Source organism: Humiphilus diazotrophicus, assembly GCF_059726315.1.
Map to the genome: position 1 here is coordinate 3,560,287 of NZ_AP040870.1, position 57,671 is coordinate 3,617,957.

46 protein-coding genes (2 of these 46 only partly in view) are annotated in these 57,671 nt (G+C 51.2%); 24 read left to right on the plus strand and 22 right to left on the minus strand.

Annotated features, from left to right (window positions below; all coding sequences use genetic code 11):
* The 5 genes from AC6I7T_RS15280 to AC6I7T_RS15300 all read left to right on the plus strand — a co-directional run.
* Window positions 1-72, plus strand: the 3' portion of a protein-coding gene (locus AC6I7T_RS15280; protein ID WP_497794354.1) for a gamma carbonic anhydrase family protein. 447 nt of this gene lie to the left of the window's left edge; the window shows 72 of its 519 coding nt (coding positions 448-519); its start codon lies beyond the left edge, outside the window; its stop codon occupies window positions 70-72.
* Window positions 73-93: 21 nt separating this feature from the next.
* The gene (locus AC6I7T_RS15285) at window positions 94-894 is read left to right on the plus strand and encodes an alpha/beta hydrolase (RefSeq protein WP_497794355.1); all 801 of its coding nucleotides are present in this window, start codon (window positions 94-96) and stop codon (window positions 892-894) included.
* A 156-nt stretch (window positions 895-1,050) separates the two neighbouring features.
* Window positions 1,051-2,340 carry a histidine--tRNA ligase gene (gene hisS / locus AC6I7T_RS15290; protein WP_497794356.1) on the plus strand — a complete coding sequence of 430 codons (1,290 nt, stop codon included), beginning with the start codon at window positions 1,051-1,053 and terminating at the stop codon, window positions 2,338-2,340.
* A 54-nt stretch (window positions 2,341-2,394) separates the two neighbouring features.
* The gene (aspS, locus tag AC6I7T_RS15295; RefSeq protein WP_497794612.1) at window positions 2,395-4,194 is read left to right on the plus strand and encodes an aspartate--tRNA ligase; all 1,800 of its coding nucleotides are present in this window, start codon (window positions 2,395-2,397) and stop codon (window positions 4,192-4,194) included.
* A gap of 243 nt (window positions 4,195-4,437) precedes the next feature.
* Entirely contained in the window at window positions 4,438-5,328 is an 891-nt protein-coding gene (locus AC6I7T_RS15300; RefSeq protein WP_497794357.1) for a polysaccharide deacetylase family protein, read from the plus strand.
* A gap of 61 nt (window positions 5,329-5,389) precedes the next feature.
* On the opposite strand, the gene AC6I7T_RS15305 is transcribed toward AC6I7T_RS15300, so the two are convergent.
* Window positions 5,390-6,202, minus strand: a complete 813-nt coding sequence (locus AC6I7T_RS15305; protein WP_497794358.1) for a rhomboid family intramembrane serine protease — start codon at window positions 6,200-6,202, stop codon at window positions 5,390-5,392.
* Between the two features lie 701 nt (window positions 6,203-6,903).
* On the opposite strand from AC6I7T_RS15305, the gene AC6I7T_RS15310 reads away from it, so the two are divergent.
* From AC6I7T_RS15310 to AC6I7T_RS15320, 3 genes are all read left to right on the plus strand, one after another.
* On the plus strand, window positions 6,904-7,101 hold the full coding sequence (locus tag AC6I7T_RS15310; RefSeq protein ID WP_497794359.1) for a hypothetical protein: 198 nt from the start codon (window positions 6,904-6,906) through the stop codon (window positions 7,099-7,101).
* A complete protein-coding gene (locus AC6I7T_RS15315) occupies window positions 7,098-7,454 on the plus strand; it encodes a carboxypeptidase-like regulatory domain-containing protein (protein ID WP_497794360.1) in 357 nt (118 codons plus the stop codon). Before AC6I7T_RS15310 ends, AC6I7T_RS15315 begins: the two co-directional genes overlap by 4 nt.
* Window positions 7,455-7,607: 153 nt before the next feature.
* On the plus strand, window positions 7,608-7,799 hold the full coding sequence (locus AC6I7T_RS15320; RefSeq protein WP_497794361.1) for a hypothetical protein: 192 nt from the start codon (window positions 7,608-7,610) through the stop codon (window positions 7,797-7,799).
* A gap of 386 nt (window positions 7,800-8,185) precedes the next feature.
* Here the strand turns inward: AC6I7T_RS15320 and AC6I7T_RS15325 are convergent, their stop codons facing one another.
* The 4 genes from AC6I7T_RS15325 to AC6I7T_RS15340 form a co-directional block, all read right to left on the minus strand.
* Window positions 8,186-10,069: a 30S ribosomal protein S1 gene (locus AC6I7T_RS15325; RefSeq protein WP_497794363.1), complete on the minus strand. Its 1,884-nt coding sequence runs from the start codon at window positions 10,067-10,069 to the stop codon at window positions 8,186-8,188.
* Between the two features lie 561 nt (window positions 10,070-10,630).
* Window positions 10,631-14,305 carry a TonB-dependent receptor gene (locus AC6I7T_RS15330; protein ID WP_497794364.1) on the minus strand — a complete coding sequence of 1,225 codons (3,675 nt, stop codon included), beginning with the start codon at window positions 14,303-14,305 and terminating at the stop codon, window positions 10,631-10,633.
* A 1,314-nt stretch (window positions 14,306-15,619) separates the two neighbouring features.
* Window positions 15,620-18,880, minus strand: a complete 3,261-nt coding sequence (locus AC6I7T_RS15335; protein ID WP_497794365.1) for a TonB-dependent receptor — start codon at window positions 18,878-18,880, stop codon at window positions 15,620-15,622.
* Between the two features lie 325 nt (window positions 18,881-19,205).
* On the minus strand, window positions 19,206-20,984 hold the full coding sequence (locus AC6I7T_RS15340; protein WP_497794366.1) for a GWxTD domain-containing protein: 1,779 nt from the start codon (window positions 20,982-20,984) through the stop codon (window positions 19,206-19,208).
* 290 nt (window positions 20,985-21,274) lie between these two features.
* On the opposite strand from AC6I7T_RS15340, the gene AC6I7T_RS15345 reads away from it, so the two are divergent.
* Complete coding sequence (locus AC6I7T_RS15345) at window positions 21,275-21,844, plus strand: HIT domain-containing protein (protein ID WP_497794367.1); 570 nt, start codon at window positions 21,275-21,277, stop codon at window positions 21,842-21,844.
* 127 nt (window positions 21,845-21,971) lie between these two features.
* The gene (locus AC6I7T_RS15350) at window positions 21,972-22,247 is read left to right on the plus strand and encodes a hypothetical protein (protein ID WP_497794368.1); all 276 of its coding nucleotides are present in this window, start codon (window positions 21,972-21,974) and stop codon (window positions 22,245-22,247) included.
* Window positions 22,248-22,405: 158 nt separating this feature from the next.
* Here the strand turns inward: AC6I7T_RS15350 and AC6I7T_RS15355 are convergent, their stop codons facing one another.
* Window positions 22,406-23,902, minus strand: coding sequence for a DNA recombination protein RmuC (locus tag AC6I7T_RS15355; protein WP_497794369.1), 1,497 nt, complete (start codon window positions 23,900-23,902; stop codon window positions 22,406-22,408).
* Window positions 23,903-24,185: 283 nt separating this feature from the next.
* On the opposite strand from AC6I7T_RS15355, the gene AC6I7T_RS15360 reads away from it, so the two are divergent.
* Both AC6I7T_RS15360 and fabF read left to right on the plus strand, forming a co-directional pair.
* On the plus strand, window positions 24,186-24,431 hold the full coding sequence (locus tag AC6I7T_RS15360; protein WP_497794370.1) for an acyl carrier protein: 246 nt from the start codon (window positions 24,186-24,188) through the stop codon (window positions 24,429-24,431).
* 2 nt (window positions 24,432-24,433) lie between these two features.
* Window positions 24,434-25,681, plus strand: a complete 1,248-nt coding sequence (fabF, locus tag AC6I7T_RS15365) for a beta-ketoacyl-ACP synthase II (protein ID WP_497794371.1) — start codon at window positions 24,434-24,436, stop codon at window positions 25,679-25,681.
* Window positions 25,682-25,854: 173 nt separating this feature from the next.
* Here the strand turns inward: fabF and AC6I7T_RS15370 are convergent, their stop codons facing one another.
* The 3 genes from AC6I7T_RS15370 to AC6I7T_RS15380 form a co-directional block, all read right to left on the minus strand.
* A complete protein-coding gene (locus tag AC6I7T_RS15370; protein ID WP_497794372.1) occupies window positions 25,855-26,622 on the minus strand; it encodes a YIP1 family protein in 768 nt (255 codons plus the stop codon).
* A 186-nt stretch (window positions 26,623-26,808) separates the two neighbouring features.
* Window positions 26,809-27,915, minus strand: a complete 1,107-nt coding sequence (locus AC6I7T_RS15375) for a DUF5715 family protein (protein WP_497794374.1) — start codon at window positions 27,913-27,915, stop codon at window positions 26,809-26,811.
* A 12-nt stretch (window positions 27,916-27,927) separates the two neighbouring features.
* Window positions 27,928-28,656, minus strand: coding sequence for a hypothetical protein (locus tag AC6I7T_RS15380; RefSeq protein ID WP_497794375.1), 729 nt, complete (start codon window positions 28,654-28,656; stop codon window positions 27,928-27,930).
* A 141-nt stretch (window positions 28,657-28,797) separates the two neighbouring features.
* On the opposite strand from AC6I7T_RS15380, the gene AC6I7T_RS15385 reads away from it, so the two are divergent.
* Window positions 28,798-29,709: a PEGA domain-containing protein gene (locus tag AC6I7T_RS15385; protein ID WP_497794376.1), complete on the plus strand. Its 912-nt coding sequence runs from the start codon at window positions 28,798-28,800 to the stop codon at window positions 29,707-29,709.
* A gap of 72 nt (window positions 29,710-29,781) precedes the next feature.
* On the opposite strand, the gene gyrA is transcribed toward AC6I7T_RS15385, so the two are convergent.
* The 4 genes from gyrA to AC6I7T_RS15405 all read right to left on the minus strand — a co-directional run bounded on the left by gyrA (window position 29,782) and on the right by AC6I7T_RS15405 (window position 37,330).
* Window positions 29,782-32,385: a DNA gyrase subunit A gene (gene gyrA / locus AC6I7T_RS15390; protein WP_497794377.1), complete on the minus strand. Its 2,604-nt coding sequence runs from the start codon at window positions 32,383-32,385 to the stop codon at window positions 29,782-29,784.
* A 227-nt stretch (window positions 32,386-32,612) separates the two neighbouring features.
* Window positions 32,613-34,640, minus strand: coding sequence for a choice-of-anchor Z repeating domain-containing protein (locus AC6I7T_RS15395; RefSeq protein ID WP_497794378.1), 2,028 nt, complete (start codon window positions 34,638-34,640; stop codon window positions 32,613-32,615).
* Between the two features lie 302 nt (window positions 34,641-34,942).
* Window positions 34,943-36,154 carry a glycosyltransferase family protein gene (locus AC6I7T_RS15400; RefSeq protein ID WP_497794379.1) on the minus strand — a complete coding sequence of 404 codons (1,212 nt, stop codon included), beginning with the start codon at window positions 36,152-36,154 and terminating at the stop codon, window positions 34,943-34,945.
* A 219-nt stretch (window positions 36,155-36,373) separates the two neighbouring features.
* Window positions 36,374-37,330 carry a M23 family metallopeptidase gene (locus tag AC6I7T_RS15405; protein ID WP_497794381.1) on the minus strand — a complete coding sequence of 319 codons (957 nt, stop codon included), beginning with the start codon at window positions 37,328-37,330 and terminating at the stop codon, window positions 36,374-36,376.
* Window positions 37,331-37,604: 274 nt separating this feature from the next.
* Here AC6I7T_RS15405 and thiL point away from each other — a divergent pair, with 274 nt between their 5' ends.
* Window positions 37,605-38,624 carry a thiamine-phosphate kinase gene (thiL, locus tag AC6I7T_RS15410; RefSeq protein ID WP_497794382.1) on the plus strand — a complete coding sequence of 340 codons (1,020 nt, stop codon included), beginning with the start codon at window positions 37,605-37,607 and terminating at the stop codon, window positions 38,622-38,624.
* Between the two features lie 110 nt (window positions 38,625-38,734).
* On the plus strand, window positions 38,735-39,292 hold the full coding sequence (locus AC6I7T_RS15415; RefSeq protein WP_497794384.1) for a hypothetical protein: 558 nt from the start codon (window positions 38,735-38,737) through the stop codon (window positions 39,290-39,292).
* Here the strand turns inward: AC6I7T_RS15415 and rsmD are convergent.
* Window positions 39,289-39,843: a 16S rRNA (guanine(966)-N(2))-methyltransferase RsmD gene (gene rsmD, locus AC6I7T_RS15420; protein ID WP_497794385.1), complete on the minus strand. Its 555-nt coding sequence runs from the start codon at window positions 39,841-39,843 to the stop codon at window positions 39,289-39,291. The genes AC6I7T_RS15415 and rsmD overlap by 4 nt on opposite strands.
* 239 nt (window positions 39,844-40,082) lie before the next feature.
* On the opposite strand from rsmD, the gene AC6I7T_RS15425 reads away from it, so the two are divergent.
* Together AC6I7T_RS15425 and rsmI are read left to right on the plus strand one after the other, a co-directional pair.
* Complete coding sequence (locus tag AC6I7T_RS15425) at window positions 40,083-41,198, plus strand: CBS domain-containing protein (RefSeq protein WP_497794387.1); 1,116 nt, start codon at window positions 40,083-40,085, stop codon at window positions 41,196-41,198.
* Window positions 41,199-41,205: 7 nt separating this feature from the next.
* Entirely contained in the window at window positions 41,206-42,081 is an 876-nt protein-coding gene (gene rsmI, locus AC6I7T_RS15430) for a 16S rRNA (cytidine(1402)-2'-O)-methyltransferase (RefSeq protein WP_497794389.1), read from the plus strand.
* 50 nt (window positions 42,082-42,131) lie between these two features.
* On the opposite strand, the gene AC6I7T_RS15435 is transcribed toward rsmI, so the two are convergent.
* Both AC6I7T_RS15435 and AC6I7T_RS15440 read right to left on the minus strand, forming a co-directional pair.
* Complete coding sequence (locus AC6I7T_RS15435) at window positions 42,132-42,563, minus strand: PilZ domain-containing protein (protein WP_497794390.1); 432 nt, start codon at window positions 42,561-42,563, stop codon at window positions 42,132-42,134.
* 146 nt (window positions 42,564-42,709) lie between these two features.
* A complete protein-coding gene (locus tag AC6I7T_RS15440) occupies window positions 42,710-43,165 on the minus strand; it encodes a hypothetical protein (protein ID WP_497794391.1) in 456 nt (151 codons plus the stop codon).
* A 208-nt stretch (window positions 43,166-43,373) separates the two neighbouring features.
* On the opposite strand from AC6I7T_RS15440, the gene AC6I7T_RS15445 reads away from it, so the two are divergent.
* From AC6I7T_RS15445 to AC6I7T_RS15455, 3 genes are all read left to right on the plus strand, one after another.
* Window positions 43,374-43,817, plus strand: a complete 444-nt coding sequence (locus AC6I7T_RS15445) for a M67 family metallopeptidase (protein WP_497794393.1) — start codon at window positions 43,374-43,376, stop codon at window positions 43,815-43,817.
* Window positions 43,818-44,006: 189 nt separating this feature from the next.
* Window positions 44,007-45,173 carry a molybdopterin-synthase adenylyltransferase MoeB gene (gene moeB, locus AC6I7T_RS15450; protein ID WP_497794394.1) on the plus strand — a complete coding sequence of 389 codons (1,167 nt, stop codon included), beginning with the start codon at window positions 44,007-44,009 and terminating at the stop codon, window positions 45,171-45,173.
* A gap of 267 nt (window positions 45,174-45,440) precedes the next feature.
* The gene (locus AC6I7T_RS15455; RefSeq protein WP_497794396.1) at window positions 45,441-46,307 is read left to right on the plus strand and encodes an acyl-CoA desaturase; all 867 of its coding nucleotides are present in this window, start codon (window positions 45,441-45,443) and stop codon (window positions 46,305-46,307) included.
* Between the two features lie 106 nt (window positions 46,308-46,413).
* On the opposite strand, the gene AC6I7T_RS15460 is transcribed toward AC6I7T_RS15455, so the two are convergent.
* Entirely contained in the window at window positions 46,414-47,850 is a 1,437-nt protein-coding gene (locus AC6I7T_RS15460) for a glycoside hydrolase family 28 protein (RefSeq protein WP_497794397.1), read from the minus strand.
* A 147-nt stretch (window positions 47,851-47,997) separates the two neighbouring features.
* Between AC6I7T_RS15460 and AC6I7T_RS15465 the strand changes: the two genes are divergently transcribed.
* A complete protein-coding gene (locus tag AC6I7T_RS15465; protein WP_497794398.1) occupies window positions 47,998-48,699 on the plus strand; it encodes a Crp/Fnr family transcriptional regulator in 702 nt (233 codons plus the stop codon).
* Window positions 48,700-48,776: 77 nt separating this feature from the next.
* A complete protein-coding gene (gene ric / locus AC6I7T_RS15470; protein ID WP_497794399.1) occupies window positions 48,777-49,505 on the plus strand; it encodes an iron-sulfur cluster repair di-iron protein in 729 nt (242 codons plus the stop codon).
* A 417-nt stretch (window positions 49,506-49,922) separates the two neighbouring features.
* Here the strand turns inward: ric and hcp are convergent, their stop codons facing one another.
* Window positions 49,923-51,566 (minus strand): hydroxylamine reductase, encoded by a 1,644-nt coding sequence (hcp, locus tag AC6I7T_RS15475; protein ID WP_497794401.1) that lies wholly within the window; start codon window positions 51,564-51,566, stop codon window positions 49,923-49,925.
* Window positions 51,567-51,800: 234 nt separating this feature from the next.
* Here hcp and AC6I7T_RS15480 point away from each other — a divergent pair, with 234 nt between their 5' ends.
* The gene (locus AC6I7T_RS15480) at window positions 51,801-52,976 is read left to right on the plus strand and encodes a BaiN/RdsA family NAD(P)/FAD-dependent oxidoreductase (RefSeq protein WP_497794402.1); all 1,176 of its coding nucleotides are present in this window, start codon (window positions 51,801-51,803) and stop codon (window positions 52,974-52,976) included.
* A gap of 105 nt (window positions 52,977-53,081) precedes the next feature.
* Here AC6I7T_RS15480 and AC6I7T_RS15485 read toward each other — a convergent pair whose 3' ends face one another.
* The 4 genes from AC6I7T_RS15485 to AC6I7T_RS15500 form a co-directional block, all read right to left on the minus strand.
* Complete coding sequence (locus tag AC6I7T_RS15485; RefSeq protein WP_497794403.1) at window positions 53,082-54,644, minus strand: sulfatase-like hydrolase/transferase; 1,563 nt, start codon at window positions 54,642-54,644, stop codon at window positions 53,082-53,084.
* 318 nt (window positions 54,645-54,962) lie between these two features.
* Window positions 54,963-56,360, minus strand: a complete 1,398-nt coding sequence (locus AC6I7T_RS15490; RefSeq protein ID WP_497794404.1) for a class I SAM-dependent methyltransferase — start codon at window positions 56,358-56,360, stop codon at window positions 54,963-54,965.
* Window positions 56,357-56,593 (minus strand): hypothetical protein, encoded by a 237-nt coding sequence (locus AC6I7T_RS15495; protein WP_497794406.1) that lies wholly within the window; start codon window positions 56,591-56,593, stop codon window positions 56,357-56,359. The genes AC6I7T_RS15490 and AC6I7T_RS15495 overlap by 4 nt, the downstream gene beginning before the upstream one ends.
* 155 nt (window positions 56,594-56,748) lie before the next feature.
* Window positions 56,749-57,246: a GNAT family N-acetyltransferase gene (locus tag AC6I7T_RS15500; protein ID WP_497794407.1), complete on the minus strand. Its 498-nt coding sequence runs from the start codon at window positions 57,244-57,246 to the stop codon at window positions 56,749-56,751.
* 214 nt (window positions 57,247-57,460) lie between these two features.
* Between AC6I7T_RS15500 and AC6I7T_RS15505 the strand changes: the two genes are divergently transcribed.
* Window positions 57,461-57,671, plus strand: the 5' portion of a protein-coding gene (locus tag AC6I7T_RS15505) for a hypothetical protein (RefSeq protein WP_497794408.1). 722 nt of this gene lie beyond the right edge of the window; only the first 211 of its 933 coding nucleotides appear in the window; it begins with the start codon at window positions 57,461-57,463; its stop codon lies off the right edge, out of view.

Genomic DNA, 57,671 nt, shown 5'->3' on the forward strand with positions numbered 1-57,671 from the left:
GAGATGATCCTCCAATACGCAAAGAACTACCTTGATTATCTTGAGCTTTACAAAAAAGAGCAGTACTCGTAAGGGCAATCGGATCTACTGGCCATGCAACAAAACGTTGTTGCAACAATTCCGCCTCAAGAAGCAGTTTCCTTGCTCAATCCGCGTGGGCTTACCTTACGAGGCATTCTCAACCGTGTCCCGGGAAGCAAGATTCTGATACTGGCGCACGGCTTCACGAGCGATAAAGATGCTCACGGCCGCTTTCCCAGACTTGCAGAAATTGCAAACCGGCTCGGATGGTCAACGCTGGCTTTTGACTTTTCCGGATGCGGAGAGAGCGATGATGCTCCGCTAACGGTAGAACGAGAAATCGAAGATCTACGCACCATCGTCAATTTCACGCGGACAAAGAATTATCAGCAGCTGGCACTGTTGGGAAACAGTCTAGGCGCCCGTATCTGCCTCTCTTGCGCTGACCTCCAGCCCGACACCATGATTCTGATCGGAGCTGCACTGAATGCGGTGCACTATCGATGGGAAGAGTATTTCTCCATAAGCCAGCTTGAGGAATTACGCTCCACAGGAATGATGCATTACCCAGTCGATCGGCGAGGGCGGACAGAGTGCCTGATTACTCAGCAAACTCTCGATGACTTCGCGACCTTCGACCAGAAGAACATTCTGGCCGCTCTGCACTGTCCCATCCTGCTGATCTATGGCGATTCCGGCTGGGAGGAACAAACACTCTTGGCTACTGGACGAGAGGCACTCCCGCAGCTGCCGCAAGGCTCTCGTCTGGAAGTGATTGCAGGAGAGGAGCATGGATGCCGAGCTCAATTCGATCAGGTACTGATACACCTCGAACTCTGGCTGCAGGGTCTCGAAAAACAAGAACTTCCTTAAGAATTCACAAATGGCACGTCAAACAGAAGTCCTGTAAAACTCGGACTCCGTGCATGGCTGACGAAACAGTCAAGGCCTCGTTGGTTTCATCGGAAGAGTTGATGCCCCGTAGAAGCCTTGTATTCTAAAAAGAAGGATGATCAAGGCCTAAGCCTCATGAGTACTTTGAAAGCTGTACGCGGCACCCGCGACCTGCTGCCGCCCGAAACCGAACTTTGGAACAAGATGGAAGCGACCGCACGTGCGGTCTTTGCGCGCTATAACTTCGGGGAGATTCGCACTCCGATCTTTGAAGAAACCCAACTCTTTGCCCGCGGAGTAGGCGAAGAGACCGATATCGTCTCGAAAGAGATGTACACCTGGGAAGATCGGCCTAGAGCTCAATCGGAAAAAGCACAATCCCTGACACTTCGCCCCGAGAACACGGCCGGGGTAGTTCGTGCGTATATCGAGCACAAATTGGGCGAAACCGGCCAATTGCAAAAGCTTTACTATATCGGCCCTCAGTTCCGTCGCGAACGTCCGCAGAAGGGCCGTTACCGCCAGTTCTTTCAGATTGGGGCCGAGGTCATTGGACCAACCAGCTCCGGATCGGAATCTCCTTTGCGCGATGCCGAAGTGCTGGAAATGCTGGCCACGCTGCTCGATGAGCTTGGTATCACCGGTTGGCAGTTGAAGCTGAACTCCGTAGGCTCTTCAACCGACAGGCCGCGTTACGTTGCCATACTGCGGGAAGCATTGAAGCCGGTTGTAGGACAGATGTGCCCGGATTGCCAGCGCCGTGCTGAAACGAATCCTCTACGCGTGCTCGATTGCAAGGTCCCGGAAGATCAGCCAATTATCGAAACCCTGCCCAAAATCGCAGATTCGCTGGACGAAGCATCGAAATCTCACTTTGCCGCTGTCTGCGCTGCGCTCGATGCCGCAGGAGTTCCTTATGTGCAGGATTACCGGCTGGTTCGTGGCCTCGACTATTACACCCGCACTACCTTCGAGTTCACACATGGCGGTTTAGGAGCGCAGAATGCTCTGCTGGGCGGTGGCAGATATGACGGCCTCAGTGAAGCAATCGGCGGCCCCAAGGCTCCCGGAATTGGTTTTGCCATGGGTGCGGATCGTTTGATATTAACGTTGGAAGCGCAGCAGCAAGCGCAGGCCTCCCTTGCCGATGTTTACATTGCGCCCATGGGAGAAGCCACGAATGCTCCTGCATTGAAGTTGGCGAGAGAACTTCGGCGTCAAGGCCTGAGAGTCGAGTTGGGAGATGGTTCGTTCCGTTTGAAGAAATCCTTCGAAACTGGGAACAAGCTGGCTCGTAAGATTCTTCTCCTGGGAGAAGACGAACTCGCCTCCGGTATGCTGACAATAAAGGATTTCTCCTCCGGGGAGCAGACCAAGGTCGCTCAGTCGGAGCTTATTCGGACTCTTCGGCCCGAAACCCACTAAGGAAGAGTAGGCACTCCATTGCTGGACTTTTTAGGCACACTGCAGCGTACACATATGTGCGGCCAATTGCGCGCCGCTCACGCCGGTCAATCCGTAGTTCTGATGGGCTGGGTCAACCGCCGCCGGGATCACGGTAATTTGATCTTTCTCGATCTCCGCGACCGTAGCGGCATCTCGCAGGTTGTCCTCGATAAAGATCAATCTCCGGATGCACACGCTAAGGGCGAACAGATACGTCCGGAATACGTCGTAGCCGCGATTGGTAAAGTGCGGATGCGTGACAAGGATGTCATCAACCCGAAAATGGAAACCGGCGAAATTGAAATTGTCGCCGATGAGGTTCTGGTGCTCAATGACTCCAAACCTCTTCCGTTCTCGCCCGCAGACGACGCGATCTCGAACGAAGAAGTCCGCCTGAAGTATCGCTTCCTCGACTTGCGGCGTGCCGAAATGCAGGCCAACCTGCTTATGCGTCACAAGGTGGCCATGGCGATCCGTGAGTATCTCTCCGGCGAAGGCTTCCTCGAAATCGAAACCCCGATTTTGACTCGTTCAACTCCGGAAGGCGCTCGCGATTATCTGGTACCCAGCCGCGTTCACCCTGGCAATTTTTATGCGCTGCCGCAGTCTCCGCAGATCTTCAAACAGATTCTGATGATCTCAGGATGCGACCGCTACTTCCAGCTCGCCCGCTGTTTCCGCGATGAAGATCTTCGTGCTGACCGCCAGCCGGAGTTCACCCAGATCGATCTGGAAATGACTTTTCCGCAGCAGGAAACCATTCACAGGATCGTTGAAGGCTTTCTGAAGGCCTCCTTCCATGTTGCGGGAATCGAACTGGAAATCCCGTTCCCACGTATGACCTTCGACGAAGCAATCCGGCTTTACGGTATCGACAAGCCAGATCTGCGTTTACCGGCGATGACCGAAATCCATGCAGCCTTTACTCCCGAACAGTTGGAGAGTCTGGCTCTGGACAAGAGCCTTCCTCTGGTAGCGGTACACATTCCCAATGTCGGAGATCTTTCGCGCAAGGAGCGTGACGATCTGCGACAACTCTACCCGCAGAAGATGACCGACCTGGAAGTGAAGGTTCTGGACGACTTCAAACGTCTTGAAAAGTCCTTCCCTGAAGCCGTTGCCAAGATCCGTGAACTTACCGGAGCAGCAGCAGGTGATCTGATCGTTCTGGTTGGTAAAGCCTCCTCTACGGAACCTCGGCCCGTACCTCCCGCCACTCTGGTGCTTTCATCCATTGAACGCGAAGTCTTCGAGATGGCAGGGCAGGTTCGCCTGGCTCTGGCACAGAAGTTTGCCGATCGCCACAAGGCCTTTGAGAAAAAGGGAACGGCCGAGGATTACAAGTTCCTTTGGGTTACGGACTTCCCGTTCTTCGAGTGGGACGACGAAACAAAGCAGTGGACCTTCGCGCATCACCCCTTCACTTCGCCGCATGAGGATGACCTCAAGGCAGGCAAGATGACCAGTGATCCCGGAATGGTTCGCGCTCTGGCTTATGACGTAGTGCTTAATGGCACGGAATTGGGCTCAGGATCGATTCGTATCCATCGCCAGGATATCCAGCGCCAGATCTTCTCCGCGCTCGGTATGAGCGACGAGGAGATGAAGGAGCGCTTCGGCTTCTTCCTTGAGACCCTTGAGTATGGAGCACCGCCGCATGGTGGAATCGCGCTCGGCGTGGATCGTATCGCCATGATCCTGGCAGGAGCTTCCAGCCTTCGCGAGGTTATCGCCTTCCCGAAGACAGCCAAGGCTATCGACCTTCTCATGGATGCTCCAACACCAGTCAGCGAACAGCAACTGCGCGAACTGCACATAAAGGTACGCAGCTAAGAAGTGATCGGCTATAAATCGGGCAGCTAAGGTCCGGGCAGCTAAAAGGCGGTCAGCAAAAACCAGAGAATCTACTTCTGGTAATTGCTGGCCGCTTTTCTGCATGTATTCTCCTTAGAGCATTCTCGCTTTTAGTATGGTCCAGCGGAAATCAGTGCAGTGTGGCCGTTCTTCGACGGAACGGCCACGCGGTCATTTGTTCAGGGTTTACAGTGAAAGCGAAAATGCGCTAGCGAGGGAAGCATGGAGAATCCTTGTCGCTCTGTAGATACCGGCACGCAAAATACTCTTCAACACCGAAGATCTTTCTTCCGCATGGCAATGACAGCTTTGCGGTTCATACATCCCCGCCTATGTGTATTGCTGATGACAGTTGCCTTCGCGGTCTTGCCATGTGGCAGCTACAGTTCACATGCGTTACAGAACGAGGTATCTCGTTTTACCTGGGACGAAGGAGCTATTGTTCGCGGAGATTTGTCCCAAAAGAAAATCGCATTGATCTTTACCGGCGGGGATTACGGAGAGGGAACGGAGCCGATACTCGACACGCTGCAATCTCTCCATGTCAAAGCAGGCTTTTTTGTCACTGGGGGCTATTTGCGAAAGCAGGAATACCGGCCTCTCCTCCAACGAGCCATAAAAGAAGGACATTACGTCGGACCGCACTCCGATCAACATCCGCTGTACTGCTCCTGGGACAATCGGCAACAAACCCTCATCACCGAAGAGCAGTTTAAGCAGGATCTCCGCAAGAACCTGGACGATCTTAGAGCTCTTGGGGCTACCTTCCCGGGAGGCATCTACTTTATTCCCCCCTACGAGTGGTTTAATCACGAGCAGGCGAAATGGGCATCGGAGATGAACATCCAGATGTTCAACTTTTCTCCTGGCAGTGGTTCCAATCGTGATTACATGCCGGAAAGTCAGCGCGGCTTCGTCTCCTCACAGACAATCTACGAGGGAATTCTCAACTACGAGAAAAAAGATCCGCACGGATTGAACGGATATATTCTGCTGATCCATCTTGGAGCTGACCGCAAAGACAAGATGTTCATGCTGCTTCCAAGCCTGATTAAAGACTTGCGGCAGCGCGGTTATGAATTTATCCGCATCGACGAGATGCTAAGACGCTAGAGCTTTCATCTGACCGGAGTTTAGCCGACCGCTTTACCAGCCGACCGGCTCTCAGCTGTTTTTAATTCATCCATCCGCGGTCATTCGGGTCATTGCCACGACGATCCGGATCGATATAGCGGCCTTCGCTATCGAAATGAACATCGCGATTCTGCTTCCGCATATAGACCTCAAACTTCCGTGCTGCGCGACGCCGTTTCCAGCGATAGTAGTTATTCCGCAAACCGTAATACCACTCGCTAAAGCCAGCGCCAACGCCCCTGCGCGAGGCAAACCGCACGTAAAGATAACCGGTGAGCGCACCACCAAGCTGCGAAATAGCAAATAGCTTGTCCTGTAGGAAAAATCCTGCAGTCGCGATCAACAGATAGACCATCGTCAGGTACTTTGCCTTAATCAGCACAGGGAAGGGAAACATCATGAACTCCATATCCCCATGCAGTACACCAAACGCAACCAGAAGCCCAAAGATGCCGCCAAAAGCCCCTGTCAGGTATACGCTGCCATGCAGCGGACCCCATAGAATTACGGCAGCTAATCCGGCACCAACTACAGAGACGAAATAGAGCTGAGCCAGCCAGCGCGGACCGTAGCTGGATTCAAGAAAGCTCCCTAGAAACCAGAGAGAGAGCAGTTCCAATGCGGTCCCCAGAATTCCTGAATGAATAAAGCTGTATGTCAAAAGCTGCCAGATCCACCCCTGCAAAACCCGCATTGGATTCAACACAATCCAGGAGGAGATCTGTATGTACACAAGAGGGGAAACCTCTTTCAGAAGCAACAGACCAAAGAAAATACCCAAGTTCCACAGGATGAGCTTTCGTGTAAATCCACGAAAATCCGGGAAATTCATGATGCTTGAGGTACGGCGCATAATTTCGATCCTTCTACGTTGCGTGCTTTCTGTCCAGTGGAGCGGCCTTGTCTCAGAAGAGCCGTCCCGGTTTCTCGTGTTTTATTTCTCTGTATGAAGGTTCTGATGCTGATAATTAAGGCCCCCAGCTCCTCTCGTCAAGCCTTGTAGCAGCCCTCCGATTCCAGATCGGATATTTCCGGCCTGCTATCGAACTGGCAGCTTCGGAAGACCATTTTGAAAAGCCCGCAAGAAAAATTTAGCTCAATGAAAATCGGATTTTCGACGATGGCCCAAATTCGGCGGCGGGAATAAACTTTTGCAATGGCTCATCCGTGCATCCTGTGTGGATTTTTCCCGTCAGATTCTGCAGGGCTGTGCCTGCATTGGCTGGAGCTATACCGTTTACGCAAACGGTGTGTCCGTCGGAAAGAATTTCGGCGCGGCTTTTTCCTTTAAGAAGAGCCACTCTTGATTTTCGTTCGGTTCGGACACAGGATTTGTGAAAACGGTCTAAAAAACTCCCGTTATTGGCAAACCAACGCAAATATCGAGAGTCAAAAGAGAAAATTTGTCATCAAATTTTCTCGAAATGGTGAGATTCTGCATGACACACATGGACTCCCCTTGACCTGAAAGCGACTTAGCTCTAAAACTAGCGAAGTCGCACCCGCTGGTGCCGCATCAATTAATCCTAAATACTCCGTGGAGTGGAGAGTCGTATGCCTGTTTGTCCCGAGTGCGAGAGCGATCTGGATTTCGAAGTAGATGAAGTGGAAGAGGGTGACACCGTCATTTGTGACGAGTGTGGATCCGAGTTCGAAATAGTGGCAACTGAACCACTTGAACTAGCCAAGATTGACGATGATGATTTGGAGGATGATGACGAGGATTACTCGGACGAGGAAGAGGAAGAATGACATTTAAGGCACCGCATGTGCGTTCGGCAGTTGTGGCCCTTGCCGTACTGGTCTTCCTACTGGGGCCTGCAATGATGCTTGCACAGGCAGGAGCTCAGCGTTTAGTCGAAGGTAAGGTGACTGGAAGCGATGACCAGCCAGTCGCAGGGGCTATCGTTTACCTGAAGGACCTGAAGAAGCTGACAATCAAAAGCTTCATCAGCACTCCGGAAGGGAACTTTCGTTTTGGTCAACTCAATCCCGATACGGACTACGAAATCTGGGCTGAGTTGAAAGGAAAAAAGAGCTCGACAAAAACCGTCAGCTCGTTCGATACCAAGAAGGTGTTTCAATACACCTTGAAAATCAAGTGATTACGCGATTGCTAAGTGACGATTTTTGAATCAGCATTTCGCTTAGCAATCGCTATAACTCCACCCCGTCTTAGCTGTTTCCCGCCCGGATCTCACAAAGTAATGTGCATATAAACCCTTTCTTTTCAGTGGCTAGCGTGTTATCGTAGCCTCATGCAAGTCACAATTAATGTCCCTGGCCTTATAGTTACCGCCGCGGAGAAACATGGCAAGCCGCTAGCCGAGTACATTGAAGAGTTTTTGACAACTCACGCGGAGCAGTTTGCGGAACACGTCACTCCCAGTGCTGTTGCCAGCGCGATGGACCGCATCCATCAATTGAGAAAAGGTTTGGCAGAGAAGTAGTACCAGCTCCAGCTATAGAGCATTTTTCGGCAAGACCGAAGCCTGAAAGCATCAGCAATATTCCGTTCGAAGAAAGCCGCATTCGCCCATAGCGAGTGCACAGCTATGCGAAAAATGCTCTAGCACCACACCCGCCTTTAGTTTCTGTCTATTCAGACCAAAACCGTACCGTAAGGATTCTGCGCAGCGCCGATTTATTTGCTTCTTCCTCCTGCGAAGATCCCTGATCACTCTCCAGTTACTTTCTCGTAACGGATTGCGAGTTGAATTCCAGTTTCTGGTTCTTGCTATACCGGCGTCCCTGATTTTTATCCTTCGCAGCAAGTGCAGAAAAAGAAACGCCACTCCGAAGAGTGGCGTTTCTTTAGCTCCGCAAACGCGAGGACTTATTCGTGCTCGCGCTTCCAGTTAACGAGATCACCCAATGTAGTGGTCGAGCTGGAGACTGGAGCCTTGTAGGCTTCTACGTCTGCCCGGCTGGCTTCTTCACCTACGGCACGCAGGCTCAGACCAACCTTCTTCTCATCCACATTCATCTTGATGATCTTGAAGTCGTGCTCATCTCCCTGATCCAGCTTCACCGGCACACCGCTCTGGTCGGTGGCTTCGGAAACGTGGCAGAGACCCTCAACACCTTCAACGATCTCGACGAAGGCTCCGAACTGAGCCGTCCGCAGCACCTTACCGTGGATCACATCGCCCACGCGGTGCTGATTGAAGAAGGTTTCCCAAACATCGGGCTGCAACTGCTTCACGCCCAGGGAGAGACGGCGGTTTTCCGGCTCGACACCCAGGACAACAGCCTTCAGCTTTTCACCCTTCTTCAGGACTTCAGAGGGATGCTTGATGCGCTTGGTCCAGCTCAGATTGCTGACGTGTACCAAACCATCGATGCCATCTTCGATCTCGATAAAGGCTCCGAAATCGGTCAGATTGCGAACGCGACCTTCGACCACTGTTCCAATTGGATAACGGCCAGCCAGATTCTCCCAGGGATTTTCAAGCAACTGCTTCATACCCAAGGAGATACGGCGGTCACTCGGGTTGACGGCCAGAACAACGGTCTCAACCTCTTCGCCTGGCTTGACCAGCTTCGACGGATGCTTCATCCGCTTCGACCAGGTCATCTCGGAGACGTGGACCAGACCCTCGATACCCTGTTCCAATTCAACAAAGGCACCGTAGTCGGTAACGCTCAGAACGCGGCCACGCACCCGGGCGCCGATCGGATACCGCTCGGCGGCATCGAGCCAGGGGTCGGGAGTCAGCTGCTTAAAGCCGAGCGATACGCGCTGCTTATCCTTGTCGAACTTCAGCACCTTGACCTGGATCTCGTCGCCGACATTGACCAGATCGCGAGGATGGGTCAAACGGCCCCAGGACATATCGGTGATATGGAGCAGGCCATCGATGCCGCCCATATCGACGAAAGCGCCGTAGTCGGTGAGATTCTTGACCGTTCCAGTCAGAACCGCACCTTCTTCCAGGTGCTCCAAAGTCGTAGAGCGACGGGCGTTCTGCTCTTCTTCCAGGATCTCCTTGCGGGAGACAACAACATTGCCGCGCTTCTTGTTCAGCTTGATAACGCGGACTTCAATCTGCTGACCGATATAGGCATCCAGATTCCGTACCGGGCGAATTTCCAGCTGGGAACCGGGCAGAAAAGCCTTCATGCCGATATCCACAGTCAAACCGCCCTTTACGCGACCCTGGACTGTGCCCACGATAGGAGTCTTCTCGTTTGCAGCCTTCTCGATCACGTCCCATACGCGAAGACGTTGTGCTTTCTCGTAGCTGACGAGATAACCGCCTTCTGGCTCTTCGCGTTCGATCACCACTTCAACCGGATCACCAGGATTCAATTTCGGTGTACCGGTGTGGTCTAGCACCTGTTCCAGCGGAATCAGGCCTTCCGACTTCAAGCCCACATCGACAACGACATGTTTATCGGTCAGCTTGATGACGGTACCCGCCACGATGCTGTCGCCATAGGCTTCTACTGCAGCGGCCTCTGCGGCCTGCTCACGGTCAAATGCCTCTAGCGCGGCGGAGAAGTCTTCCATATTAATTTCGGAATCTTCTGTTGGCTCATGAGCGGCTGTGCTTGCCGCTTCCGATACGGAATTTTCGGGTGCCTGAGATGTTTCAGGGTTGTGAGTTGATTCGAGTGACGGCGCGGACTGCTCCGTCGCTGCTTCCAGCGTGGGTTCTTCTAATTCGGTGTTCAGGGGTGTGCTCTCGGTTTGTAGAGAATTCAGGACGTCTGCCATGACCAGCTCCGGGATTCCTGGCCGGCGGTTCCCATCTCCGCCTTTACAGGGCTCGAATCATGCAATACCAAGCAGACCGAGCATCTTAAGCCTGTGAATCGCTTCGCTGAAGAAGTTTCTTAATTGATCGGCGAAGTGTCGGGGATCATCCTCTCCCAATTTCCAGTGTCGGCTGGCAAATCTGGGAGAGACGAAGAGCTTGGCCATAGTGAGTGGTCCAGCACTACATCGGTCTCCAAGGGAGCTTCCGGCAGGCAGGGATAAAAATGAGAGGCGACCAACTCTCTGCTCTGGAATCCCGCGCACAGAGAGTCATGGAAACTATAGCAATAGTGGGTATTGAAGTCAATGTAACTAGGGGAGCAAACGCCCGGTTTCGCGGCAGTTTTCACTAAGCCTTTTATATATCGAAGGAGGATTAGGAAGCGGGACAGATGCCCTTATCAGGCAATCTGGCTGGAGAAGCAAGGAGAAATGCACTTTAAACAGTGCAAGAACTTGCCGTTCAAGAACGAAGGTACAAGGACCTCCGCTCTCGAACGAACAATTCGGATTAGCAGTTTAGAAGTTGAGACGCAGCTGAAACTCCATCGTGCGAGGGCTTCCTTGGCTAAACGTGCCAGATCCCCTCTGTACTCGGTTGAGGTTTCGAATGGAATAGCCACTTGGCCCATTCAAATAGTTGTCTGAGGGTCCATTGGAGGTGTTAAGCAGCATGCCAGAGGTGGAGAAGGTATCGCCGCCCTTAATGGCCGCATAATTACCAAAATTCCCTACGTTGTAGACAGAAACTGTAGGTTCCAAGCTAAAGCTGTCGCCCAGCTTCTTCCACTTCAAGGGATAGGCAAAATTTACATCCATTGATTTGAACATCGGGTTTTCATAGGCAGACGATCCTGGCACCTGCGCTATGGGTTGCTGAACAGCGCCGATCGCCTGCATCTGAGCTGCTGTCATAATGCCGGCGTTCACAATGGCTTGACCGGCGGGCGTAAGGGTGTTGGCATATTTCCCGTTGTATTGGTCGATACGGGTCTTGAGTCCCTTACCTCCGACATCGCGCATGTAAGCCCCAGGGCTTGTCCCAGGTAGCAGGTCTCCCGTGCTTCCATCTCCATCTAAATCAGTCTGGAAGATATAGGCAGCAGAGGAAGTATCCAGAACCAAGCTGGTTGGAGGTGCTGAACGGAAATGTGCGATCAGACCGATTTGAGGTCCATATTTGAGCGTAAAGAATCCGCCAAACGAGACACCATGTGTCTGGTCCAGATCCGCATAGCCCATATATTGTGTTGGGTTGTCGCGATTCCACGTGTAGTTCGTAAAGAACCCATCCGAACCACCTTGTGAAGTAGTTACGATCCTTGAAAAGTTGTAGGAGACTTCAAAGTTGGTCCGTGGAACCCAGCTGGACAGGTGGTTCTTCTGTATCCGCAGGTTCATTTGAAGAGCATCGTAAGCAGAGCGGCCGGACGGGAAGTTAAACAAAGCTTCCCCTAGATTTTGATTGGCACCAGGAAATGCTGCTCCTTCCGTATTTGGATCTGAGCCGCCATAGGCTGCCGGATATCCGTTCAGGGAATTTACCCCCGAATCCAGCCCTTCAGCTGCGAAATCATCTATCGTCGCTCCATGATTATCAATTGCATCCTGAATGCTGGTTGCGTGAAGATCACCGAGCGTCCTGGCTACTGCGGCTCGTGCAGCGGTGGCATTAAAGTAGCGGGCCGCCCCGACATGGTTCGCATCAATCGTCTGCTGAATCTTCAGAGTTGAGCTGTGTACATAATCTGCAGTGAGGACTGTCCCCTGAAACAGCTCCCGTTGTATTCCGAAGTTATATTGCAGCGAATAGGGAGAGACGTAATTAGGGGCATAGAAAGCGTTATTGACTCTGAGAGTCTCACCAACATAATCAGGATTGATGTTGCCTGAAGTACCCGCGGCAGCTACCGCCTGCTGATATGCCTGCTGCAACTGAATGATATAAGGACCGGAAATGGAGAGAGGTTGGGTACAGAGAGTAGCAATACTTTGCCCTCCAACCGAACTGACTACATTCCCTCCCGGGAAAGTAACACTATTGGTTTGACTGCAGATACCAGTTACTACGTTATTGAACAGTCCAGAACGTAATCTGTCTTCACGATCGAAGAGAATGTTGTTCCAAACGTTGCTGTCATAGTAGACACCAAAGCCCGCACGGAAGACTGTCTTTGCACTACCACCTATCTGATAAGCAAGACCAACCTGAGGACCGAAGTTCATATTCGGCTGATTTACCCGTTTACCCAACTCAGGACTGAATACCGCGAGGAGTGGTGAATTCCCGGTGCAAGGTGGAGTCGAAAACGTAGTGGTATTGATATTGGAGCAGGGAATCGGCGCTAAATCCTGATTGGCACGCTCCGTATCACGACTGTAGCGAAGGCCAACATTGACGGTAAGATCGGGACGAACCTTCCAGCCATCTGCAATGTAGAACGCAAACCGCCAGTCTTCTTGACCACCTGCAGGATATCCAAACCCTGATTTTTCGGAAAAGAATCCCTGTCCATTGCCGAGACGGATTTCAGAGGGGTGATAATTCAGCGGGTTAGAACGATCTCCGGATATGTATCCTGAATCTCTAAAGATTGCTCGGGGCGCAAGTCCGTAGAATGAGGCATATCCACCGCCCAACAGGCGATTGAAACTCACACCATATCGGAGATTATGTCCTCCATGCACCCAACTTCCGTCATATCTAATTTGCTTGTCGGACTGAAAGGTGACTTGAGGAGATAAGGGGTTGGGACCGGCGGCAAGGCTCTCAGCTGCATTTGAAATTGCAAGGCCTTTGATGGGGTAATAAAGAGAGCTGCTGCCAGCTGTCTTGTCCGCAATCATGTTGTGGAACTTTTCATAGCTAGCCCGGAAGCTGTGAGTAAATGCTCCGGTCGAAAAATCCCCACCTCCCGCAAACCCGGGAGTATTGTCACGGTTGGCATACATCCAGTATCCATACCCGTAGTTATTCGCCCAGGCAGAGTTGACATCATAATTCGCACGAAAGAAGTAATGTCCTCCTAACGGGCCATTGAAATCGATTCTTCCAGCTGAATAGGTCTCGCGATATGGAGTAGGAAGGGTTGGGTACAGTGCGTTAATAGGAGCGAAAGGACCGCCTACTCCGGCAGAAGTCGACGAATCCTGCTTGATTCGCTCAACGCTGCCAAAGAAGAAGAGCTTGTCCTTAAGAATCTTCCCACCGAGTCTTCCACCGAATTGGTTTCTCTGGAATGGGGCATCGATCCCGCCTTTGTCTCTGGAAAAACCAACACTATGATCTTGGAAGTTATAGAACAGCTGACCGTGATAGGAGTTGGTTCCCGAACGTGTGGCGACAAGGACTTGTCCTGTGGATGTCAGTTCTCCTGAGACGTCTTGCGTAGACCGGTTGATCTGGAATTCATCGATCGATCCTTGAGATACATTGAAGATAGTAGTACCGACGTTTTCATCGGTAATATCTTGTCCATCCAGTAAGATACGGGTCGTGCGTCCGGATACGCCGCCCATCGAAAGAGCAGAATAACCGGCTTTGGTTGGATCAAAGGACTCTCCGCTTTGGAGAACCACCCCGGGTTCGAGCTGAGCTACATCAAGGAAGTTTCTTCCATTAACAGGTAAAGAATCGATCTGCTCACGAGTAATTACGTATGAAACCGCAGATTGTTCGGTATTTACCTGAACTGCGCCGGCAGAAACCACTATCTGTTCGGAAGATTGCCCTACCTGAAGCTTATAGTTGCCGCTTGTGGCCGTACCGGTACGAACCACGGTTTGCACGGAAACTGTTAAAAAACCTGGAGCTTGAATGCCGATTGTGTAGCTTCCGGGATTCAAGGGGCCGACACTATAGAAGCCGGAATTATCTGTCTTCAGGGTTTTGGAATATCCCGTATCTTTGTTGGAAATAGTTACTATGGCTCCGCTGATCACGGCACCAGAAGCATCCGTAATAGTTCCTTGGATTGAACCGCCATTGACTGAAATTGCCTGACCTTCAGCCGGCATGGAGCTCAGCAAAAGTCCCGGCACAAGGGAAAGAACAAGCACCATGATGAAAGATTTCAGGCTAAGACTGAATGTGAGGGATCTTCTGCCAGATGCTGGGTTGCGGCCTGGAAACGCGTTATGCGAAGCAACATAAGTTGCTGAAAATAGTTTGCCTATCCTAGAAAAACGGCTCATCACTTCCTCCAAAAGGAGTTGTCTTTTAACGATCTAGCGTGCAAGAACTGAAACGTTTTTAGTTTGTATGAACTGCGTATACTGCACATTGCCTGACCGCTTCAGTAAAGAGAGCAAGCGGTTTTCACTAGAAGTGCTGCAAGTACAACAGCGCCGGGATTGCGCTATAGATGGCGCTCAAAACATCTCAAGGTGATCGGATAAAGAGGATTGAGCTAAAGAACATCTATCATTTCTGATAGATGAAAGGAAGAATAACACTCCCTAGAATTCGCGTAAAGTCTTGCAGCTTTATATCTGATAAAGACTTCCACGCCTGCGCGCTGTATTGAGAGAACAAGAAATAGTACTGTTGTCATATTTAAACCGATTTCCAAGAGAGCCAAAGATGAAATCGAAGCTTTCCGCTCAATCAATAGGAACGCATACTGATGAAAGACCAAACACTATTGTGTACTTCTGTAATTTCGGATTGACGACTTCAGTTTGGAGTGCTAAACAAGAAAGCTAGTTGTGCAAGAAAAACTGATCTAGATCAAAAGATCTGGGAATCTACCTTTCGGCGTATTCTGCATCTCCTTGTAGCTTTCTTTCTCCAGACTGGTTGGCTTAGTGCCGTCTTCGTCGGGCAAGAAATATATACATAGTTGTTTTGCCTGATCGAAGACCAATCTCACTGCGGTAATAAATTACTTCCAGGCGAAATATCTCATGAAGACTCGAAAAATATTAATAGGATGTTCTATCTTATACGCTCTCTTCCTACCCACAATGAAGGCCGCAGATATTAGTAAATCCAATGTTTCTGCCCTTAACCTTTCTAAAGCCAAGAATCGCGCCGTGGGCTACACTCAAAGCTTAACGTGTACAGAAATCTATAACGCCTGTGCATCTCAGGCGAAACAAGAATTTGCAGATTGCTATGCAGAAGATCCGACTGGAAAAGCTACCTGTTCTGCTATCTACACCGCAGCAGTACAAGCATGCAGAAGGGATTATAACCAGTGCACATCCAGCACGAGCTACAGTGGCACCTCAGCATCATCCCTTCTGAGCAACTCGAGAAATGAATTATTACTCAGATAGCTTATCCACTTTCCGATCCAGTTTATCTTTACACTTTGGAGAATTCGACTCCGAAAGAGAGGATGCTATAAGGTTTCTAGACTGAACTGCCATCACCGCTAATTACAATCGTAGTGAAGGCAACAGTAATAACAAGGCCTGCCTTTCGGCAGGCCTTGTTATTAAGGAAGCAAACCCGGAATCAGTTTACTTGTACTTCATATGAGCTAATAAGCTAACAATTTAGGTCTAGAACTCAAACCGAATCGAACCACGCGCGTAGAACGGGCGCTGGAACGAAATCGGAGTGGTATAACTATCATCTGAGCCCAACCCATTAGCCAAGTCATAGTTCTGGTTCTTGCCGGTGGTGAACTTTGAGTTCGTCACATTGAAGGCATCGAATGAGAACTTGACCAGCCCCTTTTCTCCAACATGTACAGGGTAATCTGCATGCATGTCTAATTGGAGAGTAGAAGGCAGACGACCTGCCGTACCACGCCCTCCCAATGGAATTTCGCCAACATTCTGATAATACGGATGGGAAAGCAACTTGTTGAGTGGAGTTCCAGAGGAGCCGCGAAGGCCAGCGCCGACAGTCAAACTCTTCAGATAGCTCTGACTGAGCATATAGGAACCATAAAGATTACCCGTATGCCGCACATCTGTGTTTAGGTAGCCAGGGTCAAATTGAGAACCGAGCAAACCTACAACACCTTGAGTAAAGTCAAACAGAGAGCTGATTCCGGGATCAGACTGCCCATTGTCATTGCGGAATAGTCCTTCGTAGTTTCCATAAAGTTTAGCGTAACGGTAATTGGCACGGAAAAGATAGTTGTGACTGAAGTTCTTGTTCAGCTCAACTTCAAGTGCCTGATAGCGGCGCTTAGCATTTGCAAAACCATCCGCCTTGCCATCAGGAGTTGTTTCACCCGCAGTAGCCCAGTTTGGACTACATACCGAATAACCTACACTCTTTCCGTAAATATCAGTCTGAGCACCATAATTACCGTGTTTGCTGCCTATTGGAGGGCATCCAGCTGGAACTGCGGTGCCAGTATACGTAAGTTCCTGTTCATTAATAAAGTAGTCCGCAGATGAAGTTGGATTGCCGATCAGATAGATCTGATTAGGATCATCGGCGATCGCACCTTCCGGGGATATACCTTGCATATCTTCAACAATCCGGCGAAGTTGGCGATCGGTCCAGCGAACGCTCAACACCATCCCAGAGGTAAGTTGACGTTCGAATCCCAGCACATATTCCTCTTCGTAATTCAACTTGGTGCCCGAAGCGATGAGTTCTGGATCGGGAGCCGTAGAGCTGATGCGCATACTCTCGAAAGCAGTCCCAGTGGCTCCGTTCAACAAATGGGCAGAGTCGAGAGTGGGAACGATGGTGTTATCGGCATTTACATGCAAAGTGCCATCTGCATTCGAAGATAGCCCCCAGCGTGCACCGCTAATGTCAGTTTCTTGATTGAGTTCGCGAATAGCTGCATCATAGGGCAGTGCTTGTGTATAGCGACCGTAGTTGAAGAAGACTTTGCTCTTGCGATCACCGAAAGGATCGACATTAATTCCTACGCGAGGCGACCAGTTGTCGTTGAAAACATACATCTGGTTGGGCCCATTCATCTGCTCTTCTTCCCAGCGCAGACCGGCGTTGATTGTGATGTATCGATTGATGCTCCACGAATCATTACCGTAAACCGATTGATAGGAACCTGCAGAATTTACCGCAGTTCCGCTCAAATAACCACGAGCTTGGCGGAGATAGACTTGCGCTTGGCTGCCATCTGCAAGCGTGTATATCGGGCAGAGATTTGTCGGACAGTAATCGCTACCGGTATTGGCATCTGTAGGTACCGTTGCCAGATAGAAGGCCGCACTGGCATTACCGGAAAGCGAAGTAACAGTTTGCCCCAGATAATTTTTTTGAGGAACAGCGAATCGAGCTCCACTATAGTCACGGTTCGCATTATAGATAGTCCGGTCAAATCCATACCCAACCGAGAGAACATGAGAGCCAAAAGCAGAGACAGTTTTTTCAAGATCAAAGCTGGTTCCGTAATTTTTGGTATTTGGGTTATACCACTGTCCCAAACCCTCGAACTGCTGAATACCAGTTGTACGATCACTTATGGAATAGATGTTCGCGAAGCCGCTCTCCGTAAAATGACTATTCTTATCGGTTACCGCCAATGAAAATGTAGTAGTTGGATTAATTGTGGCATTCAACCGAGCAGCGATACTTCGGCTTCCAAAATCCCAACGGCTAAGAGCCGTCGTATTATGCTGGTTCAAATTCGGAAGTCCGTTTGTATTCGTAAAAGCAGCGTTGTATGCATAGTTTGACTGAGAGGGATCTCCATACGAAGTAACTTCCAAGGAGTTGGAATCATTAAGCTTGTACGTGAGCTTACCCGCCCAGCTGTAGGCAGTAATGGAGGTCGTATATGGACCGTGCTTATAAAGCAAAGATGAAAAATCTGTATTCGGAGCCAGATAGTTCACTTGGCTCAGCGACGGATTAAACGCCCCGAAGAAGAACAGTTTGTCATGTCTTCCCTTTACAGGGATATAGCCGCCGAATTCAATGCTTGCATCGTAAGCTGGCTGCGAGAAGATGTACCCACGCAGATCGGAAGCTTTGAGGCCTCCGCGAAAAGTATCTGCATGCCGATAGGTAGCGGACATGAACTCAGGTGCAAAATAAGCAGCCACAGCACCGTGGTATTGGCTGCCACCAGACTTGGTAACAATTTGAACCGTACCACCGTTGGCTTTTCCATACTTAGGTTCAAAGGCGCCAGTCTTGACTTGGACTTCCTGAATAAACGAGAGATTGATTCCCGTTCCCAGTGATCCATATATAGGACTGAAGACGCCGATGCCGCCATATCCAGGATCATTCATGCTGACGCCATCAGCAATGTACTGGTTCTCAAGGCCAGTAGATCCACCAATGGAGGGGTTCGAGGAACCGGTACCTCCACCGCTGGTCACACCAGGAGCAACATAAAAGAGACTGCCTACATTACGGGCAACAGGAACCTGTTGATAGAAAGTGGACGTAAGGCTCTCGCCAACCGCAGTTGAAGTCGTATCTACCTCTACGGTATTGGCAGAAACTTCTATCGTCTCTGCTGCTGAACCGGGCTTCAACGTTAACGTCAGAGCCGAGGAGCGGTTGATAACTACTTCAACATTCTTTGCCTGGGTGCTGCTGAAGCCGCTTGCAGAAACGGAGACGGTGTAGAGCCCAGGAGTAAGGCCGCCAATACTAAAGTGGCCAGCACCATCCGTTTGCGCTGTGCGCTTATCAGCGGAACCGCTGACTGTGACGGTTGCTCCGGGAATTACGGCGCCTGAATTATCCGTAATAACACCATTGAGTCCGCCCTTCACCGAAGAGACTTCCTGAGCATAAAGACCAGACTGGAAGCATGCTACCGAAGGCAATAGCAATGCCGTCAATAGGATGCCTTTTCTGAAAATACGAGCCATCACTTCCTCCAAAAGGAAATACTTAACTGTTCGCAGACACCTTACGTCTGTTTTTTGAATGAACTACGCTTTTGCCTTGTCGGAGCTGGTTAACTGACAGGGCTAAACAATAAGGGTTGTAAAAAATACAACAGCGCTATATGAGCCAACCATAGCGCTCAACAAGTCTAAGAACGTCTCAAGTTAAGAGAAAAAGACTATTTAGGAACGTCTACCAATTTCGGTAGATTGGAATAGAGGATAACACCCTGTGAAAATCAGGTAAAGAATTGATTGAGGATACGCTTCAAATTGTGGGACTTGCGCCCTCTTTCCGGGATGCAGCTCACTCCGCCTTCACGCCAAATTTCTTCTCGACTTCGATTGCCGCGGACTCTTTGCCTGCTTTGCGATACGCCTGTGCAAGCGCTCGGTAGATCTCTGGCTTTACATTGGGCGCCTGCAGTGCCTGCTCCAAATACTGCACAGCCAAATCCGTCTTTGCACCTGCTAATGCGGTAATGGCTCGACGATAAAGCGCCAGATCGGAAGAGGCGGAGACAGCGGATGGCGCAAGAATGGTCCACAGAGACGGTATCTCAGAGGTATCAGTGGAAACTATAAAATTCAGCGATTGAAATGCTGTAAGGTGATTTTCATTATCTGTTGCTCGAATCACAAGGCGATAGGGACCTGGCGTTAAAGAATCTGTTCGCAAATCCTTCCCCATCAACATGTTTCCGGAGGGATCGAAAGTTCCGCGATCCACCGTTTGTGACTCTTCTTTCTTGCTGGCAGAACTGACTTGTCCAATCAAATAGTTGATGTCCAACGTCTTTCCACGAAGAAACGCCGGAGATCCAGGCGATTCCCAAAGCTGATACACGACTCGCAGCGGAGCTCCGACAGCAATCACGGCATTGTCGCTGCCCACAGGTGAGAGTTTGATTCCAGAAAAGCTAAAAGGTTTTTCCTGAGAACTATCTCGCTGCGGAGACACTGTTGTCGAAGCGAAAAACGGATAGCCGATAGCCAGAGTATGGTCAAAGTCGGGAATTAAAATTTGGCGTGTTTGGCGAAACGCTTGCTTGGTTGAATCGTTAGTGACCGTCAAGCTTAATTCATACTTACCTGGCGCAATAGGCAAGCGCCCCTCAATCCCAAAGCACTTTTGACGAAGTTCCTCAAAATCGGACGATGAGACATAGTTCGAGAGATGTTGTGTATCGCTGTAAATAGTCTTTCCATCAGTTCCGACTATGTCAGCTTGAAGGCTCACTGAGTAGTAATACCTGCCATCCGGCTGACGAACGAGGGTAAATTCCTGGGGATGAAGGAACCGGAACAAGTAATGAACATCGACAAGAGATCCATTGCTCCTTACAGGAATAGCTGATAGTTCGCTGAATTGTTCTCCCAACAAAATCCGGTGCGTAACACCGAGCAGTGCTGCACGGCGCTGTTCCAACAATTCCCGGTTTACCGGAAGATTTCGATAGTTCCGGATGTGATCGAGAATAGAGTCCGACATCAAGGTTGGAGAGGGATTCTTAACATCGACAGGCTCCCCAGGCAGCAGCGATAATGCAACTCGCGCCACCTCCGAACCAAGATCTGTACTAATAATCTTTTCGGCAACAGCAGGATTGTTTATCGCGTCGCTCGTATTTACCAATTTTGTCGGTCCGTCCACATAGGGCGAATAGAGCTTGTACTCCTCGGCAGCACTTCTCTTATAGAAAGCCACATAGAAATGTGTAGGGAGCCCTGGACTTGGACTCTGGTAAAACCAGATCTCTAGAGGATTGAGATATTTCGAGCTGGGATAGGGGCTCTTCTGCTGAGGAGGACCAAGAGTGATATAAACCATCCCCCGGTCGGAACGCCAGCCATCTCCAACGTTCCTCGCCCCGAAATGCTCATTGGCGTAGGCGACCCGCTGGTAATACTCCTCTTTATAAGCATTTATTGGCGCGTTTGGATCGGGGTTGCGAACCTTCCAGAAATTCTCGATGAAGTTGTCACGCTCTTTATCGGAGGCCAGGCCCAGAAACTCCTCTTTCTCATCATCCGTGAGGATGTAGGGCACCTCTTCTTTGACCCAATGCTCATATTTTGCAGGCAATGGGGGCCTCTTCACAGCACTGGATACAAGCGGAAGGCAGCAAAGGGCAAAGGATATAGCCAAGCGGACAGAACGAGAGAACTTCAAAACTGGGACACCTGCCGAGACACGAGATTAAGGCTGCGGCGAACTGGCGAGACCTTCTTTGTATTTTAACGATAGTCAAACCGCATAGTTCTCTACCTGTTTCTTTCAATCGGGATATCGGTATTTCTTCGCCCCATCCGGGAAGATCGACCTAGTACCGATCCCCAGCATACCCAGGACAGTCCCCGTCTATACTCAAGCACATGGAATACTTATGGACGCCGTGGCGCTATAACTACGTCAGCCACGCCGACCGGGACACCCGCCAGGGTATACCCGAAAAATTGGCCGCTTGGCAGGGCGATTTCGGCTGCGTTTTCTGCAACATGATCGCGGCAACCGACTATGCCATTGCACAGGGAATGCCTGTCGAAGAGGCTGAAGGAGCCTCAGGGATTGTTTTTCGCGGCCAGAACTGCTTTCTTTGCCTCAACGCTTTTCCTTACTGTTCGGGCCACGTGATGGCTATTCCCTACGAACACTCCAGTTCTTTGGCGAGCCTGCCCACGGAAACGGCACACGAACTCATTGACATAGCGCGCAAGATGGAAAACGTCTTCCATAAGCTCTATTCGCCTCACGGAATCAATATGGGGCTGAACTTAGGCAAAGCTGCCGGTGCTGGTGTAGCAGGCCATTTGCATCTCCATGCATTACCCCGCTGGACCGGAGATACCAACTTTATGACCGTCATTGGAGAAGCCCGAGTTCTGCCGGAGGATTTGTCCGTTACCTGGCGGCGAATGCGCGATGCATTCTCCGAGTCTTGCTAAAAAACATTCGCAGCCTGTGGTGCTTCATCCGGTAGCGACTGTCCTATTTCCTTCCCATGCATCACAGTCGTGAAAGACATTTCCTGACGGCTCTGATCGGGCCGTTAGGAAATGAAGGGAGCATGCCATGCCTGATCGCCAAACGGCAACTTCGGAAGCGACAGCACATGTCAAACCGGATGCGGCCGAAGAACCACGGGCTTCTAAACAACAGCCACCTACAGGTGTTCAGCCCGTGGAAGCCGAGGATGCACAAGTAACCGGTTCAACGCAGCCACAGCAGCGTGAAGTGCTCAAAAAGAATATTCCTTGCGACGAAGAATCTACTGAATCGCAGGCAGAACGCCATCCGGAAACACCTGCGGGAATTCACGCTACCGGCTCATTTACGGGGAAAGAGTAGAGTATTTCCCGCGTAGGCACAAATTTGCCTGCACCCGAGAGGAACAGCTGCTTTAGCGGAGAGCCGGGCATGCTTTCCGGACTCCATATTTGCTGGAAAACTCTCGCTTGAACGGTGATTCCAGACCCCGGGACTGGGCCTGGAATCAGTGCTCGGATTTATCTCGGAACTGAGGTTGAATCCTCTTCTACCTCTGAAGAGAGTTCCAATTGTTCTTCTCCCGCGGAATCCACCAGCTCGGCAGGTAAATTCTTGCTCGGCTTGACGCCAAGGCTTTTCAACATCTCTGCTTGGCGAATGACATTACCACGCCCTGAAGAGAGTTTCCGAAAGGCGTCGTCGTAACTATCTTTTGCCTGTTTGATGCTCTTCCCGACCTTCTCTAGCTCTGTCACAAAGCCGACCAGCTGGTCGTAGAGCTTACTGCCCCGCTCCACGATATCCCGTACATTGTTTCTCTGATATTCCTGCCGCCAGAGGCTCGCAACAGTGCGGATTACGAATAAGAGTGTCGTTGGACTGACGAGGAGAACATTCTTCTCGTACGCATCCTGCCAGAGCTTTGTATCTTGAGCGATTGCCAACATGAATGCCGGTTCAATCGGCACGAATAGAACGACAAAGTCCAGAGAATTGAGTTGGTACAAGGTCTGATAGTTTTTCTTGGCCAAGCCGTTCAGATGGGCTCGCACCGAAGCCAGATGCTGCGCTAAGAAAGCTGCCTGTTGCGTTTTCTCTTCACAATTGCAGTAATCGCTATAGGCCACCAAAGAAACTTTGGAATCGATGATCAAGTGCTTGCCACCAGGAAGCCTCACAATCACGTCTGGACGGGCACGTTTATTCTCGTCAGCAGTGAAGCTCTCCTGCACTAGATATTCGACATCTTTGCGCAGTCCGGAAGACTCCAACAGTTGTTCCAGGATAAATTCGCCCCAGTCCCCCTGGGTCTTGTTCGAACCACGCAGAGCCGTTACCAGATTTGCTGCATCTTGAGAGAGCTGCTGATTAAGCTTCTGCAAATTCTCAAGATGGACCTTTAGCTCGCTTCTACCCGCGATATTTTCTTTCTGAACATCTTCGACCTTGGCCTGAAAGACACCCAATTGAGTCTTCAGCGGTTCCAGCAATTGGCCAAGATTGGTCTGATTCTGCTCCGTAAAGCGCTTTGACTTTTCTTCCAAGATCTCATTGGCAAGGGTTTTGAATTGGTTGCTCAGCTGCTCGCGGGCATTTTCCAAAATGCTCAATTTTTCGGCAGCTTGGGTTCGCTCGTGGGCCAGATCTCTACGAACCTCAGCCAACTCACTCCTCAACGCAGAGGATTCCGCCTGTAAAACAGCGTATTTCTCCGTAAATTCGTCTTTTTCGCAGAGAAGTGCATCGACCTGCTTCTGTCGCTCAGCCGTTTGGGTCTCAGCAGCGCTCGTACGCAGGAGTAGCGTCTCATTTGCCGCCCGCAAATCATTTCTTTCGGCTTCCAGACGCTGAGCCTCTTCGGCTTTTCGCGCCACTGCGGCCCGAAGCTCGGCAGCAGCCACTTCCAGAGCAGCTTGATCGCGCGAAACCTTATTCCGCAGGAGTGCGAAGGCCAATACAAAGATCGCCGCCATAGCGACGGCTAGTACAAGGGGAAAAACAATAAATACAGGCATGTCCAATTCGTTGCTCTTAACAGCACTCTACTCGCATTTCACCCGGAATGATCTATCCCGATCATTTACTTCCCGGAAGCCACTCCGTCAACTTCCTACGCCCATCGGCTTTACACTGTTTCGGTGCCTCAGTAGACTTGGAATTTCTGGGTCTTTTTCCCAGCGGCGCTATCGATCAGAGGAGGGAGCTGTTTTTATCTCCTTTGAGCGATGAGGTTTGGGCGGCGTCGGGTAAAGAGCTCCAGATAAAGTTTGCCGCTTTTTAAAGAGACAGGAGAATCGCATGGCAGCAGTGGAAGAGAAGGTTAAGCAGATTATCGTCGAGCAGCTGCAGGTGGACGAAGCTGAAGTGACCCCCAGCGCCTCGTTCCAAGAGGATTTGGGTGCTGACTCCCTTGACGTAGTCGAGCTTGTAATGCAGTTTGAGGAAGCATTTGACCTTGAAATCCCGGACGAAGACGCCGAGAAGATCAAGACCGTTAAGGACGCAATCGAGTACATCGAAAAGAACGCGAAAGGCGGCAAGTAACCTTGAAGCGACGCGTCGTCGTTACCGGAATCGGTCTGATCTGCGGCGTAGGGAATACTGCGCCTGAGGTCTGGTCTAACCTGCTCGCTGGAAAAAGCGGCATGGCTTCCATTACCGGTTTCGATACGACCGGATTTCCGGTCACCTTCGCAGCCGAAGTCAAGAATTTCGACCCGCTAAAGTTCATTGACAAGAAGGAAGCGCGCAAGATGGGCCGCTTCATTCACTTTGCTTTAGCGGCAGCACACGAGGCGATGGAAACATCCGGGCTTAAGATCACTCCGGAGATCGCTCCACGAGTCGGAGTCCATATTGGCTCCGGTATCGGCGGCTTTGACGTTATCGAGCGGGAACACTCGGCAATGCTTCAAGGCGGCCCTCGGAAAATATCGCCTTTTTTCATTCCGGCAGCCATTGTTAATTTGGCAGCGGGACAAGTCAGCATTCGCTATGGCGCGAAGGGCCCGAATGAGGCCACGGCCACAGCCTGCACCACCAGTGCTCACGCCATTGGCGACGCTTACCGCATCATCGAGCGGGGCGATGCCGATGCCATGATCGCAGGTGGAGCAGAGGCAGCTATTACCCCGATGGGTATCGGCGGATTCGCTGCAATGCGGGCTTTATCGACCCGAAATGATGATCCGGAACACGCTTGCCGTCCTTTCGATAAGGACCGTGACGGCTTCGTGGTCGGCGAAGGCGCCGGCATCCTGATCATGGAAGAGCTAGAACATGCTAAAGCACGCGGTGCAAAAATCCTGGCCGAGATCATCGGCTATGGAATGAGTGCCGATGCTTATCACATGACCGGCATGGCTCCTGAAGGCGAAGGCTGCTATCGGTCCATGCAAAATGCAATCAAGAGCGCTGGGCTTGAACCCGGAGACATTGACTACGTGAACGCGCACGCCACTTCTACAGCGGTGGGCGATGCGCTGGAAACGGCAGCAATGAAGAATCTCTTCGGGGAAAAAGCCACCAGTCATAAACTCCTGATCAGCTCGACAAAGTCCATGACAGGACACTTGCTGGGCGGCGCCGGCGGTCTGGAGGCGGGAATTACAATTCTCTCCCTCTTGAACCAAACTGCTCCGCCAACGAGCAACCTGGATGATCCGGACCCGGCATGCGATTTGAATTACGTGCCGAAAACGCCGCAGAAGATCAAGATTGACATTGCTCTATCAAATTCCTTTGGCTTCGGTGGAACGAATGGTTCTCTTATCTTCCGTCGTTGGCAAGAATAAAACTGCAGTTCATATCAACAGAAAAGGAGCGGAAATCCGCTCCTTTTCTGTTTCATAACGTCCTGGTTTACGGTATTACCTGACAACGACATAAACCGAAGCCGAGGAAGCCAGGGTGAAGAACGCTGCCCCGGGACAGGCGCTTAAAAGTTCACCGTACTGCGAGAACCGCATTAGCTGGAAATTGCAGCGTAAGCAATCCTAAAGAGCAGCAGAAGCCCCCACCACCCAAAGATGGCCATATATCCAGCGCTGCGCTTTACCTTCGCCACCGTGGCACATCCGATAGCTAATAAGACGTAGGTCCAGATCGAAATGATATCCAGCGAAGAAGCCAGGGTGTACAGCCAGCGAGGAGTATCTACCACGTTCAGGTAATATCCGGGGTTGGTTCCGACCGGATTGCTGATGAGAAACGAATCCGGATCAACACCCGCAAGAAGAATCACGACCGCCAGCAGTGTTTTGATCAGGCCCGGCAACCAGGAATAGAAAACAACTGCTAATAATCCCGAAAAATCGGCGTGGCCACCAAAACCGAAGTTCATTGTAGCCAGCAATACCGCTGCAAAAATCACGGCTGTAATCAGAGTGAGAAGGGGAAACCCGTAGGAAATATACTGAGTCACCTTTTCCCCGATGAACTTACTTTTTGCAGCTTGGTCGGGTGGTAAAGATGCGAGTTTTTCCGCCTGTTTCGGATTTAGCTTGATTTGATTTTCGGTAACCTTGTCCCATCCCACCTTCGACTGCACTGCGGCAACGAAGGACACGGAAAGAACAACCGTAATCAAAAAGGGTAGCCACCAACTCGTACTCCGCAAAATGTCGGTAAAGGTCTTCGACGGTGCGGTAAAGGTATACAAAACCCGCTGTGTCGCGGTAAGACCCGCCGTATCGGGTCCAGTTGGCGAAGGGATGGAGGAATCCAATTCTGTCATGAGCACATTCCTTTCGGCACAGCACAAACAGCAGAAGTCTGGGCGATTCTAACTCGAATCCATAAAGCTGTGGTGATTTTCAAAGAGTTGGATTTTCGTAAACGGAAGCGGATCTTAAGAGGAGGGGAGCCAGCGGCCCTTCTTCTCGAAAAGCCGCTGTATCCCTAGAGAGGAACGAGGGATTCTTTAGTGAATCCCAGTCGCCAGGAAGGGCTTGCTATTATCCCGATACAACGGGGAATCGTAGCTCTTGTAAACCGAAATATGGAAGCAGGACTGCTGAAACTCCTCTTCAACATCGATTTTTCCGGCCTGCTGCAGTGGCAGGAGATAGGCTCGAAGCCAACCGATTTCAGAAACGGATAATCCTCTTTTCCCGATATCGATCGTGGCACCCGTCAGGTGTGGAGAGGCAATATCACCCTCTGCCGGAGCTGCATTGCCATTTGTCCGCATCAAGCGACGCTGATATTCGACGGTACGAACCGCGGAATTGACCTGTATTGGGCGTTTGAAGCGATTGTAGTGTGCCGTCGCCAACTCCGACAGAAATCTGGAAGTCCAGGGCCGGCAATAGCGGCGATTCTGCTCCATAGATGGGTTGACGAGAAGGCCTGACGACGCAGGAAGAGAAACCAACGACCCCGCCCTGACCAGGCGATTGAGATCGGCATCGTCCTCAATGCGTTGCAGCCCTTCGGCCTCTGCACGTACATTTTGCCGGACCAGGGATTCATGCGATCCCTTAAGCGGAGGCAATAGGGCCAGATTGGTGCGGCTCAGGGGAATCTCGGCAATCGTGGCCTGCGTCCGAGGCTCCTGGAGTGTGAAGTGGTGACGACGCCCCCGCAAAACAGCCTGACGCAAGCGAGGATTCTGGCGTCCACGACGTGTACGACTGGAAATCTGCTGTTCATCGTTCCGAGCGGCATTGCGCGCAGAACGTGAGTTCTTTACCTTTGCACTTGCTTTTTTGGATTTTGAGACCGGCTTATCCTGCGACGCAGCTCTGGCTGCGACTTTTGAGGATTTTGCTGCCTTATTCTTTCCCGCAGCCTTTACGCGCACGGACTTTGCCGCAGCTGCCTGAGCCTGATGCGGCGCCCTATGCCGGGTGGCCGATTGTGCGGGTTGGAGAAGCGCGATGCTCATCAAGAGCACCGCAGCAAGCGCGGAACATAGCGACCAATAGCGCATGGTGGTCCGCGAAGAATTGCCGAGCTTTTTAACTTTACTCTTCGAGACAGGTAATGCGTAAGTACGCAAATTGATTCTTTGAACAGATGACAACATTAGCTAGTAACTTCATGATAACTGTTCTTCCCATCGATGGCTGCATATCTCGCAATACCAATGGTTCGTCTGTTCCGCTTCGGGAGCGGATTCCAGTAAGGGATCGGGGGCTCCACAGCGGGGACATACAGGCACAACGAAATTTTCCACCTCTTGCCCCATCTCTAGAACCAGATCAGCAGGTAACACATCGGGAAGGACCGCAGCCGCTGCTTCAAGTTGATCTTTTGCAATCAACAAACGCGGAGCTGTCATATCCAGGCTTCCAGGGCCAGGAATCTCAGCCCAGCTCTCAATCCCGGCCTTCTCCAGAAGATATTTGGCGGCTCGCACTTCCTCAGCCGTCTCAAACTGCCGAAAAATGATCTTCGGCACTAGTTGACCACTGCCATCCTGTGATTCCTCTGGCGACTCTGGAATCCAATCCAGATACTCACCCACAAGAGGCTTCTTAAAATCCGATTTCCGTCGCAGTGTTCTTTCCTGCTCCCGGTCTTGGTCCTGGTCAGAGAGCTGAGTTGGAAAAGCAGAGCTCATGAACCGCGCTGCCTGGCCTTTTGCAACTTCTTCCCGAGCCTCAAGAGTAAGTCCCCGACGCTTTATCTCCGCTTGCAAAACCTCTTGAGCAACCGGTGTCAGATCTTTCAAGTCCTCGGCCAAGGTTAGCAATTCGTCATCGTACTTGGAGAGATATAGCTCAGTGAGCCTTTGCCATTCGCGTGCAGGATCAATATCAACCATAGCCCTCCAAGTATTTCCTCTATTGGCCTAACAATCCAAGCTTTATTTTCGGAATGAAATTGAACTGTTGTTATTTCCTTGAAGTGTTGTATATATGTACTTCTCCCACGATCTTGAACTATCCGGAAAGCGTAACTCCAGGTGAAAAAAATACGAAGTTTCTTCTCTTGTTCGACGGCAGTATTTCTGGTCTTGGCCCAAACAATACCGGCAGGTCAAGTTGCTGCCGCCCAATCAACAGCGTCCCCATCTCCGGAAACAAAACCTTCGCAACAATCGCCTTCGCAAACCTCTTCAGCACCGGCACCGAACACTTTGCTTGATGGAACCCCCGTAAAGCTCCGTCTTCAACGCACAATATCCTCGGCCGATGCTCATGTTGGCGATTCCGTCGATTTCGATGTCCTGGAAGAGGTCAAAGTTGGAGACACGGTCGTAATCTCCAAAGGAGCAATTGCTTTAGCAACCATCACTGCTGCCGAGGCAAAGAAGCGGATGGGGCGTGGAGGCCGGCTTGACGTCAATATCGATTCCGTACGCCTTGCCGACAATGAAAAAGCAGCTTTGCGAGCAACGCAGGGAGGAAAAGCCGGGGGACATGTCGGAGCTATGACAGGAGCCATGGTGGCTACCGGAATCGTGTTCTTCCCGGCTGCACCGCTCTTTCTTTTTATGCATGGGAAAGACATATCCATTCCGAAAGGAACGGAGATAACAGCCTACATAAACGGAGATTTCCCATTCGATCCGATTAAGATGCAGGGCCAAGCAACGGGAACATCACCAGCTGCAGCTACAACGAAGGATCAGGTTGCAAAAATCAATGTAGAGGCAAATATTCCCGGTTGCGATATAGAGGTTAACGGAGTATTCGCAGGAAATACGCCATCTACCCTAGCTCTCGCCCCAGGAGTCTATAAGATTTCGGTGACAAAAAAAGGATATAAACCTTGGAGCAAAACCATGATGGTCACCGGAGCAGGAGCGCGCATACAAGCGGAACTGGAACAAGATCAGCCAAGCTCCACACCTTCTACAGGCCCATCCCTCTGAGCGTATTTGGCCTCAAATAGTGAAGGGGTAGATCTGAATCAGATCTACCCCTTCTGAGCGCAAATAATCGGTCTACTGCAACAAGGTCGGAGTATCCGAATCCGCCTTCGCTTCCTCTGGCGGAATGACGACCGCCGCAGCGACCTTATCTTCCGGTTCCAGATTCAGAAGCTTGACGCCCTGTGTCGAACGGCCTGCTTCACGAATGGTCTTGGTATCGATACGGATGATCTTGCCATATTGGCTAATGATCATCAGTTCCGAAGTATCGTCGACCAAAAGGATTGAGTTCACCTTTCCATTTCGCGAGGTTGTCTTGACGTTAATAACGCCCTTACCACCACGAGTCTGGAGACGATACTCATCGGCATTGGTACGCTTTCCGAAGCCCATATCCGTCACGGACAGAATCAACGGATTGGCTGTCTCATCCCCACCAGGCTTGGAAGTGATTGCCACCCCGACGACATAGTCGTGTTTCGACAACTCGATACCGCGGACACCGCGTGCCGGGCGGCCCATGGAACGAACATCCTCTTCGTTGAAGCGGATGGCCATACCATCGTGCGTCGCCAGGAAGATGATCTGGTTACCGTCCGTCAGACCGGCCCCGATCAATTCATCGTCCTCGTCGATACCGATAGCGATAATGCCGCGCGCCATAACGTTCGAGAAGTCCTTGAGCGGGGTCTTCTTGACTGTTCCGTTGCGTGTCGCGAAGAAGATGAATTTGTTCTCCTCTTCGAGATTGCGTACACCAAGGATGGTACGGACATTCTCACCTGGCTGCAGGCTCAGCAAGCTTTGCATAGACTTGCCCTTTCCTGCGGCTCCGACATCGGGAATCTCGTAGACCTTCAGCCAATAGACACGACCCGTGTTCGTAAAGCACAACAGGAAAGCATGAGTCGAGTCCACAATGAGCTGCGAAACAAAGTCCTCTTCACGGGTCTTCATTCCTAAGCGTCCGGTTCCACCACGCCGCTGCTGGCGATAGGTAGAGATCGGCGTCCGCTTCAGATATCCGGAATGCGAAACCGTTACAGCGACCTGCTCGTCTGCGATTAGATCTTCCAGCTGTAACTCGGCGGTTTCATCCAGGATCTGGGTACGGCGCTCATCGCCGTAATCCTTACGAATCTGCTCCAGTTCCTTGACAATCACGCCGCGAAGCTTCTTCTCGCTGGCCAGGATCGATTCGTATTCGGCAATCTTCTCGCGGATTTCCCTCAACTCATTGAGGATTTCGTCGATTGACAGCTGGGTCAAGCGATAGAGCTGCAATTCCAGGATGGCATCGATCTGGCGATAAGTAAGCTGCCGGACTTCTCCGGGATTCGGCTCGCGATCCAGACGGATCACCATATCCTTGGTTTGGCCGAAGGCGAACAAGTTCTCACGAGCCTCAGCCCTGCTGCCCGATCCACGAATGATCTTGATGACCTCATCGAGATTATCGAGAGCGATCTTGTAACCTTCGAGGATATGCTCCCGTTCGCGAGCCTTGCGAAGTAAGAATGCAGTCCGACGCCGTACGACATCGATGCGGTGATCGATGAAGTAACGAATCGCATCGGCGAGTCCCAGTTCCCGTGGCTGTCCATTGACAACCGCCAGGAAGATCATCGAGAAGCTCTCCTGCATCTGTGTGTGCTTATAGAGCTGATTCAGGACGATCTGAGCCTCTGCACTGCGCTTCAGTTCGATTACGATGCGCATTCCATCGCGGTCGCTCTCGTCGCGAATATCGCTGATATCGTCAATGGCCTTGTCATTGACCAATTCCGCAATCCGCTCAATCAGGCGAGACTTATTTACCTGATAAGGGATCTCGGTGACGATGATGGCCTGCTTTTCCTTCGTCAGGTTCTCAACGGCTGCTTTGGCGCGCATCTGGAAGCGCCCACGGCCGGTTTTGTAGGCCTGAGCAATTCCGCTGCGTCCATAGATGAAACCACCTGTTGGGAAATCCGGCCCTTGAACGTGCTTTAGTACCTCAATCAATCCTGCATGAGGATTGTTCACCATTTCGATGGTGGCATTCAGCACTTCCGTCAGATTGTGAGGCGGAATGTTGGTCGCCATGCCGACGGCGATACCGTTCGAACCATTCACAATCAGGTTCGGGATACGCGTCGGAAGAACGGTAGGCTCCAGAGTCGACTCGTCATAATTGGGAGTAAAGTCGACTGTCTCCATCTCGATATCGGCCATCATTTCGCCGGCGATTTTCATCATGCGGCACTCGGTGTAACGCATAGCCGCCGGAGGATCGCCGTCTACCGAACCGAAGTTTCCCTGGCCATCGATCATCGGATAGCGAAGAGAAAAGGGCTGAGCAAGACGCACCAGGGTGTCGTAGATCGCGGAGTCGCCATGGGGGTGATACTGACCCATTGCCTGTCCAACGACCTTGGCGCACTTGGTGTATTTCTTGTTGTGCTGAAGGCCCATCTCGTGCATCGTGTACAAAATGCGGCGATGTACGGGCTTGAAGCCGTCGCGAATGTCAGGAAGAGCGCGCCCGATAATGACCGACATCGAATAGTCGAGATACGAGCGGCGCATCTCTTCTTCAATGTTGATCGGAACTAGATTAGCGGCGCCGCCGGGCGAATTGCCGTCGCCGGAGTTGCCCCCGCCGAGGGGAAGCTGAGAATTTTGATCGTCTGCCATAGAAAGGATGGTGGGTGCGAAGGTGGCAGGACTGGCCTGTTAGGTGTGATACAGCAAACCGGAAGCTTCGCAACAAACCTGTTTCCATGATACGGCTTTTTCGGGGGCGCGGCAAGGAGGGAGTACCCAGCTAAGTATCTCTATCCACAGAGTTTATATATTAACTTTTGTCTGACCAACAGCCATGAACCTCAGCCCTCGAGAGAATCCAGGGAAATTGCACTCCCTCACCTCACCAACGGGTTTTTGAAAGCAAAAATTTGGGTAGAGGTACGAAACGCTAGCCCGTTTTGGCCCCACCGTAACAGGTGCCTTGGCACATAGGGGTATGTGAGAGTGTCCACTCCGGCAAGCTCGATATTTCCCAACGCGGTGAATGTACTCTCGTCGAACTTCTGAATTGACGTTGGCGCGAGATTGCTGGCAAATCCGAAGGCTCGCTTCTGCCCGGCATCGGAGACCAAAGGCCCAGAAATCCCTTGCAGTCCAGAAACGGTAAAACTCCCCTTCTGTAGCCCCGAAGAGGGGTCATAAACCAAGCCATCTGACGAATACAGCGCGTTTCCGTCATATTGCAGGCTTTCCGGTTCAACGGAACGCGGTTCAAGGTATCGATAGCCGGTGAACCCCGAAGCATCTACCGAGAGGGAAAAGAGCCCCCATCTACCAGCGAGAAAGAGCGTTCCTCCATCCGAAGAGAAGGCTAATGCTCCAGAAAGGACATCTCCGGAGAACAATCTCTGGCTTGTACCGGGTCGCGGAGTGCCGGAATCATAGATGGCCGTCCCACATCCGGAACTGTAAATTGCAACCGTATTTGGTTGATTGGGCATTGCCACCATCGATGTCACTACGGCTCCGGAATCCGTATTGCCCAGTTGGCAATTCAAAATTGGATACGCGGGGCCTACAGTTCCGTGAACCAGATCAATTTGCCGATATCCGTGAATGACATCCTGTGAAACATACAGCTGGTTTTCGTCCGTTGAAAGAACAAGCTTGTTCGGCTCGCTATCCAGTGCGATGGAACGCACAACTTTCCCGGTTTCGAGATCAATTGCCACGATACTGTTACGCGTTCCCGTAGCCGCTGAAGCAGCTACAGCGGCATATAAGTATCCGTCTTGGGAACGATACACAATGTCGTTATTGGCAATCTGCAGATAGGCAGTAAAGGGAGTGATTGTTGAACTCGCAATACCAAGAGAGGGAACAGCGACTGTAATGGAGTTATTAGCAGGCTGCGCAAGCATAGCGGCGGGAACGCGGGCTAAGAGAGCTGACTCTGATGAAATGGCAGAGGTCTCCAGATTCGTTCCATTCCATTGCACAACTGAACCAGGCACAAATCCCGAACCCGTCACGGTAATCTTGAGATCTGCACTCCCAACCGGGGCACTGGAAGGAGAAACAAACATCACCTTAGGCACTTCTCCAACCACAACCTGGACCACATTGGATGACATCGCTTGAGTTCCAGGATCGACGACCTCCAAATTTATGACGCCTTGCGCCTGAAGCAATGAGGACGGAATGACCGCCTTAATCAAATGTTCTGTAACTGTATCGAGAACCGATGGCATTCCAGACGCATAGACCTTGGCATCTCTAGTAAAACCTGTCCCCGTGAGAGTGATAACCGTATCCGGACTCCCGACCTGTACAAAGCCTGGAGATTTGCCAAGCAGTGCCAGTGGCTCAGGAAGGGCGATGAAAGTCGCTGCTTCGGATACACCTCCTCCGGGAGCGCAGTTTTCAACGGCAATGATGAGGTTACCCACTCTATTGAGCTCTGAAGACTGAAGAGATACAGCAATTTGAGTTGAATTTATAAAGACTTTGCTATGGACTTTTCCATCTACTAGAACCGTAGAATCGAAAGCAAACCCTCTTCCTCTGATCGTTAAAGTTACATCTGTGTTCACAACTGCACTGGAAGGAGAAACGCTCATAAGTACAGGAGCGGGGTTGGTTACCGAGACTGAAAGCGATTTTGCAGCTGAGTGAGCTCCTGCATTTTGTACCGTAACAGGTAGCAAACCCGCGGTAGCAAGAAATTCTGAAGGCACTGTAGCCTGCAGTTGTGTATTGTCGATGAAGATAGTAGCTAAACTTACATCTGACACCTTGATAGTGGAATCCCTCTGAAAACCTTTACCACTAACGACGAATTTCGTCGCATCTGAACCTGCGGTTATCGATCCAGGAGAAATAGACGTAATAGCCAACACTTCTGCCGACGTGCCAATTTTCACTGAGACTCCACAGCCGAGCAAAAGACAGGAAAACAGGCAGACGAGAAGCAACACTGCGAAACTGACGCAGGTCTTCGTGCACATTGAGTATCTCAATGCCTCGTTTCGGTTTTATTAGAGGGAGAATTAGCTATATCTTGCAGAAACTGCGGACGGCCTATCTGTATCTGCCATCACTAAGGCAAGGAATCAACAAAGTTAGAGATGCCCTATTAGTAAGTAAATAGGGAATACTAGTTCTAGTTACCAAGGACGTAGTGGATGTTTCGAGGACAGTGCTCCTACTGGACAGCCTGGAGCACTCAGCGAAGAAGCTGTGTAGCTGTTGCTACACTCAGGACTGCCTGAAGGAACAGAACACTTACTGCTGCGGCAGTAAAAACACGTCGATACTTCGTCTCATATGCGTCAGCAAATACGCCGCCAATAAATGTCACCAAAAACGGTACAGCCCACAACCACGGCGACCCAGGAACTCCGGTGGTAATCATCGGAAAGATGAGCAGGGAAACGAGCAAAGGAGCTGTATTGCCGAAGTAGCGCGACCTCTTCGTAGCGAGATAAAGAACCAGAGAAGCTCCGGCAGCAAGAATAATGCCCGCATTTTCGAAAGAACTGAAGAACCGGCCAGCATCGCTCAGAGAAAACCAGACTCTCCCTGCCGCCGAACGGAAAAGATAGCTGAATGCATCAGGAGAGAAGCCGTAGGCGGCAAAGAGGAGGAGGAAGCTGCCAGCCGTGACGGCAAGCAGAACGGGCAGGATATAGGTCCGTGTTCCTTCTGCAAGCCAGATCATGAAGACAAAGGCCAGCAAGAGCGTAAGGGGCAATGCGCAGATATGGGAGGCTGCAACAACTCCGCAGGTCGCAGTCAGCAGAAAAATTCGAGGTCTCCACTTCCGCTGAGGCCCTTGCATCGCATGGGCTACACCGATCGCAGTGTAGACAGAAGCGAAGAGACCTAGTGCCGTCAAGATCTCAGGATTGGCAGAAGTGCATGCGGCCACAATACTGGGAGAAAAACAATAAAGGGCAAGCGAGGTGTATCCACCCCAATTGCCAAAGAGTCTCCGCGTCACCCACCAAAGCTCCCCGCCCAACACCAACCCGGCAAAAATAAAGGGCAATCGCAGCAGAAACAGAACATTTGTAAGCTGGTGCCGAAGCTCCCATGGCGACGCAAACTCTTGTCCGGCGAGTACCCGATTCTCCGGCTTGCGGAAATGGTCCAATCCTCGTTCCACAAGAAACTCAGCCGTCAACGGAAGGCCTGCCAAACGATACGCCAGCACGCCATCATGAATATTCCCGCAGGACGTGTAATAGCCAGTCAATGGGGAAGGGCGTTCCCAGAGCTCTCTCCCGCAGCGAGCGTAGTCGTAATCCTGTTCTGTTAAGGATTGGTGACGAATAGTCAAAAAACACTGCGCCAGGAAAGCCAGTAGCAAAAGGGCGGCAATCCGTTGCGGCAGGTTAAAGCGAAACTTGCGAATTTTCGAGAACCGAACGGACATGTCTAGATTCAGGATCTAGTGTAAACGCGGCAGATAAAAAGAGAATGCGCTGTAACGAATATCGAAACAGGGATGTGAAATTTCTGCGCCGAGAACGCCCCAAAGTCTTATGGCGCCAACTGCTGCACATCAAGGTTTCTCCAGACTCGGCAGCCGCTGAAAATAAGAGAGGCCACTCATTGAGCGGCCTTTCCTAAAATTGCGGTGATTAGCTGGAGGCTAAAACTTACCGGCTCCATCTACATAGTTCGAAGCCAACTGCCCCATCGTCGTCCGCAGGTACTTGTGTGGATTCACAGGAACATCATGCACACGCACCTCGTAGTGAAGGTGAGGCCCTGTGCTGCGCCCTGTCAGCCCTATATAACCGATGACCTGACCGCGCTTAATCGTCTGCCCGGCAACAACGGTAAAGCCGGAGAGATGTCCATAAAGGGTCTTGATGCCATGGCCATGGTCGATGACGACCTCACGACCATATCCGTTCGCCATTCCGGCTTTGTCGACCGTACCGTCACCGGCAGCTCGAATAGGCGTTCCAAAGGGAGCAGCAATATCGATTCCGGCATGGAAAGCGCCTTCACCATTGAACGGATCTTCACGTTCACCGAACGAGTCGTGTACACGACCCTCAACCGGCCATAAAGAAGGTGCATCGATCATGCTCATCGCATCGGGAGATGCAGAGGTAACGTTGAGTCCCAATTCCAACGCGCGGGAAGCTCGACCGGAGAGAGCCTGCGAGCGAAGTGCATAAAACTGGTCGATGGAGCGGCTGTACTGCTGGTCGGAAGCCACCAACGTCGCAGGAGTCGGATCGGTGACTGTGTTCTTAGAGGCAGAGTCGTGCAGCTTGTTCTGCTTTAAACCGTAGAGTGCAGTGACTTCGCTGGCTAAAGATCCTAGAGAAGCGACCTGAATATCCTTCTCGTGTGCTACCTGCTCCATTTGCAGGTAATTCTTACGAATAGCTTCGCGCTCCGAACGCACCTGGTTGAAGTGCTCCGTCTTTAAGAGCATGCGAGTATAGGAACCGGCCATACCCGTAATCGTGAACATGCCGACAACGGCTGCGGCTACGAAGACGTAGGCGTAGTGTAACGGGAGCGGAATCTTCTTCAGACGGCCGTCTTCTTCGCGCGCAACGAAGATGATGTAGTAGCGCTTACGAAACATTCCGGGAGAACCTTCCACGGCCCCCCGGTATACGTTCCGGATCTTGGGCCTGCTGAGATGGCGTTGCCAAACTACCAAAAATCATTCAAGTTGCACAACATTCGGCAACGGGAAAGGCGAATCTTCCAAAAACCATAACAAAGTGACTGGCGAGGGTCAACCCAAGCTAGTTGTAATCTGGAACACATTCGTTGCAGAAACCTATACTTTCTGGTTAATCCCCTTTAAGGCAATCGCCAGCCAGGAGAGGATATTCTTCTTTGTAAAGGACTTCATGGCAGACCGTTTTTTGTCCCGGGGAGAATTAGAAATTTTGGCCCAAATCCGGCAGCGATCCGGGAATCGCTCGTCGCGGACCCTTCGCCTGGGCATTGGAGACGATTGCGCAATCGTGCGCCCAGGGAAAAAAGAAGAGATCATCGTCACCACGGACCTCTCCCTGGAGCAAATCCACTTCCGCCGGGAATGGCACCAGCCGGAGGTCATTGGACACCGATGCCTCACTAGAGGGCTTAGCGACATTGCGGCAATGGGTGGTCGCCCTTTAGCCGCCTTTCTGTCACTGGCCGTTCCCGCGGAGCTTACGAAGAACAGGAGAGGCCGCAGCTGGTTGGAACGTTTTTACGACGGGCTTCTCGCCCTGGCAAAGGCCTCAGAGGTACCTCTCGCCGGGGGTGATCTCGCACAGAACCCCACAATCGCTGCAGATATCGTGCTCGTCGGCGGTGTTCCGCAAAACCGGGCTCTTTTGCGCTCAAGAGCAAAACCCGGAGACATTATTTATGTCACCGGGACCTTGGGCGGATCGGCTGCAGAACTTCTCCTGCTGGCGCAAAACCCACGACGCTATGCCCGGATACAGGACAGAGACGGCCATCCACATCTTTTTCCGCAACCCCGTCTTTCAGTGGGGCAGTGGCTTAGGGGACGCGCAAGCGCTGCCATCGATATCAGCGACGGTCTGTCGACCGATCTGGCACACCTTTGTGAAGAATCCGGGGTACATGCTGAAATCAATTCCGAGGCCCTGCCTGTCCATACCTTAGCGCTGCAGGCCGAATCCAGAGAACGCACCCCCTCTGCATTGGATCTGGCGCTCAATGGCGGGGAAGACTACGAACTACTCTTTACGGCTCCTCCTTCGGCTCGCATTCCGAAGGAAATCGCCGGTGTTCCCATTCACAGGATCGGAGAGATGAAATCACGCCACCGAAGAAGGACCATGATGACTCTGTTATCAAACGGTGAAGCAAAGGCTCTTTCCGGCAAAGGGTGGCAACATTTCAAAAGATAGTTGGGTACCATCAAGTACAGAATGACAACGAAAACACACTGCTGGGCAGAGCCCCTGAATGGCCGGCAGTCCGTATCATTCAGAGAGTTAGTGGAGGCCTGCCTAGTCCGGTGAACAATTTAACCTTCGATCAAAGCTGGCAAGCAGAAATTCTCAGCGCCAGACCCCTTATCCTGCCGCAACGTCATTTCGTCTACCCCAAACAGGCCGAGGAGGTCGAAAGAGGAGCACTGGAGGTTCTTATCACCCCAGGTGAAGGATCTCCTTTTCTCGCTACTTGCGCTCTGGGCTTCAATGATCCGGGAGCACCAACCGGGATATTCTCTACTCCAGATCCAGCTTGGATATGTGCTGTTTCCGGAGGCTATGCCTACCTGATCAATACGCTGGCTCCTGAGCAATTTGAGCAAATCCCCTATAGGCCAGTACTCGAAGTTCGGCAATTGGTAGAACAGAATCTATTGATCTTCTCTAGCCACTATTCATTACTCGCCTGGAAACGTGAGGGGATCGTGTGGCAGACAGGACGACTCTCTTCGGAAGGAGTCGAAATTCTTTCCATCGACGGGAGTATTCTCCACGGACGAGGCTGGGACATGATCACAGACCGCGACATGGATTTTTCTATCGACCTGAAGACCGGCGAACGAATAGGTTCGAAATCTTAGGAAGAGGCTGCAAAGAAACTCAAAGCGGCATCACCCTGTTCCAGAACCCGGTACCGCTGCAGTTTCCCATACCTCTCGAGAAGAGGCTCTTTGCGGCGATGCTCCGCAATAACAATAGCTCCAGGCAAAAGCAATTCTTCCGATTCCCGTCCGAGCAGATCCAGTGTCGAAGAATACTCGGCAGCTGCCTCGTACGGCGGATCGAGAAAAACGATATCCAGAGGACGAGCCTTGTTTGCCAGAAAACTGCGGACATTGCGCACATCTACCTGCAGATTCGTATCGAGGGGAAGGGCCTTCAGGTTCTCTTTTAAGACTTGTGCGGCAGATTTTGCCTGCTCCACAAAGAAAACGAACCCGGCTCCCCGGCTTAACGCCTCAATACCTACCGCTCCCGAGCCTGCATATAGGTCGGCAAAGACAGACTGCTGGATCTTCGGAGCCAGAACATTGAATAGCGTTTCACGAAGACGGTCCGTCGTTGGCCGGGTTGCAAGGCCATGCGGAGCCTTTAAGGGCCTTGAACGGTAAACTCCTCCAATCACTCGCATTATTTTGATCGTAGCGTATTGTTCCAGATTTCAGGGAAGCACCGGAAGTGCTTTGTTCTGAGCAGATATCCAGGGGCTATGCTTTTCGCTCACTTGCGTTTACAAAAGAAAGAAAGCTAACAAGATCATCCTCGCGGGAAAATCCTCTTGCACCTTCTACAATCAGAAGGGTAATCCTGCTATCCGACTGTGAGATGGCAGGAACACCTGAAGGAAAGAGCGAGGTAGATAAAAGGAGCATGATGCGCGGCTGGTCACTACCGCTTGGGCGATGGATGGGGGTTGACGTCCGTATCCATACTTTTTTTGTCATGCTGCTTGGCTTTTGCCTCATCTATGCCAATTCCAACAACCTCAGCAGCGGACGTGGCTTTCTGCTCTGGGGTCTGTTACTGGTTGTGGTGGCTGTACGGGAACTCGCCCGAGCGATGACGGCGGCCTACTTTGGCCTGGAGATTCGCAGCATTTTGTTGCTGCCGATCGGCGGTCTCTTTTCCTATGCCAATCCTGAAAGCCATGAGAATGCTACTTCAGGAAAAGTTCTGTACGCCTTGGCCGGTGCCGGACCGCTCGCCAACCTTCTCTTTGCAGCTATACTCGCCGGATTGATTCTCGGGACCTCTCCACAGTTGAACCTGCTGGAGTCTCCCTGGCTATCAGCCACGCATCTGATCCGCAGCACCGTTTGGCTGAATGTTTTTCTGGCGGCACTCAACCTTCTCCCGGCCTATCCACTCGATGCCGGACGTCTCCTGCGCGGAAGCCTTGCCAAGACCCAGGGCGATCTCAAAGGTGCCAGAGCGGCGGCGGGCTTAGGGCAGATACTGGCCCTCACCATTTTCGGCATTGGAATCTACCTGCAGAATCCGTGGCTCATCATGGCGGGCCCCTTTATTTTTATTGGAGCTCAGCTCGAAGATCAGGGAACGCTCTTCCAATCCGTGGTCGACACAGTGCAGATGCGCGATGTGATGCTGACGGACTTTTCGACCCTGTCTCCGTCTGACACCCTCGAAGATGCCCTTTACCGCTCAATCCATACACTGCAAGACGACTTCCCTGTAGTCCGAGGCACGAGTCTCGTCGGCATCGTATCCAAACAGCGCATCCTGGATGCACTTCGCTCCGACGGTAATGGCTATGTGCAATCCATAATGTCGCGTGGCTTTCAAGTCGCCAAGCCGGAAGATTCCTTAGGCTCCACCATTCGCAGAATCTCCGGGGGACGCGGTCTCTCCGTCGTTCCGATTACGGAAGGAGAGCGTGTTGTAGGACTTGTCAGCCTGCAAAATCTGATGCACAGCATGAGTCTTCTAGCCGAGCACCGCAATCTTCGTAGGCAGCAACAGGATTAGATAACAAATGACATCGCCGGATGAACTTGCTCCTGGCCTCTACCTGGTCGCAACACCAATCGGGAATCTCGAAGACATCACCTATCGCGCCCTAAGAGTCCTTCGCTCTGCAGATCGTATTGCCTGCGAGGACACCCGGCAGACGCAGAAGCTTCTGAACCATTTTGAAATCGTCACCCCAACGATCAGCTGCCACGAACACAATGAGCAATCTCGAACCGAACAACTGATCTCTGAGCTCGCAAAGGGAGCAAGAATCGCCGTTGTAACGGACGCAGGTATGCCCGGCATATCCGACCCGGGAATGACTCTTGCTGCAGCAGCACTGAAAGAGGGAATTCCGGTAATTCCGATTCCGGGTGCCAATGCAGCATTAACGGCCCTCGTTGCCTCTGGCTTGAATACCACGAACTTTCGGTTTGAAGGATTTCTGCCCGAAAAGGCAGGAGCTCGCCGAACGAAGCTGGAAAGCCTGGCCGCCTCAGTTAAAGAGGTACCACCCCCGACACTCATCTTCTACGAAGCGCCGCATCGGATTTTAGAGACGTTGGGTGACATCGAAGCCGTGTGGGGCGATCAATGTCCAATCTGCGTTGCACGCGAACTGACCAAGTTGCATGAAGAGTTCTTACGTGGAACGGTTTTGGAAGTAAGGCAGGAATTGGCCGGACGTGATCGAGTACGAGGCGAAATCACCTTGTTGATTTCACCCCATCGAGAAGAAGGTGCCGTCTCCACCACACAAAGTGTAAGTGCCCGAATCAAAGAGCTTTACGAAACCGAAGCTCTTGACGAGAAAGACGCACTGAAGAGCATAGCCCGTGAACGCGGGCTCGCAAAGAGCGACGTCTACAGGCAACTGCAGAGAGAGCGCTCAAAATAGCAGAACTTGAATTACTAAAGGCGTGAGGAAAGTACAGACCCTCGATGTAGCTATTCTTTAACCAGCTCAGGAGCAACCGGAGCTTCTTCTGCAGGCGTACCCTCAGCTACGGCCTTTGCCTGCTCCTTTTCGAACTGCTCATTGAGTTCGTCGATGACCTCGCCGATTGCCGCTTTCTTCCGCATACTTACATCGCGAAACTCAATTCCGATCAGCTTCGGGGCATGAATACAACGCGAAACACCATGTATCAGCAGGGGCAGGCCATGAAGGGAGAAAAGAATCTCCAGACGTGCGTTGAGCCCAACAGGAAATTTCTGCTCTAGCTCAATGCTGCAACCGGTCAAACTCAGATCCCGGATATTGCCCTTCATCGTGATCCCGGACTTGATCAACCGCAAACTAGCCGGAGCTTCACAGGTAAACCGGCGATGTAGACGCCGTTCTCTTCGCTGAGTTCCCGAGACAACGGAAACCATCATTTGCTTCTCTGGTTCAGAAAAAGCTTCACTCATTCGACCCCCGCAGCGCACCAAACACACGAATGGTTATGTGTACTTTATCGACCGCAGTGCTTTAGTTTGTTAGCCTTTTTGTCCCAGGAAAAGACAATTCGTTACCACAATCGTCAGGGGAGTTCCCAAGGACGGGGTTGACGTGCCGCTTCCGGCAGGTCTCTCCCTAAAACCCTATCATAGAGATAACGGTCGCTAACCGTACCCAGCGACTCGTTGTAAAGGCTGATTTGCCCAGCAACTTCCTTCAATTCTTCGCTAAAGCAATGAATGGCATGTAAAGATTCGGCAGTTGCAGCAACTTCCAATTTGTTTGTTTTCAGGAATTTCTGGAATCCGCGGTCCAGAATGCGCGCGATCTCTCCGCCGAGTTTCTTTCCGGGCTTTACAGCATAGGCTACAGGAGCATCTTCAGGACCAGGAACCAAAACAGCAGCACAACCATGCTTTTCAACCTGAACGGCAGAGGCTGCTCCTGCGACTCCCTGCACTGAAACCACATCAAATCCTTTAGTTCGAAGCTCAGTCACTATTTCGTCGAAGGTGGGTTGCTTTGTCTTTTTTGCCATACTGTTCCTATTGTGCATTCCATAATACCGGGGGATGGTGCAATCCCTGGGAGTGGGTTGCCTTTCTTCCACTCTCGCACATCACAGCAACACCCGCAACGAAGAGGTGCTATTCAACGATGGTAAGCCTCGGCTACACACAAACTACAGGCCTTAGCATCGCACCGGCTCCGGACTGCTTATTCCACGGAGGCTTCTGAAAGATTCGATGTTGAAGCTCAACCGGAGTACCTATGAGATGATGCGTCGTCATGGAGAGGAAACATATCCTGACGAGTGCTGTGGAGCTCTGATAGGCAGGTTCGTCCAGGAAGATCGTGAGGTGCAGCGGGCAATTCCAACGGTAAACACCCGCATAGACTCCGCACATAATCGCTACCAGATTGCGCCGCGTGATCTTATCCGCATTCAGAGTGAAGCAAGAGAAGAGAATCTGGAGATTGTCGGTTTCTACCACTCCCATCCGGATCGTCCGGCCCTATGGTCCAGAACGGATCTCAACGAAGCACATTGGCTCGGTTGCTCGTACGTCATTACCGCTATCGCTAACGGTAAAGCTGAAGAAACAAACTCTTTTCTTTTGGCGGGAGCTATAGAGGAAGAAAAACGATTCGAAAACGAGGGGATAGAGATTACGGAAGGACAAGGATGAAAGGAAGAGATTAGAGCATTTCCCGAAAAGATGTAGACCGAAGCATGGAAGTTGGCGCGGCTTTCCGCTAAAGAAAGCCGCTCTTCACCTTACCGGCAAAATTCACAGTATTTCGGGAAATGCTTTAGTCTATCCATCATCCCGTCGTTTGCCGGGCCGACTCTCCTGAAAGGGAGGAACTATCAGGAAATGGACACTACAACGGATACACTTCCGGCACTTTCTACTGATGAAATGGCTCGTTATTCCCGCCACCTTATCATGCCCGAGGTCGGTATAGAAGGACAGCAGAAGCTCAAGAATGCGCGAGTGCTTTGCATTGGAACGGGAGGATTGGGTTCGCCTCTAGCACTTTACCTCGCCGCAGCAGGTGTAGGAACTTTGGGCCTGGTGGATTTTGACGTGGTCGATGCAAGTAATCTGCAACGGCAGGTTATCCATAGCACCAAAGATGTTGGCCGCTCAAAACTCGACTCGGCAGAAGAAAAGCTCAAAGCACTGAATCCTTTTCTCAACGTCGTGAAATATCCGACTAAGCTGACCAGCGCAAATGCGCTCGATATCCTCCGTGATTTCGACATTGTTGCGGATGGTACAGATAACTTTCCCACCCGATATCTGGTAAACGATGCCTGTGTTCTGAGCGGTAAACCCAATGTCTATGGGTCGATCTTTCGTTTCGATGGACAGGCCAGCGTCTTTGCAACTCCAGATGGACCATGTTACCGGTGCCTCTATCCTGACCCACCACCGCCCGGCATGGTTCCCTCCTGCGCGGAAGGCGGAGTATTAGGCATCCTTCCCGGCTTAGTGGGCATTATCCAAGCTACAGAGGTTATTAAGTTAATTCTGGGAAAGGGCACTCCGTTGATCGGCCGGCTTCTCCTTGTCGACGCGCTGCAGATGCGCTTTCGAGAGATGAAGCTTCGTAAAAACCCCGAATGCCCGGTCTGTGGCAACCACCCGACCGTGCGAGAACTTATCGACTATCAACAATTTTGTGGTATCAAAAAAGAACAGCCTATGAACACACAAAACGGCGTAGAACAAATATCTCCCCAACAATTGAAGCAAGAACTCGACTCAGGTAAAAGCCTCTTCGTCCTCGATGTCCGCGAACCCTATGAATTTCAGATTGCTAACATCGGAGGCCACCTAATCCCTCTAAACGATCTTCCTAAGCGGGTTGGAGAATTGGACCCTCAGCAGGAGATCGTGGTGCACTGCAAAGGCGGCGGCCGCAGTCAACAAGCGGCTGAGTTCCTGAAAAAATCCGGTTTTGACAAGGTTCGAAACTTAGCCGGAGGCATCAACGGCTGGTCCGAACAGGTCGATCCCAAGATTCCCAAGTACTAAAAGCTCCCAAAAGGATAGGCAGTACAACCTCTCCAATCCGCGATCCGATCCGCCCGAAATCTCTCAATCGATTTCGGGCGGATCGGTATCTGCCGAATGAGCCAATCCCTCCACTGGCTGCACCAATGGCGCCCTCCAAGCTATTACGAATCTCTTACAGCACAAGACCTTGACGCAGGCTATCTTCGATCTAGAGTGTTTGTACTTTCAATCTATGGAAGTGAAATGCTCTAGCAGGACTCCTGAAACGAGGACCTCTTCCCCTATATGACACCTGTTACCGCCGAATTACAGTCGGCCTCTGCTGTAGAGACTCTGGATCTTCCCATCCGGCAAGAGAAAACCACACGGATGAATTGGGGCTTCGCAATTGGCATTTTCCTTTTCCATGTTGGAGCCGTTGCAGCACTCTTTCAATTTACGTGGGGAGCGCTAGCCGCCTTCTTTGTCCTTTGGTTTCTGTGCCAGAACATCGGTATCGCTGTCTGCTACCATCGCTTGCTTACTCATCGAGGATTTGTTGTACCGAAATGGCTGGAGTATACCTTCGCGGTTTTTTCTACGATGGCATTGCAAGGTGGACCTCTATACTGGGTTGCACTCCATCGCCTGCACCATCAACTGTCCGATAAACCTGGAGACCCGCACTCTCCCCGAGATGGATATTGGTGGTCGCATGTCGACTGGATTCTACATGGCAGTCTTCACAATGGTTCCGAGCTCCTAAATCGCTATGCTCCGGATCTGAACAAAGATCCCTTCTATCGCTGGCTCAGTCGCTATCATTGGTTACCGATCATCGTCATGGGAGTGATACTCCTGCTGATCGGTGGAATCCCCTGGGTCCTGTGGGGAATCTTCATGCGCGCTACTCTTGGATTGCATGTAACCTGGCTGGTCAACTCAGCAACGCATCTTTGGGGGCAGCGACGTTTCTCTACCCGTGACGATTCAAGGAATAATTGGTGGGTCGCATTTCTGAGCGGAGGAGAAGGTTGGCACAATAACCATCACGCTCATCCCACCTCTGCAAGACATGGCCTTGCCTGGTACGAACTGGACATCAATTACCTCTTTATTCGCTTCCTTGTCGCCGTGGGATTAGCAAAGAAGCTTCGTGTCGTTGAGTTATAGAGCCAGATCCTCTCCACTCGCATCTTAAGTTATCTAAAGGCCCTGCAGCCTATAGTTGCAGGGCCTTTATCTTGTGGCAATGCTGGACCAGCTGTTATGAACCAGATCATTTAGGAAAAGGAACAAACTTTCCCGAACAATTAATCAAAGACTCGGGTTTTCCTGCAGCATTTGAAATTTTGACTTCCTTTCCCCAGGGAACGAAGCTTACTTTGCCCGGCCCCAGAGTGATGTCGTCAAACTGCATGTGAATGTCTTCTTTCTTCAACCCATCGATCACTACGTTGTCCAAGGTGACTTCGGTCGTATGCGCAGCATCCCATCCGGCAAGCAGAACTGTTCCCGGCGTTACAGAGTGGATATTCTTCAACACAATGCCTTTGTAATGCGGAATGCGATCACCTTTAAAGCGGGTTGGCTGGAAGGGATCAATCGTCGTGTCATTGTAGAAGGGAGAGATGCCAATAACCGCTTTTACATCCTGCATACAGATATCTTCATAGCGAATATTCTCTACAAGCCCCCCGCGAGTCACGTCGCTTTTGATGCGAGCTCCGTTTGCAGTGCCCTGCATGACGAGGTCCTTGACCAGCATGTTGCTAACACCTTCATACGTGCCACTACCGATGGAAATTCCATGTCCTGCGTAGAAGTGGTTATGCGAGACCGTTATGTTGTGCGCGCCGTCTCCACCTGACTTGATGGCGACATTATCGTCTCCGGTATGAATCCACGAGTGAGTGATGGTAATGTTTTTCGAAGCTCCAGGATCGATACCGTCTGTATTACGAGCATCCTCTGGCGTGTCGATCTTTACACCCCAAGCTGTAAAACCATCGGTATTCCCAACAACGACATGGAAGTTCGGTGAGTTCTTCAACGTGATGTTGTACAGGGTCAAATCATCAGCGTAGTTCGCCACAAGTATGCGAGGGCAGCTATGCGGCTGGAGTCCCGGCTCTGCAGCTCGTGCCACCTGCCAGCAGGATTGTGTCGAACCCTGCATTACCGATCCCCCACGCCCGTCAATTGTTCCCGGCCCAATGAGGAAGACATGCTTTGCGTGATCTACCGACAACAACGGGCGGCAACCGCGGGAGGTTTTGCCCATTGTTCCGCAGCCACCCGGTACAAGGTCATAATCACGAGGATTGATCGATGCAAATACGGTTACACTTTGATCGACCAGGAGAGCGACATTCTCTTTGAGCTTTAACGGCTGCAGCAGATAGGCATTCTTACTTCCATCGGATTTCAGTGCGACTGTCACTGGCTTCCCGCCAGATTTCTCACTGCAGGAATCAATCGCAGACTGTACCCGGGAGGTGTCGCAAACAGCGGAATCTTTCGCGCAGGCAACATCGGCATCTCCAGCAGGGCCGCCGCCCGTTGCTGTATATCGAGCGGTTAAAGCACTACAGACAGGTGGAACTTTCGGTTCTGTGACGTTGCGCGTATCTTGCGCATACAAAGAAATTCCAAGAAGGCTTAGAAAAGCAGGAAAAACAAACCGCCTGAGAAGAGGCAAAAAAGAATAGGTCACCGCTGGACTCCTGGCACTGATATGCAATCCCGAAGCTAACCGCACAAGCCCGGCAGGCGACAGACTAGCCCAGTTGGGCTACTTTGTACAAATATGTATCGCATGCCGAACTGCACAGAAGGTGCCCTTGCTTGCTAGAATTCGCTCGTGAATGCTCCGCGTGAAAAAATCCAGGAAGTACTAGGGCGTACGCAGATCTTTGCAGGTCTTACCCCTGCAGAGTTGGAATTGTTGGCGCAACGTGCCGTACGCAAACTCTATTCCCCAGGGGAGATGCTCTTTGCCGAGGGCGAGCCCTGCAACGGCTTGTATGTGATCGCACGAGGCCGGGTAAGGATCTTTAAGACATCCTCCTCAGGACGAGAACAGGTACTGTCGGTAGAAGGCCCGGGAGCAACCGTAGCCGAGCTGCCAGTCTTCGACGGAGGACCCTATCCTGCCTCGACAATCACACTCGATGAAACAGAAATTGTCTTTCTCTCCCGACGTGATCTTCACTCACTCTGCATGGAAAACCCCTCGGTGGCACTAAAGCTGCTCGCCGTTGTCGGCGCTCGTTTGCGCAGGCTGGTAGGGATCATTGAAGAGCTCTCTTTCACCACTGTCCGGCAAAGACTTATTTCTACTCTGCTCCGCTATGCCTCAGCACAGGGCCAGCAGACACCTGCCGGCGTAGTCTTTCAACTTCCTGCCAGTCACCAGGAAGTAGCAAATGAGATAGGAACCGTTCGGGAGCTAGTCTCGCGCAACCTAACCCGTTTGCAATCTGAAGGCTACTTGGAAGTGGACGGCCGTAAGATTCTCATCCACGATATCAAGGCATTCTCGGCCCTCCAGGAGAATCCTTAATTCTTTTTCCTCTCTGTGACTGAAGTCGCTGTTGCCGCATGAGGGCCACGATAACTTCAATCACAGAGAGGTTTCCCATGAACATCAGCCCGGATCAAACCGTCCGTGACATAGCGCTCGCAGACCCTTCCTTAATTCGCGTCTTTGAGCGATTCGGTATCGACTATTGCTGCGGCGGTCGCAAGCCGCTGACACAATCCTGCCAAGAACTGCAACTGAGTCTTGAACAGGTAATGGAGAAGCTCGCCGAAGCGCAAGGATCGACAAACAGCAAGGAAAGTGAAAACTGGCAAGAAGCTCCACTAGCTACCTTGATCAGTTATATCGTCCGTACTCACCATACAAGAGTTCGTCAGGAACTACCGCGAATCATCGCTCTATCGACAAAGATATCTTCCAAACACGGTGGCAATCATCCAGAACTGCTTCGAGTCCACGAACTTGTCCAGGTACTTGAAGAAGACATGACCGCACACCTGCGCAAAGAGGAGGAGATTCTCTTCCCCTATATCAGCAGGCTGGAATCTGCTGATGAAGAAGCTCCTACAGCATGCTTCCCGACAGTTGCTTATCCTGTCTCCGTAATGGTTCAGGAACATGAGTCTGCCGGAGCCATCATGGCTGAACTACGCCAGATTACTTCCGGATACCAGGCTCCTGCCGATGGCTGCCCGACCTATCACGGTCTATACGCGGCTCTGCATGATTTCGAAAAGGATCTGCATCAACACGTACACCTGGAGAACAACATCCTTTTCCCACGCGCCATCGAAATTGAGAAGCAAGTGAAAGCTGTCGCAAGATAGCTTAGAGCAAAAATCTTCAGCTACGAATCTCACTCGATTAATTCCGATCGGAAAGATCGAGTGAGATTTTGCTCGCGCAGTAATCGAGCCCCCCAAATATAGTGACCAATTCTAAAGGGCCACTCTTTCGATCAGCAAAGATTGAATGAGTGGCCCTGATTCTTATACCGCCTGCCAGAACATCTCCTGTAAAGATATCGATCACGCTACAAACACATGCAGCTTTCCGTCAGAGCTGGATCCGCCGCAAACCTGTTTTGCTTAGCTGGGAGGAAAAGGAAACGGCTCTTTTCTATTGAGGTCGGAGCTACACCCATGTGTAGGAATGTTCCGGATAAGGGGCTTCTGCCGTCGGGCTCTCGATAAAAAGAAAAAGGCGCGGGCTACACCAGCTCCCGCGCCATCAATGAATCCGACTTAGCCTAGGATCGCTGCTAAATCAGCCTCAGGCGTTGTGATACCCATGAGATTAAACTTCTCATTGAGCAGTTTTAGTACAGCAGGTGAGAGAAATGCCGGAAGTGTAGGTCCGATCCGGATGTTTTTCACGCCGAGATGCAGAAGCGTGAGCAGAATTGCAACGGCCTTCTGTTCGTACCAGGAGAGAACCAATGAAAGCGGCAGATCATTAACGCCACACTGGAAAGCATTCGCTAAGGCAATTGCTATCTTGAGTGCGGAATATGCATCGTTGCACTGTCCGATGTCCAACAGACGCGGCAGACCACCGATCGTGCCGAAATCCAGCTTGTTAAAGCGGAACTTTCCGCAGGCCAAAGTTAGGATCATGCAATCCTGAGGAACACTTTCAGCCAGCTCGGTATAGTAACTACGTCCCGAACGAGCTCCATCGCAACCGCCGATCAGGAAGAAGTGACGGATTGCACCGCTCTTTACCCCTTCAATTACCTTGTCGGCAACACCCAGGACTGTGTTGTGACCAAAGCCAACGGTGATCTCTTCGTTGCTTCCATCTTCGGCGAATCCCGGAGCCTGCAAGGCAGCTTCAATTACGGGGCTGTAGTCGTGATCGGCAATGTGATGTACTCCCGGCCACGCCACCGGTCCAGTGGTAAAGATACGAGCCTTATAAGTATCCTGCGGTTTCTGAATGCAATTCGAGGTCATGAGAATCGCACCCGGAAATGCGTCAAATTCGTCAGCTTGATCCATCCATGCGCCGCCATAATTGCCGGCCAGATTCTCAAAAGCCTTTAGCTTCGGATAGCCATGCGCAGGAAGCATTTCACCATGTGTATAGACCTGAATATCCGTTCCCTTGGTCTGCTCTAACAAGGCATATAGATCGTGCAGGTCGTGGCCTGAGATCAGAATTGCCTTACCCTTCTTGGGATGTATGCGAACCTTTGCCGGAGTAGGATGGCCGAAGGTTTCCGTGTTCGCCTTATCCAGAACTTCCATGATCTGGAAGTTCAGCTCACCGACACGAAGGGCCATTCCCAACAAAGATTCCTCAGTAACATCGCTGCGAGTCAGGAAATCGAGGACCTCATGCATCGTGGCATAGGCGGCAGGATATGCACCTCCCAAACGAAGAGCATGGGCGGCGTAGGCGGCGACACCTTTAATACCGTAGAGAATCAATTCCTGCAGATTGGCAATTTCTTTCCCATCGGAAAGGAAGCGGACAGGAATCAGAGACTTGCTCCCCTGGTGAAGCAGACCTTCCAGAGTCGAAGCGGGCACCCAGGCAGCCGGTCCGGATAGCGCCTCCGGCTTCTCGTTGGCCTTAGCCGCTGCCTTTTCATAGAGATCGCGTGCAATGTCGCGTGTTTCTGCAGCTTGATTTAGAAGTCCCTGCAATCTTTCGGGATCGAAATTTACATTCGTCAGTGTGGCAAAAAGGCCTTCCACCATGAAGGCGTCTACGCCAGCATCAGCTGCACCATACCGGCGCGCACGATGCGCATACATCGCAATGCCCTTGATCGCGTGGACCAGCAAGTCCTGTAGAGTTGCGGTTGTTTCGTCTTTGCCGCAGACCCCAATCTGCTGGCATCCTTCGCCCTTTGAAGTTTGTTCGCATTGGTAGCAGAACATTGTTTTCGTTTCCTTCCTTCTTCGCCGGTGTTTCCTCAGTAAGAAGGAGAGTAGGCCCAGGATTGCTCCCAAACAGCGACTTAAGTCACTACAACGGAGATAATTGAAATATTTGTACGTTACGATTCAGTGTGAGCTGGAGCACATACAGTAATCCGGTCTGTCGTTAGGGCGGGGCCTCGTTGAACAGCCAGTGGGTATCTGGATTTAGTTAAGGAAAACTTGAGCAACAGAATGCGGGAAGAAAGACGTAAATTCGATTGCATCGTTTTAGGTGCTGGGGCTGCCGGGCTGATGTGCGCCATAGAAGCAGGGAAAAGAGGGCGCAGTGTCGCCGTATTGGATCATGCCGATAGACCAGGCAAAAAGATCCTTATCTCCGGAGGAGGGCGATGCAATTTTACGAATCTGAATTGTGCACCCGATCGTTTTCTCTCTTCCAATCCACACTTCGCGAAATCGGCTTTGGCGCTTTATACGCCACAGCATTTCCTCGAATTGATTCGTCGCTACGACATTCCCTATCACGAAAAGACCTTAGGCCAGCTTTTCTGCGATCGCTCTGCGCACGATGTGCTGAATATGCTGTTGGCGGAATGCGAGAGATATGGAGTCGTTCTCTCTTTGCAGCAGTCCATCCGAGAAGTTGTTCGTGCTTCCGACTTTGTCGTTGCAACGCAACAAGCTGAATTTGCCGCTCCAACTCTGGTTGTTGCTACTGGAGGGTTATCGATTCCGAAGATGGGAGCAACAGCGCTCGGCTATGATCTCGCACGGCAGTTTGCACTTGAGGTTGTAACCCCAAGACCGGCATTAGTTCCTTTCCTATTCAGCAAAGAGGAACGCGAAAGATTTTGCGATCTCAGCGGAGTTTCTACCGAAGTAACTGCATCCATCGGGCGCGTTAAGTTTCGGGAAAAGATGTTGATTACGCATCGTGGACTTAGCGGCCCGGCAATGCTGCAGATCTCCTCGTATTGGAAGCCTGGAGTAAAGGTCTCGCTAGATCTGGCTCCGGAGACAAGTCCTCTTGAAGCACTGCTTCGTCCGCAGGCGCGAAAGGACTCTGCTTCTATACGCACCGCGCTGAGAAGCTGTTTGCCACAACGTTTCGCGGATCGCCTTGCAGAAGTTGATCCGCCCACGGGCTGGTCGAATCATCTTTTGCAAGAGTATCAACGCCATTTGCACAGCTGGCAGATTTTGCCGGCGGGAACAGAAGGTTTCGAGAAAGCCGAAGTTACCGCTGGTGGAATAAGTACCGACGAACTATCTGCCCGAACTATGGAGAGTTGTAAGGTGCAAGGCCTCTTTTTTATTGGCGAGGTCGTCGATGTCACGGGACATCTTGGGGGCTTTAATTTTCAATGGGCTTGGGCTTCCGGAGTCGCTGCGGGACGCAGCATATAGGACAACTCCTGCTCTGGCTTATTGCTCCAGAACTGGCTACGGATGAAGGAAACACTTTGCCGCTGCGCGCATCCCATCCGAAATGAGGAGAGGCCCAAGCTTAGATTATCTTTGGAGAATCTGCTCGAGATCTCCTGAAGAAAAGTCTTCTTTCCGGAGCATGGCTTCAACAATGTCATGCTCCTTCATCTCCGGCACGCTATGGCCGATGTCATGACGATTCTTCTGACCTGGCAAATGAATCATCAGTACAGGACGGTGATCGACACCGGAACTGGCCTCGTGAGTGTCTTCCTCGCTCCAATTCGGAGGATCTCCCTGCCACATCCAGACGCGCCAGGAATGATCGGAAGAAACAATGACCGTGGTTCTGTCCGCAGAAGGAGAGCGTTCGATGCGATCCAGAAAGGTCTTGAGTACCACGTCTGTTAACTGCAAATTGTCCAGATAAGATCCATGTCCGAGTGTCTTTCTTTGGCGATCGTAGATCCCCGGTGGATGTGGTATTCCAAGATGAAGGATGAGGAAACGCAGATTCTCGTCATCAAGCAGCTGCTCACTTTCTCGCTCACCTTCCTGATAAACATTGAGGTGCAGCCCATAGACTCCAGGCTCATGCTTGAACCGGGCACGAAAGAAAGCACTCTCCAGCGGACGTATCGCATTTCTCCAGGTAGTAAGACGTGGAGATAAATGTCCACGTGGATTCTCTTCATTAATCCAGAAACAGGAGTCCAGGACGGAGGGCAATATTCTGCAGTAAGGATTAAAGTAGCCAACCAGCCCCGTAGTCCAGCCCAACTCATGAGCCTCTGCAAAGAGTGTCGACTTCTCATCGAAAGATTGCCATCTATCCTCATCCGAAGAACGGAATAGCAATTGTCCATCAAGATTGCTTCGAATATCTTCTACATGCTGTCCCATAAACAAACCGGGAAGAATACGGTCTGTTCTTTTGCCATCTGGCTGGATATTCGTGAAGAAATAACTTTGTTCCCGTAAGTGATCGAAATTGACAGGATCGATACTGGCCGGGCGGCTTGTAAAGAGTTTTTCAAACGAGAGTTCATCGAAGATAATCCAAACGATTCTGCGCTGATGAGCGTTGGCTTGTTCAGAGGTAACAGCACGCGCATACTTTGCTACATCCGGATTCTGTCGATAGAAAGCCTGATAAGTAAGTTGCGGAACGATCCATATCCAGCAGACACCCAGTAACAACAGAAAGCCTTGTACGCCGCGCATACAACGCGAATAGATCTCTCGACGCCGCCACCACAAACTAAAGCCCAACACGCCCAGAGCAATCTGCAAAATTACGAGATGCCCTTTGAGTCCGACCAGATAGGGAAAGAAAAATCCGGTTATGCCACCAACTTTATCTTCCGGAGTTGGAATCGCATTTACTCCACATTGCAAAAACAACAGAGAGAACACCAGCCAAACAAGCCCACGCAGCTCATTGTCTCTTTTCTGCACAAAATAGAAGACAGCTAGAAAAATAGCCGTGCAGACCAGCAGATCTAGCAGAATCCCTCCCGACAAGGTATTGAAAGGAAGCATGCTGTGATAGAGATCCAGATGATATGGCGAAAGAACAAAAATAAATCGTGGAGCAAGAAGCAGAATTGCTGCACCGGCGGCCTCAAAAAATACACGTGTCTTCATTCTATTTTTTCGACTATTTCAATTTTTCGTTCTGAACTGCTTTTTCTTATTCCATATTTCGCAATGAACGGGAATAAGAGCCTCGTCAAATTAACCAACTCTAATAACTAAAGCATTTCCCGAAATACTGTGAACTTTCCAAGTAAGGTGAAGAGCGGCTTTCTTTGGCGGAAAGCCGCGCCAACTTCTATTGCTTCGATCCACATCTTTTCGGGAAATGCTCTAGAGCGTCTGACGACGCATAAAGCACAAAGCGTAAAAGTAGGTAGACGAATCTGTAGGCGATTGAGATGCAGTTATGGAGAAATTAAATGAGAACTAAAGAGAGTCGGGCAGATTCCGTTCAAAGATGTACAGAACCCTGCCATTACTCAACTCTTCCCGGGCAACGGGAGAAAAGTATGCTTGGAATGCGGTAAGAAAAAGATCCTCATTCAAATGCCCATAAAGAGCATCCCGCCCACGCAACAGGTCGCGAAAGCGTACGTCAGTAGATGGCACCCATTCGATAATCAGCCATCTACGCGTAATCTCCCAAAACAGCGAGGCAATCTCAGTTAAGGGAATCTGTTCGGCAAGCAGAAGATGATGCAAAATGCCAAGCGCCAAAACGCAATCGAAGTTACCGCGGGCACGCTCCAACAATCCAAGTGTCTCTCGATTGCGCCATCCTGTAGAGGGAGTCGGCCTGGCAACATCCGCCACCAACGATAAGATTGGCAGGTTTTTCTCTAGGGCCTGAGACCAGCTTTTGTCGGTCGCAACTGCATCTGTATCCCAAGCAACAACTTTGGCTCCACTTGTAGCAGCAATACGCGAGTAGACACCGGTGTTCCCGCCAATATCCAGAATGGCTTCAGGATGGGTCCATTCAAGAGTTTGAGATAAGAAGGCCTTCTTCTGACGATGATCTTCGCTACTGTAGTGATCGGCAGATTCGGCATAATCGCTCCATCGACTCGCTTTTGTTTCAGCAGCCAATTCCTTAAGCATCTTCCGCAAAGACTTTAGGGTCCGCTTCAGAACCGCTAGAGCAACTTCCGGAGGCTGCGATAAATTCGTCTTCGCTGCAGATCCTATTTTTTTCTTTTCCAACAGCACAGGCAGCGTAACCAGGGAACGACATGGTCCCCACCAGCGTCTCGTGGCGGAAAGCGCAGAGTAAAGATCGTCCGGCTCATAGCCGTCCCGTCTCTGCAGAGAGTTAGCCAGCGGCCACCCGAGATATTTTTGTGCTGCAAGTGGTAATAGAAAAGTACGGACGAACTGTCCATAAGCAAGCCAGAGCGGGCTACCCGGCTTACGGGGCTCCACCGACAAGACATCTACAAAGATCGGCTTAGGCCCATCGAAAAGAATATTTAGCGGTGTTGCATCTTTCAGGATGTATCCGAGCTCAAGAAGCTCTTCCGTCAGGTCGAGCGTGAATGTAGCTGCAGCAAACCACTGTCCCGGGGACCACTCCCATGGATAACTTGGGAAAGCTATCTTTTCATGTTCGAGGAGAACCTCTCCACTAGGACGCGAATCGAGTATAACGGTGGGAATTAAGCGACGTTGCGCCATCCACTTACGCGCAGTATCGGATCCCAGGAAGCCAACAGCGGTCGAGGCGTAATCTGCATGAACAGTACGCAAGACACGACCATCCTCGATCCGAAGACTCCCTGCCGGATCGCGAAAGGTCTCTAGGCTCTCTGGATCTGCAGCATTCATCGCTGCGGCTCTGTCACCGTAATTGTTTTCTCAGTAGGCTCGCTTACTTCCTCTTTTATCCCCGCCCCTATGAGTTTCCGGAACTTATTGCGCAAACAGAAAATAGCGCCGGCAATCATTGAGCCGCCAACCTGAAACATAAGCAGGCCAGAGCCAGGATCGACGTATCCGTAAGCAGGTTTTTCCACGGCAATCATAATGGCAACCCCTTGAAATACAAGAAGAAGGAGCATTGCACTACGGAAAAGTCTCTGCACGGAAAACACCTACCTTTCTGCTTATGGGGTTAAACGCTAAGTATTGCCAAAAGTTGCGGAGTAAGTAGCTCTTTTTCTTACTGGTCACTCAGGCGTAAGGAGGTGAGAAATCTCGAATTTCGGATAGGGAGCTACAGATACTTGACCATGCGGATTAGATGGCAAGATCTGGTCACGGGGATTTCTGCTGGAAAGGGTTCCACTCGTATTTCCCGATATCCGAGTTTTCGATAAAAGGGAAGCAGCTCCGAGCGGAGATTCACGACACGCAGCTCAATTCTCATATATCCGTGACGACGGAGAAACTGTTCTGCCTCCTGAACGAGAAGGCGCCCGAATCCCAGACCTTGCTTCGAGGGTTCGACAGCCAGCATCCCTAAAAGGCCTGCCCCAGCCTGGGAGGTGCAGTAGACGGTACCAACAATGTCACTCTCCTGCTCCAACCATAAGAAGGTACCGGTGAATCCAGCTTTCCGTACCTGCTCTTTGTCGACATGATTGTGGGCCAGGAAAAAGTCCTCGACAGCAAAGGCCCGGTTGATGAGATCGGTCAACGCCAATACCTCGGCTTCATTTCCGCAATTTGCAAGCCGTATCCGAGCTGTCTTTCCGGCGTTCGAGGTGGCCATACCGACTCTTTAGCTAATAGTACCGATTCCTAAAACTGCCATGCCAAGCATTTTTCTATCACGGCATTTTGCAAATGGTGTTCAAGATGAGCTGGAGACATTAGCACAATTTTCGGTGCATATCCGCCTGCTCTTCTGCGCAATTCCGATAGCCCTTCCCGGCTGATTTAAAATAGAACTTCAATCCGATACGCAAGCAGGAAGGCTGATTCACGTGACAACCAATTTGAAGACAAGCCTGGCAGCGGCTATGGATGTTGCCACCAAGCAAGCAGGACTCGTCATTATCTCCAGCGAGACCGGCAAAGATTTTAGCGGAAAGCCCACAGTAATTTTTAAATTGGGCCTCAAAGCAGATGCTCCTGCCGAACGGACACTGCAGCTGGAACTGAGCGACGCATTCGACTTCAATAAGCCAGAACTGC

Coding starts and splice junctions, on each gene's coding strand:
- AC6I7T_RS15285 (WP_497794355.1), top strand. CDS start 94: ATGCAACAAAACGTTGTTGCAACAATTCCGCCTCAAGAAGCAGTTTCC.
- hisS (WP_497794356.1), top strand. CDS start 1,051: ATGAGTACTTTGAAAGCTGTACGCGGCACCCGCGACCTGCTGCCGCCC.
- aspS (WP_497794612.1), top strand. CDS start 2,395: ATGTGCGGCCAATTGCGCGCCGCTCACGCCGGTCAATCCGTAGTTCTG.
- AC6I7T_RS15300 (WP_497794357.1), top strand. CDS start 4,438: ATGGAGAATCCTTGTCGCTCTGTAGATACCGGCACGCAAAATACTCTT.
- AC6I7T_RS15305 (WP_497794358.1), bottom strand. CDS start 6,202: ATGCGCCGTACCTCAAGCATCATGAATTTCCCGGATTTTCGTGGATTT.
- AC6I7T_RS15310 (WP_497794359.1), top strand. CDS start 6,904: ATGCCTGTTTGTCCCGAGTGCGAGAGCGATCTGGATTTCGAAGTAGAT.
- AC6I7T_RS15315 (WP_497794360.1), top strand. CDS start 7,098: ATGACATTTAAGGCACCGCATGTGCGTTCGGCAGTTGTGGCCCTTGCC.
- AC6I7T_RS15320 (WP_497794361.1), top strand. CDS start 7,608: ATGCAAGTCACAATTAATGTCCCTGGCCTTATAGTTACCGCCGCGGAG.
- AC6I7T_RS15325 (WP_497794363.1), bottom strand. CDS start 10,069: ATGGCAGACGTCCTGAATTCTCTACAAACCGAGAGCACACCCCTGAAC.
- AC6I7T_RS15330 (WP_497794364.1), bottom strand. CDS start 14,305: ATGAGCCGTTTTTCTAGGATAGGCAAACTATTTTCAGCAACTTATGTT.
- AC6I7T_RS15335 (WP_497794365.1), bottom strand. CDS start 18,880: ATGGCTCGTATTTTCAGAAAAGGCATCCTATTGACGGCATTGCTATTG.
- AC6I7T_RS15345 (WP_497794367.1), top strand. CDS start 21,275: ATGGAATACTTATGGACGCCGTGGCGCTATAACTACGTCAGCCACGCC.
- AC6I7T_RS15350 (WP_497794368.1), top strand. CDS start 21,972: ATGCCTGATCGCCAAACGGCAACTTCGGAAGCGACAGCACATGTCAAA.
- AC6I7T_RS15355 (WP_497794369.1), bottom strand. CDS start 23,902: ATGCCTGTATTTATTGTTTTTCCCCTTGTACTAGCCGTCGCTATGGCG.
- AC6I7T_RS15360 (WP_497794370.1), top strand. CDS start 24,186: ATGGCAGCAGTGGAAGAGAAGGTTAAGCAGATTATCGTCGAGCAGCTG.
- AC6I7T_RS15370 (WP_497794372.1), bottom strand. CDS start 26,622: ATGACAGAATTGGATTCCTCCATCCCTTCGCCAACTGGACCCGATACG.
- AC6I7T_RS15375 (WP_497794374.1), bottom strand. CDS start 27,915: ATGTTGTCATCTGTTCAAAGAATCAATTTGCGTACTTACGCATTACCT.
- AC6I7T_RS15380 (WP_497794375.1), bottom strand. CDS start 28,656: ATGGTTGATATTGATCCTGCACGCGAATGGCAAAGGCTCACTGAGCTA.
- gyrA (WP_497794377.1), bottom strand. CDS start 32,385: ATGGCAGACGATCAAAATTCTCAGCTTCCCCTCGGCGGGGGCAACTCC.
- AC6I7T_RS15400 (WP_497794379.1), bottom strand. CDS start 36,154: ATGTCCGTTCGGTTCTCGAAAATTCGCAAGTTTCGCTTTAACCTGCCG.
- AC6I7T_RS15405 (WP_497794381.1), bottom strand. CDS start 37,330: ATGTTTCGTAAGCGCTACTACATCATCTTCGTTGCGCGCGAAGAAGAC.
- thiL (WP_497794382.1), top strand. CDS start 37,605: ATGGCAGACCGTTTTTTGTCCCGGGGAGAATTAGAAATTTTGGCCCAA.
- rsmD (WP_497794385.1), bottom strand. CDS start 39,843: ATGCGAGTGATTGGAGGAGTTTACCGTTCAAGGCCCTTAAAGGCTCCG.
- AC6I7T_RS15425 (WP_497794387.1), top strand. CDS start 40,083: ATGATGCGCGGCTGGTCACTACCGCTTGGGCGATGGATGGGGGTTGAC.
- rsmI (WP_497794389.1), top strand. CDS start 41,206: ATGACATCGCCGGATGAACTTGCTCCTGGCCTCTACCTGGTCGCAACA.
- AC6I7T_RS15435 (WP_497794390.1), bottom strand. CDS start 42,563: ATGATGGTTTCCGTTGTCTCGGGAACTCAGCGAAGAGAACGGCGTCTA.
- AC6I7T_RS15440 (WP_497794391.1), bottom strand. CDS start 43,165: ATGGCAAAAAAGACAAAGCAACCCACCTTCGACGAAATAGTGACTGAG.
- AC6I7T_RS15445 (WP_497794393.1), top strand. CDS start 43,374: ATGTTGAAGCTCAACCGGAGTACCTATGAGATGATGCGTCGTCATGGA.
- moeB (WP_497794394.1), top strand. CDS start 44,007: ATGGACACTACAACGGATACACTTCCGGCACTTTCTACTGATGAAATG.
- AC6I7T_RS15455 (WP_497794396.1), top strand. CDS start 45,441: ATGACACCTGTTACCGCCGAATTACAGTCGGCCTCTGCTGTAGAGACT.
- ric (WP_497794399.1), top strand. CDS start 48,777: ATGAACATCAGCCCGGATCAAACCGTCCGTGACATAGCGCTCGCAGAC.
- hcp (WP_497794401.1), bottom strand. CDS start 51,566: ATGTTCTGCTACCAATGCGAACAAACTTCAAAGGGCGAAGGATGCCAG.
- AC6I7T_RS15480 (WP_497794402.1), top strand. CDS start 51,801: ATGCGGGAAGAAAGACGTAAATTCGATTGCATCGTTTTAGGTGCTGGG.
- AC6I7T_RS15485 (WP_497794403.1), bottom strand. CDS start 54,644: ATGAAGACACGTGTATTTTTTGAGGCCGCCGGTGCAGCAATTCTGCTT.
- AC6I7T_RS15490 (WP_497794404.1), bottom strand. CDS start 56,360: ATGAATGCTGCAGATCCAGAGAGCCTAGAGACCTTTCGCGATCCGGCA.
- AC6I7T_RS15495 (WP_497794406.1), bottom strand. CDS start 56,593: ATGCTCCTTCTTCTTGTATTTCAAGGGGTTGCCATTATGATTGCCGTG.
- AC6I7T_RS15500 (WP_497794407.1), bottom strand. CDS start 57,246: ATGGCCACCTCGAACGCCGGAAAGACAGCTCGGATACGGCTTGCAAAT.